At 66.3% G+C, this 51777-nt stretch carries 49 protein-coding genes, 1 other RNA gene and 1 pseudogene (1 of these 51 only partly in view); 27 read left to right on the top strand and 24 right to left on the bottom strand.

Annotation, left to right across the window (positions count from 1 at the left end; genetic code table 11):
• Positions 1 to 350 precede the first annotated feature (350 nt).
• The 16 genes and pseudogenes from ACE3T8_RS02255 to ACE3T8_RS02180 all read left to right on the top strand — a co-directional run.
• Positions 351 to 453 (top strand): annotated as a pseudogene (locus ACE3T8_RS02255) (prepilin-type N-terminal cleavage/methylation domain-containing protein); the annotation flags it as partial.
• A 438-nt stretch (positions 454 to 891) separates the two neighbouring features.
• Positions 892 to 1512 (top strand): class I SAM-dependent methyltransferase, encoded by a 621-nt coding sequence (locus ACE3T8_RS02250; RefSeq protein WP_374606452.1) that lies wholly within the window; start codon positions 892 to 894, stop codon positions 1510 to 1512.
• On the top strand, positions 1505 to 3442 hold the full coding sequence (locus ACE3T8_RS02245; RefSeq protein ID WP_374606451.1) for a sulfatase-like hydrolase/transferase: 1938 nt from the start codon (positions 1505 to 1507) through the stop codon (positions 3440 to 3442). The genes ACE3T8_RS02250 and ACE3T8_RS02245 overlap by 8 nt, the downstream gene beginning before the upstream one ends.
• 142 nt (positions 3443 to 3584) lie before the next feature.
• Positions 3585 to 5447 (top strand): hypothetical protein, encoded by a 1863-nt coding sequence (locus ACE3T8_RS02240; protein WP_374606449.1) that lies wholly within the window; start codon positions 3585 to 3587, stop codon positions 5445 to 5447.
• A gap of 59 nt (positions 5448 to 5506) precedes the next feature.
• A complete protein-coding gene (gene rfbF, locus ACE3T8_RS02235) occupies positions 5507 to 6277 on the top strand; it encodes a glucose-1-phosphate cytidylyltransferase (protein ID WP_374606448.1) in 771 nt (256 codons plus the stop codon).
• A complete protein-coding gene (rfbG, locus tag ACE3T8_RS02230) occupies positions 6259 to 7368 on the top strand; it encodes a CDP-glucose 4,6-dehydratase (RefSeq protein WP_374606447.1) in 1110 nt (369 codons plus the stop codon). The genes rfbF and rfbG overlap by 19 nt, the downstream gene beginning before the upstream one ends.
• Positions 7356 to 7916 carry a dTDP-4-dehydrorhamnose 3,5-epimerase family protein gene (locus tag ACE3T8_RS02225; RefSeq protein WP_374606445.1) on the top strand — a complete coding sequence of 187 codons (561 nt, stop codon included), beginning with the start codon at positions 7356 to 7358 and terminating at the stop codon, positions 7914 to 7916. Before rfbG ends, ACE3T8_RS02225 begins: the two co-directional genes overlap by 13 nt.
• Positions 7913 to 9136 carry a methyltransferase domain-containing protein gene (locus tag ACE3T8_RS02220; RefSeq protein ID WP_374606444.1) on the top strand — a complete coding sequence of 408 codons (1224 nt, stop codon included), beginning with the start codon at positions 7913 to 7915 and terminating at the stop codon, positions 9134 to 9136. Before ACE3T8_RS02225 ends, ACE3T8_RS02220 begins: the two co-directional genes overlap by 4 nt.
• The gene (locus ACE3T8_RS02215; RefSeq protein ID WP_374606442.1) at positions 9133 to 10260 is read left to right on the top strand and encodes a DegT/DnrJ/EryC1/StrS family aminotransferase; all 1128 of its coding nucleotides are present in this window, start codon (positions 9133 to 9135) and stop codon (positions 10258 to 10260) included. The genes ACE3T8_RS02220 and ACE3T8_RS02215 overlap by 4 nt, the downstream gene beginning before the upstream one ends.
• A complete protein-coding gene (locus ACE3T8_RS02210; RefSeq protein ID WP_374606440.1) occupies positions 10260 to 11105 on the top strand; it encodes a phytanoyl-CoA dioxygenase family protein in 846 nt (281 codons plus the stop codon). The genes ACE3T8_RS02215 and ACE3T8_RS02210 overlap by 1 nt, the downstream gene beginning before the upstream one ends.
• Positions 11105 to 12283: a class I SAM-dependent methyltransferase gene (locus ACE3T8_RS02205; RefSeq protein ID WP_374606439.1), complete on the top strand. Its 1179-nt coding sequence runs from the start codon at positions 11105 to 11107 to the stop codon at positions 12281 to 12283. Before ACE3T8_RS02210 ends, ACE3T8_RS02205 begins: the two co-directional genes overlap by 1 nt.
• On the top strand, positions 12280 to 12834 hold the full coding sequence (locus ACE3T8_RS02200) for a GNAT family N-acetyltransferase (protein ID WP_374606438.1): 555 nt from the start codon (positions 12280 to 12282) through the stop codon (positions 12832 to 12834). The genes ACE3T8_RS02205 and ACE3T8_RS02200 overlap by 4 nt, the downstream gene beginning before the upstream one ends.
• 20 nt (positions 12835 to 12854) lie before the next feature.
• Entirely contained in the window at positions 12855 to 13550 is a 696-nt protein-coding gene (locus tag ACE3T8_RS02195) for a WbqC family protein (protein WP_374606436.1), read from the top strand.
• Entirely contained in the window at positions 13543 to 14328 is a 786-nt protein-coding gene (locus ACE3T8_RS02190; protein ID WP_374606435.1) for a cephalosporin hydroxylase family protein, read from the top strand. The genes ACE3T8_RS02195 and ACE3T8_RS02190 overlap by 8 nt, the downstream gene beginning before the upstream one ends.
• Positions 14318 to 15211 (top strand): glycosyltransferase family 2 protein, encoded by an 894-nt coding sequence (locus ACE3T8_RS02185; protein ID WP_374606433.1) that lies wholly within the window; start codon positions 14318 to 14320, stop codon positions 15209 to 15211. Before ACE3T8_RS02190 ends, ACE3T8_RS02185 begins: the two co-directional genes overlap by 11 nt.
• 158 nt (positions 15212 to 15369) lie before the next feature.
• Positions 15370 to 16158, top strand: a complete 789-nt coding sequence (locus ACE3T8_RS02180) for a hypothetical protein (protein ID WP_374606432.1) — start codon at positions 15370 to 15372, stop codon at positions 16156 to 16158.
• Positions 16159 to 16205: 47 nt separating this feature from the next.
• Here ACE3T8_RS02180 and ACE3T8_RS02175 read toward each other — a convergent pair whose 3' ends face one another.
• A complete protein-coding gene (locus ACE3T8_RS02175) occupies positions 16206 to 17069 on the bottom strand; it encodes a glycosyltransferase family 2 protein (protein ID WP_374606431.1) in 864 nt (287 codons plus the stop codon).
• Between the two features lie 201 nt (positions 17070 to 17270).
• Here ACE3T8_RS02175 and pilB point away from each other — a divergent pair, with 201 nt between their 5' ends.
• From pilB to coaE, 4 genes are read left to right on the top strand one after another with little or no spacing between them, the layout of a single operon-like run.
• Entirely contained in the window at positions 17271 to 18995 is a 1725-nt protein-coding gene (gene pilB / locus ACE3T8_RS02170) for a type IV-A pilus assembly ATPase PilB (RefSeq protein WP_374606429.1), read from the top strand.
• Between the two features lie 11 nt (positions 18996 to 19006).
• Complete coding sequence (locus tag ACE3T8_RS02165; protein WP_374606428.1) at positions 19007 to 20275, top strand: type II secretion system F family protein; 1269 nt, start codon at positions 19007 to 19009, stop codon at positions 20273 to 20275.
• A 31-nt stretch (positions 20276 to 20306) separates the two neighbouring features.
• Complete coding sequence (locus ACE3T8_RS02160) at positions 20307 to 21170, top strand: A24 family peptidase (RefSeq protein ID WP_374606426.1); 864 nt, start codon at positions 20307 to 20309, stop codon at positions 21168 to 21170.
• Between the two features lie 33 nt (positions 21171 to 21203).
• Positions 21204 to 21812: a dephospho-CoA kinase gene (gene coaE / locus ACE3T8_RS02155; RefSeq protein ID WP_374606425.1), complete on the top strand. Its 609-nt coding sequence runs from the start codon at positions 21204 to 21206 to the stop codon at positions 21810 to 21812.
• A 69-nt stretch (positions 21813 to 21881) separates the two neighbouring features.
• Here coaE and ACE3T8_RS02150 read toward each other — a convergent pair whose 3' ends face one another.
• The 3 genes from ACE3T8_RS02150 to ACE3T8_RS02140 form a co-directional block, all read right to left on the bottom strand.
• Positions 21882 to 22832, bottom strand: coding sequence for a Nudix family hydrolase (locus ACE3T8_RS02150; RefSeq protein WP_374606423.1), 951 nt, complete (start codon positions 22830 to 22832; stop codon positions 21882 to 21884).
• Positions 22833 to 23012: 180 nt separating this feature from the next.
• Positions 23013 to 25739 (bottom strand): preprotein translocase subunit SecA, encoded by a 2727-nt coding sequence (gene secA, locus ACE3T8_RS02145; RefSeq protein ID WP_374606422.1) that lies wholly within the window; start codon positions 25737 to 25739, stop codon positions 23013 to 23015.
• A 266-nt stretch (positions 25740 to 26005) separates the two neighbouring features.
• Positions 26006 to 26932: a peptidoglycan DD-metalloendopeptidase family protein gene (locus ACE3T8_RS02140; protein ID WP_374606420.1), complete on the bottom strand. Its 927-nt coding sequence runs from the start codon at positions 26930 to 26932 to the stop codon at positions 26006 to 26008.
• Positions 26933 to 26937: 5 nt separating this feature from the next.
• On the opposite strand from ACE3T8_RS02140, the gene ACE3T8_RS02135 reads away from it, so the two are divergent.
• Positions 26938 to 27429: a DciA family protein gene (locus ACE3T8_RS02135; RefSeq protein WP_374606418.1), complete on the top strand. Its 492-nt coding sequence runs from the start codon at positions 26938 to 26940 to the stop codon at positions 27427 to 27429.
• A 125-nt stretch (positions 27430 to 27554) separates the two neighbouring features.
• Here ACE3T8_RS02135 and lpxC read toward each other — a convergent pair whose 3' ends face one another.
• From lpxC to mraZ, 15 genes are all read right to left on the bottom strand, one after another.
• The gene (lpxC, locus tag ACE3T8_RS02130; RefSeq protein WP_374606416.1) at positions 27555 to 28469 is read right to left on the bottom strand and encodes a UDP-3-O-acyl-N-acetylglucosamine deacetylase; all 915 of its coding nucleotides are present in this window, start codon (positions 28467 to 28469) and stop codon (positions 27555 to 27557) included.
• Between the two features lie 238 nt (positions 28470 to 28707).
• Entirely contained in the window at positions 28708 to 29955 is a 1248-nt protein-coding gene (ftsZ, locus tag ACE3T8_RS02125) for a cell division protein FtsZ (RefSeq protein WP_374606415.1), read from the bottom strand.
• 118 nt (positions 29956 to 30073) lie between these two features.
• On the bottom strand, positions 30074 to 31309 hold the full coding sequence (ftsA, locus tag ACE3T8_RS02120) for a cell division protein FtsA (protein WP_374606414.1): 1236 nt from the start codon (positions 31307 to 31309) through the stop codon (positions 30074 to 30076).
• Positions 31306 to 32124, bottom strand: a complete 819-nt coding sequence (locus ACE3T8_RS02115) for a cell division protein FtsQ/DivIB (RefSeq protein WP_374606412.1) — start codon at positions 32122 to 32124, stop codon at positions 31306 to 31308. The genes ftsA and ACE3T8_RS02115 overlap by 4 nt, the downstream gene beginning before the upstream one ends.
• Complete coding sequence (locus tag ACE3T8_RS02110) at positions 32121 to 33101, bottom strand: D-alanine--D-alanine ligase (protein ID WP_374606410.1); 981 nt, start codon at positions 33099 to 33101, stop codon at positions 32121 to 32123. The genes ACE3T8_RS02115 and ACE3T8_RS02110 overlap by 4 nt, the downstream gene beginning before the upstream one ends.
• Complete coding sequence (murC, locus tag ACE3T8_RS02105; RefSeq protein WP_374606408.1) at positions 33098 to 34555, bottom strand: UDP-N-acetylmuramate--L-alanine ligase; 1458 nt, start codon at positions 34553 to 34555, stop codon at positions 33098 to 33100. The genes ACE3T8_RS02110 and murC overlap by 4 nt, the downstream gene beginning before the upstream one ends.
• On the bottom strand, positions 34555 to 35607 hold the full coding sequence (gene murG / locus ACE3T8_RS02100; RefSeq protein ID WP_374606464.1) for an undecaprenyldiphospho-muramoylpentapeptide beta-N-acetylglucosaminyltransferase: 1053 nt from the start codon (positions 35605 to 35607) through the stop codon (positions 34555 to 34557). Before murG ends, murC begins: the two co-directional genes overlap by 1 nt.
• Before the next feature lie 26 nt (positions 35608 to 35633).
• Entirely contained in the window at positions 35634 to 36989 is a 1356-nt protein-coding gene (gene ftsW, locus ACE3T8_RS02095) for a putative lipid II flippase FtsW (RefSeq protein WP_374606407.1), read from the bottom strand.
• Positions 36989 to 38086 carry a phospho-N-acetylmuramoyl-pentapeptide-transferase gene (mraY, locus tag ACE3T8_RS02090; protein WP_374606406.1) on the bottom strand — a complete coding sequence of 366 codons (1098 nt, stop codon included), beginning with the start codon at positions 38084 to 38086 and terminating at the stop codon, positions 36989 to 36991. Before mraY ends, ftsW begins: the two co-directional genes overlap by 1 nt.
• Positions 38076 to 39461: a UDP-N-acetylmuramoyl-tripeptide--D-alanyl-D-alanine ligase gene (gene murF, locus ACE3T8_RS02085; RefSeq protein ID WP_374606404.1), complete on the bottom strand. Its 1386-nt coding sequence runs from the start codon at positions 39459 to 39461 to the stop codon at positions 38076 to 38078. The genes mraY and murF overlap by 11 nt, the downstream gene beginning before the upstream one ends.
• Complete coding sequence (locus ACE3T8_RS02080; protein ID WP_374606402.1) at positions 39458 to 40945, bottom strand: UDP-N-acetylmuramoyl-L-alanyl-D-glutamate--2,6-diaminopimelate ligase; 1488 nt, start codon at positions 40943 to 40945, stop codon at positions 39458 to 39460. Before ACE3T8_RS02080 ends, murF begins: the two co-directional genes overlap by 4 nt.
• Entirely contained in the window at positions 40942 to 42678 is a 1737-nt protein-coding gene (locus tag ACE3T8_RS02075; RefSeq protein WP_374606463.1) for a peptidoglycan D,D-transpeptidase FtsI family protein, read from the bottom strand. Before ACE3T8_RS02075 ends, ACE3T8_RS02080 begins: the two co-directional genes overlap by 4 nt.
• A 128-nt stretch (positions 42679 to 42806) precedes the next feature.
• Complete coding sequence (gene ftsL / locus ACE3T8_RS02070) at positions 42807 to 43073, bottom strand: cell division protein FtsL (protein ID WP_374606401.1); 267 nt, start codon at positions 43071 to 43073, stop codon at positions 42807 to 42809.
• Complete coding sequence (gene rsmH, locus ACE3T8_RS02065) at positions 43070 to 44083, bottom strand: 16S rRNA (cytosine(1402)-N(4))-methyltransferase RsmH (protein ID WP_374606399.1); 1014 nt, start codon at positions 44081 to 44083, stop codon at positions 43070 to 43072. The genes ftsL and rsmH overlap by 4 nt, the downstream gene beginning before the upstream one ends.
• A complete protein-coding gene (gene mraZ / locus ACE3T8_RS02060) occupies positions 44080 to 44526 on the bottom strand; it encodes a division/cell wall cluster transcriptional repressor MraZ (RefSeq protein WP_374353380.1) in 447 nt (148 codons plus the stop codon). Before mraZ ends, rsmH begins: the two co-directional genes overlap by 4 nt.
• 331 nt (positions 44527 to 44857) lie before the next feature.
• Here mraZ and ACE3T8_RS02055 point away from each other — a divergent pair, with 331 nt between their 5' ends.
• Together ACE3T8_RS02055 and rnpB are read left to right on the top strand one after the other, a co-directional pair.
• Positions 44858 to 45625 (top strand): NRDE family protein, encoded by a 768-nt coding sequence (locus tag ACE3T8_RS02055; protein WP_374606397.1) that lies wholly within the window; start codon positions 44858 to 44860, stop codon positions 45623 to 45625.
• 148 nt (positions 45626 to 45773) lie between these two features.
• An RNA gene (rnpB, locus tag ACE3T8_RS02050) (RNase P RNA component class A) lies at positions 45774 to 46216 on the top strand.
• 156 nt (positions 46217 to 46372) lie between these two features.
• Here the strand turns inward: rnpB and rsmI are convergent.
• Entirely contained in the window at positions 46373 to 47197 is an 825-nt protein-coding gene (gene rsmI, locus ACE3T8_RS02045) for a 16S rRNA (cytidine(1402)-2'-O)-methyltransferase (protein ID WP_374606395.1), read from the bottom strand.
• Positions 47198 to 47258: 61 nt separating this feature from the next.
• On the opposite strand from rsmI, the gene ACE3T8_RS02040 reads away from it, so the two are divergent.
• The 4 genes from ACE3T8_RS02040 to ACE3T8_RS02025 all read left to right on the top strand — a co-directional run bounded on the left by ACE3T8_RS02040 (position 47259) and on the right by ACE3T8_RS02025 (position 49904).
• The gene (locus tag ACE3T8_RS02040; protein ID WP_374606393.1) at positions 47259 to 48581 is read left to right on the top strand and encodes a penicillin-binding protein activator; all 1323 of its coding nucleotides are present in this window, start codon (positions 47259 to 47261) and stop codon (positions 48579 to 48581) included.
• Positions 48568 to 48972: a YraN family protein gene (locus tag ACE3T8_RS02035; protein WP_374606391.1), complete on the top strand. Its 405-nt coding sequence runs from the start codon at positions 48568 to 48570 to the stop codon at positions 48970 to 48972. The genes ACE3T8_RS02040 and ACE3T8_RS02035 overlap by 14 nt, the downstream gene beginning before the upstream one ends.
• 77 nt (positions 48973 to 49049) lie before the next feature.
• On the top strand, positions 49050 to 49418 hold the full coding sequence (locus tag ACE3T8_RS02030; protein ID WP_374606390.1) for a hypothetical protein: 369 nt from the start codon (positions 49050 to 49052) through the stop codon (positions 49416 to 49418).
• Between the two features lie 99 nt (positions 49419 to 49517).
• Entirely contained in the window at positions 49518 to 49904 is a 387-nt protein-coding gene (locus ACE3T8_RS02025; RefSeq protein WP_374606389.1) for a hypothetical protein, read from the top strand.
• A 9-nt stretch (positions 49905 to 49913) separates the two neighbouring features.
• Here the strand turns inward: ACE3T8_RS02025 and ACE3T8_RS02020 are convergent, their stop codons facing one another.
• The 4 genes from ACE3T8_RS02020 to ribH form a co-directional block, all read right to left on the bottom strand.
• On the bottom strand, positions 49914 to 50039 hold the full coding sequence (locus tag ACE3T8_RS02020; RefSeq protein ID WP_374606388.1) for a hypothetical protein: 126 nt from the start codon (positions 50037 to 50039) through the stop codon (positions 49914 to 49916).
• Between the two features lie 106 nt (positions 50040 to 50145).
• Positions 50146 to 51102: a thiamine-phosphate kinase gene (thiL, locus tag ACE3T8_RS02015; protein ID WP_374606387.1), complete on the bottom strand. Its 957-nt coding sequence runs from the start codon at positions 51100 to 51102 to the stop codon at positions 50146 to 50148.
• A 14-nt stretch (positions 51103 to 51116) separates the two neighbouring features.
• The gene (nusB, locus tag ACE3T8_RS02010) at positions 51117 to 51578 is read right to left on the bottom strand and encodes a transcription antitermination factor NusB (protein ID WP_374606386.1); all 462 of its coding nucleotides are present in this window, start codon (positions 51576 to 51578) and stop codon (positions 51117 to 51119) included.
• A protein-coding gene (gene ribH, locus ACE3T8_RS02005; RefSeq protein WP_374606384.1) for a 6,7-dimethyl-8-ribityllumazine synthase crosses the window boundary here: on the bottom strand, positions 51575 to 51777 show its final stretch. Its footprint extends 265 nt past the window's final position; 203 of the gene's 468 nt are visible here — the last part of the coding sequence; the start codon falls outside the window, past its right edge; it ends in the stop codon at positions 51575 to 51577. The genes nusB and ribH overlap by 4 nt, the downstream gene beginning before the upstream one ends.

Raw genomic sequence — 51777 nt, 5'->3', positions numbered from 1 at the left:
ACAGATGCGCTCCAGTGACCCGTCAGGCGCCAACTCCACAACCAGCCAGCGACGCGCGCCACGAGCCTCGTGCCGCCAGCCCGATACTCGATAACCCGTCCAGCCACCAAGCTGAGCAATACAATCCCCGTCGGCCACGGCCGACCCCCGGTTTGTTGACTCGACAACTGCAAACTAACCGGGTCGGCCGTGCGCCTCTCCCTCAGATGGGAGAAGAACCTTTTTTTTGCTTTGGATTGGTCGGGGAACGCGACTGCGGTCACACAAAGACCTTCTCGCTGTTTCTCGCGAGCTTGCTGGCACGCCCCTTGCTGAAGACCTCTGTGGGACGTATCAACAGGAACTTTGCCATGGCTCGCAACGCACGTGGTTTCACATTGATCGAGTTGATGATCGTGGTGGCCATCATCGCCATCCTCGCGGCCATCGCGTTGCCTGCGTACAACAACTACCGGATTCGCACCGCCGAAGGCGCTTGCCAAATGGAGATGAAGAACTACGCAAATTTCGCGCTCGCAGCCTTGCAAGACAACGCCACGCCACCCATCGCACCGCGGCAAGCCTGCCGCTTGGCGGACGATGCAACTGCGATAGGTACCAACATTACCGGGACGCCTCAGTTGCCCGGAGCGCAAGTCACCACTTGCGACATGAATAACGCCAACTGCACGCTCTGAGTTCATCGCCACCCAGGACAAGAAGCTTCGCGCAGTGCAACTTCTTGCAGGCAGTTGACCTTGGTCCATGCGGCCATCCCTGGCAGTTGACCAATAGCAGCGGCTGGCACCCTGTTGCCACAGGTGTAGCGCAACACCCGCCGCTTGCACGCTACTGCGCATGCAAAGCGCTTGGTGCAGAATTGCATTCCTTCGCATCTTCGAACCGGCGCGCATGAGTGAAGTCTCCCGGCAGTCCGTCGTACGCACGTATGACCGCTATGCGCCGTATTACGACATGCTGTTCGGGCCCATCCAGCGCGCGGGCTGCAGGCAAATGGCTTCCGTCGTGGGTACGCTTGCACCCGCTCGCGTGCTTGAAGTTGGAGTGGGCACCGGACTAACAATCGGCCGCTATCCCGAAGCCGCGGCGCTGACCGGAATAGATCTTTGCCCACGCATGCTGGCACTCGCGAAGCAACGTGCGTCCGCACTGCCGCAGCGAGAGATCCACTTGGCACTGATGGACGCCGAGAGCCTCGATTTCGCCGACGGCAGTTTCGACTGCGTGACCGTTCCGTATGTCTTGTCGGTGACGCCAAACCCGGAGCGCCTGGTCGCGGAAATCCGCCGTGTGTGCCGCCCCGGAGGGCATATCGTGATCGTCAATCATTTCACGGGTAGCCGGTTCTGGCGGCCCATGGAGCGCATCGTGCGATCCCTTGCGGACCGGATCGGTTTCCGCTCCGATTTCGACTACGCGGACAATATCCTCCGGCACGACTGGACCGTGTTGTCCTCGAACTACACGAGTTTCGTGAGGCTGTACCGGCTGGTGGTCATTCGCAATGGCTGAGGCCATCCCTGCCCGCTGGCTCAGGAGCTTCTTTTTCGATCTGGGCGCCTGGCTGACCATTGCATTGCTGTTCCTTGCTGCCTACATCCTCTATTTCGGGAATCCCGGGTCGATCGCGCTCTCACACCTGTTCCTGCTGTTGGCGATCTGGGCCGGGGTGGTGGGATTGCGCGTGGTCTTCTGGGGGTTGTTCGGACGCCTCAGGATTGCACCTTACCTGTCGGCCACGATTGCCGTGCTGCCATGGATGCTGCTGGCGCTCTGGTATTGCGTGGCACTGGTCGGGTTGGTGTCATGGGGGCGCATCACCACCTGGCCGATCATCCGCACGTATGCAGGTCAGTCGCAGTTTCTACTTTCGACCCTTGGACTTCCCGTCTGGCTGGTTTGGGTGCCCGCAGTGGTTGCCGCGCTGGCAGTTTTTTTCCTGGGGCGCGCCAGCGGCATGCGGCCGGACTGGCCGAGTGTCCTGATCCGATCCAATGGCCGCAGCAAGGCGTTGTTGCTTGCAAGCCTGATGGCGTTGTTCCCGGTCGTGCTGTTCGGGACGATGTACAACACCGCACCACTCGATCGGGATGAGCCGATCCAGCTCAGCTTCTTCCCCACGCTGGCGGCCCTCAAGGAGAGCAACTACTTCTCTGCATCTCCCGCCGTCAACGCTGCCGAAGTCGAGGCGCGCCGCGCCTACAAGCCAGCCAACGATCCCAAGCCACGCAACGTGATACTGATCGTGGGTGATGCGTTGCGTGGCGATCGCATGGGTGCCAACGGGTATGGACGGTCGACCACCCCCTACCTCAGTTCGCTGCTGGCGTCGGGTAAAGCCGAATCGATGCCGCGCATGCGTGCCACCTGCTCGGAATCGGTGTGCGGCTACATGGCACTGGCGTCTTCGCGCCCAATCCAGGCCATGCCCGCCAAGGCGTTCACGCTGCATGAGGCGCTGAGACGCAACGGCTATGGAGTCCACCTGATATTCAGCGGCGACCACACGAATTTCTATGGTTTGCGCGAAATGTACGGGGCCGTGGACAGTTACTTCGACGGCAGCCAGCAGAGGTACAAGGGCGGAGGCGGCCTGGAGGTTGCGTTGCGCTACATGAACGACGATCAGCTCGTGCTGGATCGCCTGGACAAACTCCCAGATGCGGACGGCAAGCATCCGATCTTCTTGCAGATCGTGCTCATGTCGAGCCACGGATTGGGCTTGCGCAAGAAGGGGAGCGAACGCTTCAAACCCAGTCTCAGCTACTACCGCCTGTTCGGAAAAACCACCAATGGCGTCAGCCGCACGGAACTGGACGCCGCCGGCCGCTTCTACGACAACGGCGTCCTGCAGTTGGACGGCTATGTCGAACAGTTGATCGCGACCCTCGAGGCGAAGGGGTACCTGAAAGACGCATTGGTCGTGTTGACCGGCGACCATGGGGAGATGCTCGGCGAGCACGCGCTGATCGCGCATGGTGTCGGGGTCTACGAACCAGTCCTCGACGTCCCGTTGATGCTCGCCCGATTCGGTTACGCGGCACCGCCGCTAGCCCGGCATCGCATCGCGTCGCAGATCGACATCGCCCCGACGATCATGCGGGAACTCGGACTGCCGATTCCCGCGACGTGGCTCGGTGTTCCATTGCAATCCCCGGAGCGCAAGGGGCCGGTGTACTTCCAGCAAATCGCGGAAGCGGGCATGTACGCAGACGAGGGTGCCGGCGGCCTGTTCAAGTACTGGCGCGATTTCAGTACCGACCAGGAATACGTGTTCGATGTGGAACGTGATCCCGGCGAACTCCGCAACCTGGTTCGAAGCATCCCGCCTTCCCGACTGTCGAAATGGCGCCTGCAGGTCGCCCACGGTGGACTGCAGGTTGGCGTAGGGGGCCGGACGTCCATGAGGGAAAGCCAGACGCTCAGCGTGTCTGGAGATTGAGGCTGGATACCCAAATAACGATGCGGCAGCGCATGCCGCGGCTGGCTCGCCATCACGGTCAGGCGCTCGCCGATCGGGCACGGACGCGTTGCCGTCGCTGCTAGTATTGCGACTGCTTGCAGCTCAAGAAAGACTGGTCGCCATGCGCTCGCGCCACCGCTGGTTCCTGCTGTCCAGTCTGTTTTCCGCAGTGCTGGCAGCCCTGCTTTTCATTCCCGGGCTGTCTGGCGGTTTCGTTCTGGACGACGAGCCGAACATCGTCGCGAACTATGCGATCCACATGGAGACGCTGGATCCCATCGGCCTTTTGGTCGCAGCCTTCAGTCATCAGCCTGGCGGCGTCACCCGGATCCTGCCGACCGCCAGCTTTGCATTGGACTACTGGCGCGGCGGCGGGTTGGATCCTGCGGTGTTCAAAGCCACCAACATCGCCATACATGCACTGACCACGTTCGTTTTGGCCTGGCTGTTCCGCACACTGCTCCTCGCTACTGCCATACCAGCGGCCCGCGCACGACTTGCGGCGCCTGCGCTGGCGCTCGCATGGGCCATGCATCCGTTGCAGGTGTCCTCCGTGCTTTACGTGGTCCAGCGCATGCAGACCATGGCCACGCTGTTCCTGGTGCTTGCACTGCTCGCGTACCTGAAGGCCCGGCTCGCGCAGGTCGAAGGTCGCAAGAGCCGCAATCCCTGGTTGCTGGTCATGGGGTTCTGGCTGCTTGCCATCGGCTGCAAGGAAGACGCGATCCTGCTGCCCGCGTACACGCTTGCACTTGAACTGACCGTATTGCGCTTCCGCGCCGCCAGCCCCGCGCTGGCAGGCGCGCTGCGGCGGGGCTACCAGCTGATTGCCGCGATCGGCGCCGCCATCTTCCTGTTGGTGGTGGTGCCGCATTACTGGCAATGGAACGCTTACCCAAGCCGCGACTTTTCCAGCATCGAGCGACTGCTGACACAAGGGCGCGCGTTGACCATGTACCTGTGGGAGATCCTGCTTCCGCTGCCCCGGCACATGCCCTTCTACTACGACTGGCTGCAGCCATCGCGCGGATTGCTTGACCCGTGGACCACGCTGCCCGCATTGCTGCTGTTGTTCGGGCTACTCGCCAGTGCATGGCGGCTGCGCACGCGTCGCCCGTTGTTCGCCCTGGGCGTGATGCTGTTCTTCGCCGGCCATTTCGTTACCAGCAATGTATTGAACCTGGAGCTGGCCTTCGAGCATCGCAACCACTTCCCGTTGATCGGCATCGTGCTGGCCGCGGGCGACCTGCTGTCGCTTGCGGCACGACGCCTGCAGTTGCGTCCAGTGCCGGGGATTGCTGTGGTGACATTGCTATTGGTGCTGCTTGGCGGCGCCACCTGGAATCGCGCGACGAGCTGGAGCAGCCCGTTGGTGCTTGCGCGCACGAGTACCGAGCTGGCACCCCACTCCGCTCGCGCCTGGAACCTGCTGGGTCGGATCTACTTCGAGATGGGTGGTGCGTATGTGCCGGGCAACCACTATCTCGACGAGGCCATCGAGGCCTCCGCCAAGGGCGCTGAGAGCGCGCCGTACGCGACCAGCAACCTGACCAACCTGATTATCCTGAAAAGCCTGCAGGGTTCTGCTACCCGAACGGACTGGGACCGCTACCTTGCGCGCCTGCAGCAGGTGGTCATGGGGCATGAAAACCAGCTGGCGCTGCGAACCCTGATGAACAACTTCAGCCACGGCGTGGCCCTGGACGAAGACAGGGTTCTCGAGGCCATCGACATCATTGCCCGGCGCGGGAAGCTCCACCCTTCCGAATTTGCCACCATAGGGTACTTCATGCTCGACAAGACCCGACAACCCGACCGGGCCTATCCGTACTTCGCGCGATCCGTGCAGAACTCGGCCCAGGGCGACAGGCGCCAGGTGGAGATGATTGCCAACCTAAGGAAGAAGGGACGGATGGAATGGGCCGCCAAGCTGGAAGCGATGGCACGCAAGCAGCACGAATCAGTTGACCCTGGGAAAAAATGACAACCACCAAGGGCCCGTCAGGCGCACCCCGCGCCCTTCCCAGCAAAGGAAGCCTCGACATGAAAGCAGTCATCCTGGCGGGCGGACTTGGCACCCGGATCAGTGAAGAAACCGTGGTGCGACCCAAACCAATGATCGAGATCGGCGGAATGCCGGTCCTCTGGCACATCCTCAAGATCTATTCGCACCACGGCATCAACGACTTCGTCATCTGCCTTGGCTACAAGGGCTACATGATCAAGGAGTACTTTGCGAACTATTTTCTGCATATGTCGGACGTCACCTTCGACATGTCCACTAACCAGGTGGAAGTGCACCACAAGCACGCCGAGCCGTGGCGGGTCACCCTGGTCGACACCGGCAACGACACCCAGACGGGAGGCCGCCTCAAGCGCGTGGCCGACTATCTGGACGGTGACACCTTCTTTTTCACCTATGGCGATGGTCTGGCCGACATCGACATTCGTGCGGAGTTGGCCTTCCACCGTGAGAAAGGAACATTGGCGACGATGTGCGCTGCGCAACCGCCGGGCCGGTTCGGCGCAATCGACATCAAGGATCACCGGATCACCCGTTTCGAGGAAAAGCCGGCCGGCGACGGCAACTGGATCAATGGCGGGTTTTTCGTCCTCGAACCGCAGGCTCTCGACTACATCGAGGGCGACAGCTCGATCTGGGAGCGGGAGCCGCTGGAACGCCTGGCGAGGGACGAGCAACTGTCGGCCTACGCGCACCGGGGGTTCTGGCAGCCCATGGATACCCTGCGTGACAAACTGAAGCTCGAGGACCTCTGGCAATCCGGAAAGGCCCCATGGAAAGCATGGACCTGAACCTATTCGGAGACGTCTACGCCGGCAGACGCGTGCTAGTCACGGGTCATACCGGCTTCAAGGGCTCCTGGCTTGTGTTGTGGTTGCGTGCCCTGGGTGCCCAAGTGGCCGGGCTTGCACTCGACCCCGATACACGACCCTCGCACTGGCAGGCGCTGCAACTAGATGGCGTCAGCGATCACCGTGTCGACCTGAGGGATGCGGCGGCGGTTCGCGGTGTGTTGGCATTGCATCAACCCGAGATCATTTTCCATCTGGCTGCGCAGCCACTGGTGCGACGCAGCTACCGTGATCCTGCGGGCACGTTCACCAGCAACGTAATGGGGCTGGTGAACCTATTCGAGGCCGTCCGTGAGTCCCCTTCGGTGCGTGTGCTGGTTAACGCCACGACCGACAAGGTTTATTCCGAACTAAGCCGCCCCGGGGGCTATCGAGAAGCCGATCCGTTGGGCGGCCACGATCCCTACAGTACGTCCAAGGCCTGCGCCGAACTGGTGTCCGACTGCTATCGCAAGAGTTTTTTCGGTGCGACCGGCGCCGACGTGCGTATCGCAACTGCACGCGCCGGAAACGTGATCGGCGGGGGCGATTGGGCCGAGGACAGGCTGGTGCCCGACCTGGTGCGCGCCGTAAACGCCGGTGAGCCCCTCAGGGTGCGGAACCCGGCGGCCATCCGCCCCTGGCAACACGTGCTGGAGCCCCTGTCCGGGTACCTCCGCCTTGGCCAGTGCCTCTGGAACGATGCCGGAATTGCCGGTGCTTGGAACTTCGGCCCGGCGGCCGAGGGGGAAGTCAGCGTCCATTCGCTGGTTGAACGACTGGCGGCGCGCTGGGCGGCCTTTGGCGTCGAGGCCCTTGGCGTCGAGCCCGACGGGAAAGACCACGACCATGAGGCTGCCATCCTGCGGCTTGACTCGGGCAAGGCCCGCCTGCACCTGGCATGGCAACCGGTGTGGAACATCGATACCGCGCTCGCGAGAACTGCCGCATGGTACCGGGCCTTCCACGACGCCGGCGTGGTCAACACCGCGAGAGACCTCGCCGGCTACGTCGATGACGCCCGCCGCCTTGAAATGGGATGGACGTCGTGAACTGGCGGAGCACTCCGCTAGCGGGCGTATACGAAATCCAGCTCACGCCCAACGGCGACGCTCGCGGTCGCTTCACCCGTCTGTTCTGCGAACAGGAACTGGCGGCCATTCGCCCCGGCCTGCACTTCACCCAGATCAACCTGTCCGAGACCAGGGTGCGCGGTACCGTCCGCGGCCTGCATTATCAGGTACCACCGGCTGCGGAAGCCAAGCTGATCCGCTGCCTGCGCGGCCGTGTACATGACGTGGTCGTGGACTTGCGGACAGGCTCACCGACTTTCCTGCACTGGCAATGGGTAGAGCTCGCGGACGACAATGATCTGGCGCTCTTCATTCCGGAAGGCTTTGCGCACGGCTTTCAGACGCTGACAGACGAGGTCGACCTGCTCTACATGCATACCACGCCATGGACGCCTGCGAGTGAGCACGGCCTGCGCCATGATGATCCGCGCCTTGCCATAACCTGGCCGCTGCCGGTGGCAATGCTTTCGGAGCGCGACGGCGGCTATTCGTTGATCGACAGCGATTTCCGTGGAGTGCGCACATGAAGTGCCGTTTTTGCGCTGCGCCACTGCACTACGTGTTCCTGGACCTCGGCACCGCGCCGCCCTCCAATGCCTTCCTGCGCGCCGGGGACCTCGATGCCGCCGAGGCGTGGTTCCCCCTCAAGCTGCATGTGTGCGGCCAATGCCACCTGGTGCAGGTGGATGAAGTCCAGCGTCACGATGCGTTGTTTTCGGGAGACTACGTCTACTTCTCTTCGTACTCTCGCAGCTGGCTGGATCATGCCGAGCACTACGTTTCGAAGGCGGTGGACATACTGGGGCTGGGTCCAGGCAGTCTGGTCATGGAGATCGCCTCCAACGACGGCTACCTGCTGCAATACATCCAGGCGCGGGGCATTCCCTGCTTCGGCATCGAACCCACCGCGAGTACGGCGAAGGCTGCACGCGAGGTAGGCATCGAGACGCATGAACTTTTTTTCGGCAGGAACTCCGCCCTGGAATTGACGGTATCAAGGGGCAAGTCCAACCTGATCATCGCCAACAACGTTCTGGCTCACGTGCCAGACATCAATGATTTCGTCGCCGGGCTGGCCACCGCGCTTGCGCCTGGCGGCACCATAACGCTCGAGTTTCCGCACCTGTTGCAACTGGTGGCACAGCGGCAGTTCGACACCGTTTACCACGAGCATTTCTCCTACTTGTCCTTCCACACAACACAACACATCCTCGCGGCGCATGGTCTGCGCATCTGGGACGTAGAGGAACTTCCGACGCACGGCGGCTCCCTGCGCCTGTGGGCCTGCCACTCGGAAGCCACGCACGGTGAAACCCCGGCTGTCGCCGCGCTCCTGGAGACAGAGCGCACCAGAGGCATGCTGGAGATGTCCTACTACCAAGGCCTCCAGCCACTGGCCAATGCGATCAAGAACGATTTCCTCCGGTTCCTTCTCGACTGCAAACGCGCGGGCAAGCATGTCGCTGGCTACGGCGCCGCCGCCAAGGGCAACACCTTGCTCAATTACGCCGGCGTACGCCCGGACCTGCTGGATTACGTGGCCGATGCCTCGCCCCACAAGCAGGGCCGCTACCTGCCGGGTTCGCGCATCCCGGTCGTCGCCGAAGCGCGGATCCGTGAAACCCGTCCTGACTTCGTGGTGATCCTTCCCTGGAACCTGCGCGAGGAAATAACCGGGCAGCTTGCTTACATCAGCGGATGGGGCGGGAAGTTCGTGACGGCGATCCCGCACCTGGAAGTGTCATGACCACCTCAGCCCCCAATGGCCGCATCCATTACACCAAGCCATCGATAACGGACCTGGAGATTCGCTACGCAAACGACGCCGTGACCAACGGCTGGGGCGAGCGCTGCTACGAATACATCGAAAACTTCGAGCGGCAATTCAAGATGCATCTCGGCGTTCGCCACGCTATCGCCACCTCCAGCGCCACCGGCGCCCTGCACATGGGCATGGCTGGCCTTGGCATCGGCGCCGGCGACGAGGTGATCCTCGCCGACATCAACTGGATCGCCTCGGTCGCCCCCATCGTCCACCTTGGCGCAAAGCCCATTCTCGTGGATGTACTGCCCGACACCTGGTGCCTGGACCCGGCCGCCGTCGAAGCAGCGATTACGCCTCGAACCAAGGCAATCCTGGCCGTACACCTTTACGGCAACCTCTGCGACATGAAAGCCCTCACCGCCATCGCAGTGAAGCACGGCGTGCACCTTATCGAGGATGCCGCCGAAGCCATCGGCTCGATCTGGCACGGGCGGCGTGCAGGCTCGATGGGCGCGTTCGGCGCGTTCTCGTTCCACGGCACCAAGACCATCACCACTGGCGAAGGCGGCATTTTCGTAACCAACGACGATCTACTCTACGAACGCGTACTCACACTGTCGAACCACGGCCGGGCAAGGGGCGAAACCCGGCAATTCTGGCCGGAGCGCATCGGCTTCAAGTACAAGATGTCCAATGTGCAGGCAGCCATTGGCTGCGCTCAGATGGAACGCATCGAAGAACTGGTGGCGGGCAAGCGCCGTGTATTCCAGGCTTACTGGGACGCGCTTGGGCAATTGCCGCTTCGGATGAATCCGGAGCCCGTCGGTACAACCAATGGTTACTGGATGCCAACCATCGTCATTGAAGATTGCGTGCCCTTCGATCGGGAATCTCTTCTTTCCGCCTTCAAGCGCGACAGCATCGATGGCAGGGTGTTCTTCTGGCCTCTCTCCTGTCTGCCTTCATTCGCGCCACACCCGCAGCACACGGTGAGTCATTCACTATCCGAACGGGCAATCAATCTGCCCAGTTATCACGACCTCACGGGTTCGGAGATCATGCAAGTTGCCGGTCATGTGGCGCGACACCTTGGCGGGACACCGTGATGAATCCACCCCTTTCAGCCGACCAAGTCGAAGCGTTCCGGCTCGATGGCGTTCTGGTGGTGCCTGGCTTCTATGACTTGGTTACGCAAGTGCTGCCGATCCAGCGCGCTATCCACCATGTGATAGGCCAAGTGATGTTACGCCACGGCCTAGGCGATGATCGCGAGCTGTTCAGCGCGGGTCACTTCGACGATGGTTACTCCATGCTCATCGGCACCGATCGGTCGTGGGGCGGGGAGGTATACGATGCGGTCAAGCAGGTCCCGGCCTTCGTGCGGCTGCTCGCAGACCCGCGCCACGAACACATTTTCGCGCAGTTGCGCTCCGGCTCCGCGCCGGCCATCGCTGCCAACGGTTACGGCATCCGCATCGACAATCCCGCTGAAGACAGTTTCCGCGCCGGTTGGCATCAGGAGTACCCGGCGCAATTGCGGAGCCTCGATGGACTGGTCTTCTGGAGCCCACTGAGAGCGGTGACGGAAGAACTCGGTCCGGTGCGTTTCTGTCCCGGCTCACACACCGAGGGTCCGATCCCGGTACTGACCCAACCCGAACCGGGCGGCGACCGCAGCGGCGCATATGCATTGCGGCTAAAGGACGAGGCGCATGTGATTGGCCGCTACCCGCAACAGATCGCGCCACTCACCATGCCCGGCGACCTGGTGATCATCGACTTCCTCACGCTGCACGCATCCGGCTTTAACCGCAGCATGGGACCCCGCTGGTCCATGCAGTTCCGTTACTTCAACTTCAACGACCCGACCGGACGCGCGCATGGCTGGAAGGGCTCTTTTGCCGCTGGTGTTGATTTCCGCCGCATTCACCCCGAACTGTGCGCCGACTGATGACGACGTCCTTAGGCAACGCCTGCAACGTATGCCGCGGCCAGCTCGGCAACGTGCTTTACCGATCCGCCGACGGCCAATCACTGACCTCGCTGTGTCGCGTCCATTCGTCCACCACCGAAGTATTCGCTTGCAGGGGGTGCGGGCATCTGCAAACGCATGCGATCGAGAATGTCGACGCATTCTACGACCACGACTACGACATCCTAGTCGAGAGCGAGGAAGAGGATCAGATCTACGAGATGCGCGACGGTGCGCCGATATACCGCACCGAGCACCAGGTCCAGCTCCTGCGTGATGCGCTGGGTGATATCGCAACGCCGCTCTTGTTGCTCGACTATGGCTGCGCCAAGAGCTCCACCGTCAGGGCGTTATGCGCGGAGCAACCCCTTTTCATCCCGCACCTATACGACGTGAGCGCGCGCTACGAACCCTTCTGGGAGAGGTTCGCTCAGCGCGAGAACTGGGCAATCAAGCGCACACCCGCGACCTGGCAGGGGCGCTTCGATCTGGTCACATCGTTCTTCTCGCTCGAACACATCCCGACGGTCGGCGACACCCTGCGCCACATCGCATCGCTGATGAAGCCGGGCGGCCGCTTCTATGCCGTCGTACCCAACGTGCTGACGAACGTTGCCGACTTCGTGGTGATCGACCACTGCAACCACTTCACCCAGCCATCGCTAACGCAACTCCTGGCTGAGGCGGGGCTGATCGCGGAACGCATCGACGGCTCGGCGCACCGCGGCGCGTTCGTGCTCGTGGCGCGAAAGCCGGAAACTCGTCTGACCATCCCGATGGCGAAGGACCGGGCTATGATCGAGCGCACCTACACCGAACTTTCAAACATCGGCAACTTCTGGTGCGATGCTGCCGGACGCGTTCGCGAATTCGAGCGCAAGCTGCCGGAACAGGCGCAAGTGGCCATCTACGGCGCTGGATTCTATGGGGCATTCCTGCGTTCGAGCCTCGCCGATCCGGAACGCGTTGCATGCCACCTGGACAATAATCCATTCCTGCACGGGAAATCCTTCAACCAGAAACCGGTGCTGCCACCAGCCCATCTGCCTGCCGACCTTGGCTCGGTGTTGATAGGCCTCAATCCGGCTGACGCACATCGCATCGTCGCGGAGATCCCGGCATTGGCACGCCCCGACCTGGAACTGTTCTTCCTGTGATCGGCCCTCGGCTCGAAGGCGCCGGGGTGCGACTGCGCGGTTGGCAAGAAGCCGATTTACCGGCATTGTCGGTGCTGCGCAGCGACGTTGGCCTGCAGGCGATGTTGATGTCACGCGCCCGTCCGAATCCTGTCAGTCGCGTGCGCGAATGGCTTGAGGAGCGCACGGCTCAGGCCGATATGTTGCTGCTCGTGATTGCCGATCGAGACAACGATGCCGTACTCGGCTACATGCAAGCCGCTGCACTGGACAGGTCCCATGGTCATTGCGAACTCGGCATCTGCCTGTCGCCAGCAGCCCACGGTCGTGGCTTCGCCACCGAGGCGCTTGAACTGCTGTACGTGCATCTGCGAGACCACTACGGCCTGCGCAAGATCTGCTTGCGGGTACGCTGTGACAACGCTCGCGCGATCGCCTTCTACCACCGAGAAGGCTACGTCGAAGTGGGCCGCCTCGAGGGCCACTATCACGAGGACGAAGCCTGCATAGATGTGGTCCTGATGGAGCGTCTCCTGCCCGGGGCGACACTTGTGTCGGTTCCGCCAGCATGAGGATCGTGATTTCACAGCCTATGCTGTTCCCATGGGTCGGACAGCTCGAACAGGTGCGCCTGGCTGACATATACGTGCACTACACCGACGTGCAGTTCTCCAAGGGAAGCTTTGTCAACCGCGTCCAGATCAAGACCGCCAGTGGACCGTGCTGGATGACCGTGCCTCTTGCCGACCTGCGATTCGGGCAGCGTATCGATCAGGTTCGCGCTAGCGACAAGCGCCCTTGGCGCGACGAGCACTTGGCCTTGCTGGCCGATGCCTACGCAGATGCGCCGCACCTCGACGCCATGCTCGACATGGTGCGTGGCGTGTATGCGCGGGACTACGCCCATCTCGGCGCGCTGACGACAGCGTCTCTCCTGGCGCTGTGCAGATACTTCGGCCTCGACCGCCACTGTCGTTTCGTCGACATTGGCGAACTCGGGGTCTCCGGCACTGGCAGCGCGCGAGTGCTGGAGATCGTGCGTTCGCTCGGTGGCACCACCTACGTCACCGGCCACGGCGGCGCTAACTACCTGGACCATGCTGCATTCGACCGTTCGGGCATTGAAGTGGAGTACATGGACTACGCCAAGGTGCCCTATCCGCAATTGCATGGCGAGTTCACCTCCTTTGTATCCGCGTTGGACCTGGTTGCCAACGTGGGGTCACGCGGGGGCGAATACATGCGCCCGCGCACCATCTCCTGGAAGGACTTCCCCACCCATGATTGAAACCGAGCGATTTCAAGCTGAGGTTGCCGGCAACATCGCCGGTTTAAAGGCGGACACCGATGTGCAGGCCCTTTCGCGTATCTGGTTGCGCGAGATCACCCGACACAAGTACGCCTACAATTTTCGATGGCTTGGCCGGCCACTGATCCAGTTCCCGCAAGACATGGCTGCGTTGCAGGAGCTGATATGGGACGTGCGGCCAGACCTGATCATCGAAACCGGCATCGCCCACGGTGGGTCACTGATTCTCAGCGCTTCGCTGCTGGCGATGCTGGACTACTGCGAAGCTGCCGAGGCCGGGGCTGCGCTCGACCCGCGGGCGCCGAAGCGCAAGGTACTGGGTATCGACATAGACATCCGCCGCCACAACCGCGATGCGATCGAGGCCCATCCGATGGCGGCGCGCATCGAGATGATCGAAGGCTCGTCAATTGACCAGGACGTCGTGCGGCGCGTACGCGAACGCGCCGCCGGGCAGCGCGTGCTGGTGCTTCTGGATTCCAACCATACCCATGATCATGTACTCGCCGAGTTGGAGGCTTATGCGACGCTGGTCGGAGCAGGCGGCTATTGCGTGGTGTACGACACCTTGATCGAGGACATGCCAGACGACCTCATCCAGGAGCGGCCATGGGGCAGCGGAAACAACCCGAAGACTGCCGTGCGCGATTTCCTTTCCCGCAACCGGGGATTCGTGGTGAATGAGGATATCGAGGCCAAGCTGCTGATCACGGTTGCGCCGGGCGGCTATCTGAAGCGAGTAGACGATGGCGGCTGAGTGGGACCTTCCGCCAGCGAAATCCGACGGTCCATGTCCGCCGTTGGTGTCTGTCGGGCTGTTCGCATACAACGAGGCGCGCTTCTTGCGCGGGTCGCTTGAAAGTCTGTTCGCCCAGGATTACGCCAACCTAGAAATCATCATCTCTGATAACTGCTCGACGGACGACACCGAGGCAATCTGCAGGGAATATGCGCAACGCTACAAAAATATTCGTTACCAGCGTCAGTTGCACAACGTGGGATCTGCCGCCAACTCGATCCACGTACTGGCGCAGGCCACTGGCGAGTACTTCATGTGGGCTTCGGGACACGATGTCTGGTCACCGGCTCTGGTTTCGACTTGCGTCGCCCTGCTTGAAGGTCACCCTTCCGCTGCGCTGGCCTTCGGCACCGCCCACTGGATCGACGAAGATGGCCGCAGCTGGGACAAGAAGGAGTCCGGCTGGTACGACACCCGCGGAACCGACGCGATGCAACGTTTCTTCATGGCTTTCTGGGGGAACGCGCACCCCATCCTGGGCCTGATCCGCACCCGCTACCTGCGGGAGCTGCCCAAGATCCACGCCTGCGCGGGTGCCGATCAGATCGTGCTAGCGGAGCTGGCGCTGAAAGGGGACATTTTGCATGCTCCGGACGCAGTGTGGTGGCGTCGCCAGCCGCGCAAGCGCGAATCGTACGCAGAGCGCATCCGGCGCTATAGGAGCGCGGACTTTGGCCTTGCCCACAGCTGGCTGGACAGGAACTTGCCACTGCTGCGGCTGCCCCTTGAACAGGCGCGCGCGGTGCTACGAAGCCCGCTCGGCAGCGGCGAGAAGATCGCAATCCTGCTGGGGCTGATGCCGGCATTCCTGGTGCGCTACCTCGCGGGCCGCAAAGCCTGATGCGCGGGGGACCTCCCGTCCAGCACCCCTCGCCTGACGCAGCGCCAGCGCCCTCCCTTGCCCGCAGGGCGCTGCGCGTCGCCAAACTGCTGTTCACCCCTGCCGCATTCGCCTTCCTTATCTACTTCGCATGGGAAAGCCGCGAGTCGCTGCGCGGGGTGCTCGACAGCACCAACCCGCGGCAACTGCTAATCGCAGTGCTGCTTTGGTCGCTGATGCCGCTGCTGGCTCCGGTGTTCGCGCACGTGGTGTTCCGCGCATTGGGCCATCGTTTTTCCTGGCGACAGCTGGCCGCCATCCACATCGGCACGCTGCCGGCGCGCTACATCCCCGGCGGGATATGGCACACGGTCGGCAGGGCCGCCGCTTTCTCCGGACTAGGCGCACGAAGGCGCGATATCGCGATCTTTGTGCTGTTGGAGAACGCGCTTGCTATCGGCATGGCATTCGTCCTCAGCGGGCCGTTGATTGCACTGTATCGCGGGCTGGCGGGCTGGGGATTAATCGCCGCGGCGGCGGGAATTGGCGGTCTCCTGGGACTGATCGCCCTGCCATCGTTGCTCAGTCATCGGCAGGCGAGAATTCGCGAGAGCTTTTCCGCACTCGCCTACCTGTTGTGCGCTGGCGTCGTAGGTGTTTCCTGGTGCATCGGCGCCTCTGCATTTGTCGTATTCCTGACAGCCTTCCCCGATCTCGATCTGCATGTCGCTCCCTTTGAGGCGGGCGCCACTTACCTATTCGCCTGGGGCATGGGGTTCATTGCCATTTTTGCACCACAAGGCATCGGCGTATTCGAGGTGGTTGCGGGAGACATGATCGGCGGCCCTGGATCGATCAAGAGCGCTGCCGCGCTCTTGGCCGGGTTTCGACTAGTCATCTTGATGTCGGATGCGCTTGTCTGGATGGTGTACCGCGCAGGACGGCTATCCCTGCGCCACCCGCAGTGAACAGACGACTTCGTCGACTAGGAAGAGTGTGGCGCGATTGACCGAAGCTAGGTGCGCCCGTCGCCTTTCTGATACGTGAGGTTGGTGATCTGCTCAGACACCAAGCCGATCAGAAAAACGATGACCGACGCGCTGAACAGCAGCATGCTCATGTTGGTAAATCTGCCGGTTTCGTAGAAGGTCCATCCGTACCAGCCCATGCCGGCTACAAAGAAAATCGCCGCCGTCGGAACAAACAGCTTCAACGGCGAATACAGGCTTGCGATCTTGAAGATGATCAACAGGAAGCGGACACCATCCTTGAGCGGTCTGATATGACTGGACGCACCCACCCGCTTGCTCACCTCGACCGGCACATAGGCCACCGGGTAGGCGCTGCGGAAGAACGCCATGGTGCTGGTGGTGGGATAGCTGAAGCCGTTCGGCAGCAGGTGCAGGAATTCACGGAACTTGTCGGCGCGGACGGCGCGGAAGCCGGACGTCAGGTCGATCACCTCGTGCCCGGTCATCCAGCTGGCCAGGCGGTTGTAGAAGGCATTGGCGAGGCCGCGGTGGAAATTCGCCTGCCCGCTGGCGTCGCGCGCGCCCACCACCATGTCGTAACCCTCGCCCAACTTGGCGAGCAGGGCGGCAATATGCTCGGCACCGTGCTGGCCGTCGGCATCCATGAACACCACGACCTCGCCGCATGCCGCCCTTGCGCCTCGCTTGATGGCCGCGCCATTGCCCATCGAGTAGGGAGACGAAAGCACGCGCGCGCCGCCGGCGCTGGCGACGGCGGCGGTTTCGTCGGAGGAACCGTCGTCGACCACGATGATCTCGGCATCCGGGTAGGCAGAACGCAGCGCCGGCAAGGTGCGTCGCAGGCCTTCCGCTTCGTTTTTTGCCGGCAACACGATACTGATGGACATGGCGCCCTCCCCACGAAACCGTAGCCGGAATCAGGATGCAGTGGAAGGCATCCAGGCCCGCATTGCGGAGAACCGGGCGACTTGATGCCCCGATTGTGAGCGCCGACACGCAAGCGCTTCGATGCCCTGGCGGGGGTCGAGGTTCGCGCCACCACGGGTTTGCGGTAAAGTCGGCCAGCCGCTTGGGGAGAGCGTGTACCGATGAGCGCAGTCACATCCGCCAACCTGATGGGAATCACCGGCATCGCCCGGCGCCTGGTGCTGGACGGCGCGCTGGACGAGGCCGCTGCACGCAAGGCGATGGATGCCGCCACGGCAGAGAAGCAGCCGCTGGCTGCCTACCTGACCGAGCGCAGGCTGGTCACTCCCGCCGCCATCGCGGCCGCCAATTCCATCGAATTCGGCATGCCCCTGGTCGACGCGCTGGCCCTGGACGCCACGCAATCCGCCATCGCCCTGGTCAAGGAGGAGTTGCTGCGCAAGCACCAGGTCCTGCCGCTGTTCAAGCGCGGCGGCCGACTGTTCGTGGGCACCAGCGATCCCACCGACCACCAGGCGCTCGATGAGCTGAAGTTCCACACCAACCTGGCGGTGGAACCGATCCTGGTCGATGCGGACCGGATCAAGCGGTGCCTGGACCAATGGCTGGAAGTCGCCGAGGCGATGGCCGACGAGATGGCCGAATCCGAGGGACTGGAAGGCCTGGAGGTCAGTGGCGGCGATGACGACCTGAGCAACGACACCGGAATAGACGCCAAGGGCGAAGACACGCCGGTCGTCAAGTTCATCAACAAGGCGCTTGTCGACGCCATCCGCAAGGGCGCCAGCGACATCCACTTCGAACCCTACGAAACCGACTACCGGGTCCGCTTCCGCATCGATGGCATCCTCAAGCTGGCCAAGCGCGCGCCGGTCAAGCTGCACCAACGGATCGCCGCGCGCCTGAAGGTAATGGCGCAACTTGACATCGCCGAAAAGCGAATCCCCCAGGACGGCCGCATCAAGCTGAACCTGTCCAAGTCCAAGCAGATCGACTTCCGCGTCAGTACCCTGCCGACCCTGTTCGGCGAGAAGATCGTGCTGCGCATCCTGGATGGCAGCGCGGCCAAGCTGGGCATCGACAAGCTGGGCTATGAGCCGATCCAGCAGCAGTTGTTCATGGATGCGATCCACAAGCCCTACGGGATGGTGCTGGTCACCGGCCCCACCGGATCGGGCAAGACGGTCAGCCTCTACACGGCGCTGGGCATCCTGAACGACGAGACCCGCAACATCAGCACGGTGGAGGACCCGGTTGAAATCCGACTGCCGGGCGTCAACCAGGTGCAGCAGAACGTCAAGCGCGGCATGACCTTCGCCGCCGCGCTGCGCAGCTTCCTGCGCCAGGATCCGGACATCATCATGGTCGGCGAAATCCGCGACCTGGAGACCGCCGAGATCGCGGTCAAGGCCGCGCAAACCGGCCACATGGTCCTGTCGACCCTGCATACCAACGATGCACCGCAGACCATCGCACGCCTGATGAACATGGGGATCGCGCCCTACAACATCACCAGTTCGGTCAGTCTGGTCATCGCCCAGCGCCTGCTCCGGCGCCTGCACGACTGCAAGCGCGCGGTGCACCTGCCCGAGCATGCGCTGCTCGCAGAGGGATTCACGGCCGACGAAGTGCATGCCGGCATCACGGTTTTCGAAGCGGTGGGTTGCGAGGACTGCACGGAAGGTTATAAGGGACGAGCCGGCGTCTACCAGGTCATGCCGATGACCGACGAAATCCAGCAGATCGTGCTGGCCGGTGGTAATGTCCAGCAGATTACCGACGCATCGCTGCGAAGCGGCGTCCGCGACCTGCGGCGTTCGGCGTTGGACAAGGTGAAACAGGGGATCACCAGTCTCATCGAGATCAACCGCGTCACCAAGGATTGAGGGAAGCCGCCATGTCCGCACGCAGAGCCGCCATCAGCAAGGCCAGGACCCAGGCCGAGTCACGCCGCCTGAATCCCATGGTTGAATTCGTCTGGCAGGGCCGCGACAAGCGCGGCGTGGTGATGAAGGGCGAACAGACCGCCAAGAACGCCAACCTGCTGCGCGCCGAACTGCGCAAGCAGGGCATCACCCCGACTGTGGTCAAGCCCAAGCCGAAGCCGCTGTTCGGTGGTGGGGCGACCAAGATCAAGCCGCGCGACATCGCCATCTTCAGCCGCCAACTGGCGACCATGATGAAGTCTGGTGTGCCGATCGTGATGGCGCTGGAGATCATCGGCAGCGGCAGCAAGAACCCGGCGATGAAGAAGATGGTCACCGGGATCCGCAACGACATCGAGGGCGGCGCCTCCATTTACGAAGCGCTGTGTCAGTACCCGGTGCAGTTCGACGAGCTCTACCGCAACCTGGTCCGCGCCGGCGAATCCTCCGGCGTGCTGGAAACCGTGCTGGAGACCATCGCGGTCTACAAGGAAAACATCGAGTCGATCAAGGGAAAGATCAAGAAGGCCCTGTTCTATCCTGCTGCCGTGATCGCGGTCGCCATCATCGTCTGCGGCGTGCTGATGGTCTTCGTGGTTCCCACCTTCAAGGAAACCTTCGTCAGCTTCGGTGCCGACCTGCCGGCCTTCACCTCGCTGGTGTTCGGCATTTCAGACCAGTTCGTCAAATGGTGGTGGCTGATCGCGATCATCGCCGCCGGCGCATTCGCTGCCTTCATGTTCTTCTACAAGCGGTCGGTGCCGCTGCAGCACTTCATCGATCGGATGATGTTGAAGCTGCCGGTGATCGGCAAGGTGCTGCATGACTCCTCGATCGCCCGCTTCGCCCGCACCCTGGCCGTCACCTTCAAGGCCGGCGTACCGCTGGTGGAAGCGCTGGACAACGTGGCCGGCGCCACCGGCAACACGGTCTACAGCAAGGCAGTATTGCGGATGAAGGAAGACGTGGCGGTGGGTTACCCGGTCAACATGGCGATGAAGCAGGTCAACCTGTTCCCGCACATGGTGGTGCAGATGACCGCCATCGGTGAAGAGGCGGGCGCGTTGGACGCGATGCTGTTCAAGGTCGCGGAGTTCTACGAGGAAGAGGTGAAGAATGCGGTGGATGCGCTGTCCAGCCTGATCGAACCGATGGTGATGGTCATCATCGGCGGCCTGGTCGGTTCGATCGTGATCGCGATGTACCTGCCGATCTTCAAGCTCGCCATGACGGTCATGTAATCCGCCCAACACACAGGCGCACGGCAACTCGATGGCATTCCTCGATTCGCACCCCGGCCTCGGCTACCCCGCCGTGGCCGGCCTCGGCCTGCTGGTCGGCAGTTTCCTCAACGTCGTGATCCTGCGCCTGCCGCGTCGGCTGGAATGGGAATGGAAGCGCGACGCCCGCGAGATCCTCGAGGAACCCGAACTCTACGACCCGCCTCCACCGGGGATCGTGGTCGAGCGTTCGCACTGCCCGCACTGCGGCCACCAGTTGTCGTGGTACGAGAACATCCCGCTGCTGAGCTGGCTGGCGCTCGGCGGCAAGTGCCGCGGCTGCAAGGCGCCGATCTCCATCCAGTATCCGCTGGTCGAATTGCTGACCGCGCTGCTGTTCGTGGCCTGCGTGTGGCGCTTCGGTTTCGGCTGGAAGGGGTTCGGCGCGATGCTGCTGACCGGCTTCCTGATCTCGCTGTCCGGCATCGATTTCCGCACCCGGCTACTGCCCGACCAATTGACCCTGCCCCTGCTGTGGCTGGGCCTGGTGGCCTCTGTGGAGAATCTTTACATCGGCCAGAAGGCCGCCTTGCTGGGCGCGATGGCGGGCTACGTCAGCCTGTGGTCGGTGTACTGGGTGTTCAAGCAACTCACCGGCAAGGAAGGCATGGGCCACGGCGACTTCAAGCTGCTGGCGGCACTGGGCGCATGGTGCGGACTGGCCGGCGTGCTGCCCACGATCCTGCTGTCCTCGCTGGTCGGTGCCGTGGTCGGCTCGATCTGGCTGGCCGCGAAGGGCCGCGACAAGGCGACGCCCATTCCGTTCGGCCCGTACCTGGCCATCGCCGGCTGGATCAGTTTCATGTGGGGCAAGGATCTGGTGGGCATGTACATGCGCTTCGCGGGCCTGGCCTGAGCCTCGACTCGCTTTGCTGCCAGACGGCATCCCATGAGTGAATTCATCGTCGCAATCACCGGTGGCGTAGCCTCGGGCAAGAGCACCGTCGATGCCTTGTTCCGAACACGTGGCGTCGTGGTGGCCGATGCCGACATCGCCGCACGCGACGCCGTGGCCCCCGGCAGCGATGGACTGGCCGAAGTCGTGGCGGAATTCGGCACCGGCGTGCTCGACGCGACCGGGCAACTCGACCGCCCGGCGATGCGCCGTCGCGTGTTCGCCGATGCCGATGCGCGCAAGCGGCTCGAAGCCATCATCCACCCACGCGTGCGCGAGGCCTTGCGCGACCTGTGCCGGGCCGCGACCGGCGCGTATGCGATCGCCTCGATCCCGCTGCTCGCGGAGGGCGGCGGCCGCGAGGCCTATCCGTGGCTGCAGCGGATCCTGGTGGTGGACGTGCCGGACGCCGTGCAACTGGCGCGCCTGCTGCAGCGCGATGCGATCGACGAAGACTTGGCCCGGACGATGATCGCGGCGCAGGCGAGCCGGCAGCAGCGGCTGGCGATCGCCGACGACGTGCTGGTCAATGGCGGCGCGCTCGACGCCTTGCCGTCGCAGGTCGAGGCGCTGGATCGGTTTTACCGCGTATTGGCCACGTAGGGGCGGCTCGCCGTGCCTGCCCTATTTCTCACCGTTTTTCGGAGAGCGGGCAGGCACAGGGGCCTGCCCCTACGGATTCCATAATCCCCGGATCGCGGCGATGCCCTGCGCGCCATGCCCACGCGCATCGGCGATCTCCGACGACGTCATGCCGCCGATCGCGTAGATCGGCAAGGACACCTGTTCGCGCAATGCCGCAAAGGCCTTCCAGCCAATGCCCGATTGACCTGGATGCGAGGCCGTCGCCTGCACCGGGCCGAGCACGAGGAAGGTACACCCCAGCAGCTCGGCCCGCCTCAGGTCCCCTGCGTCGTGGCAGGACGCGGCGATGGCATGCCCGGCGGCTCGCAACGCCTCCAGCGAGGGGACAAGTGCAGCGTCGTGCAACTGGGCAGAGCGCAGGTGCACGCCGACGCCCAACTGCCCGGCCAACGCGATATCGCCATTGAGCAGCACTTCGGCCCCGGCGCGACGACAAGCCCCCACGGCACGTCCGGCGAGGACGACCCACCGCCGGGCATCCGCACCCGGCGCTCGCAGTTGGACACGCTGCACGCCCCGTCCCAGGACAGCCACCAGCGATGCCAGCCAGGCTTCGTCATCATCGGCCGGTGCGGGCGTGACCAGATAGCGATCCGGCTGGGTCAACGCGGCGACTACCGGCACATCCGCGGGTGGCATCGGGTATCCGGCCAGACCTCCGAGCGGCGCCCAGGCAAGCGCCTGTCCGTCCAGTCCCTCGGGTTCGCCCTCGAACTCGACATGGCGTACATCCAGGACCAATCGCTTGCCGGGGTACTGTTGGGGGACGCGGATCACCGACTCGCCGACCTTGGCCCGGATGCCGAGTTCCTCGCGCAGTTCGCGAACCAGCGCGACGTCGGGCGACTCACCCGCTTCGACCTTGCCGCCGGGGAATTCCCACAGGCCCGCGAGGTCGCGACCCTCGGTGCGGCTGGCCAGCAGGATGTGCCCGCGCGCATCGCGGAGGACGCCGGCGACAACGTGGATCTGCTTCATGGAGACAACCACGCCCCGGTGCAGTGACCAGTGCCGATGATGTTGGATCGACCAAGCCCCCCTTGGTAAGGGGGGCGCGCCGGCGGCGCGGGGGATCGGAGGTGCGCCCCGACGGGCCCCAATGCCGCGCAGCGGCTTGGGGGCACCGCCTGACTCGGCAGGCGGTGCACGGGCAGCTTGCTACGCAAGCTGTCCGTGGCAGTGCTTGAACTTCTTGCCGCTGCCGCAGGGGCAGGGATCGTTGCGGCCGACCCGATTGAATTCCTCGCCATAGGCCTGCGGCTGCTGCGCGACCTGCACGGCGGCGGCTTCCTCGTCGGCGCCGAGGCCGCCCATGTCCGGATGCTGGAACTGCATCTGCCTGGCCACGGCCTCGGCGCGCGCGCGCTCCTCGGCCTCGGCGGCCGCGACTTCGGCCTCGTCGCGGACGCGGATCCGCGCGAGCAGGCTGACCACTTCGCGCTTCACCTTCTCCAGCAGTTCGGAGAACAGCTCGAACGCTTCCTTCTTGTATTCCTGCTTCGGCTGCTTCTGCGCGTAACCGCGCAGGTGGATGCCCTGGCGCAGGTAATCCATGCGCCCCAGGTGTTCCTTCCAGTTCTGGTCGAGCACGTTGAGCATCACGTGCTTCTCGAGCATGCGCATGGTCTCGCTGCCGACTTGCGCTTCCTTGCCCGCGAACAGTTCGTCCACCGAGGCCTGCACCTTGGCCAGCACCTGCGACGCATCCAGCTCGTCCTGCTCCTGGTGCATGCGCACCAGCGGCAGCTGCAGCGCGAACTCGCTCGCCAGCTCGGCTTCCAGGCCCGGCAGGTCCCATTGGTCGTCGACCGAATCGGCCGGCACGAAGCGCTCCACCAGGTCGGTCACCACGTCGCCGCGGATGCCGTCGATGTTGGCCTTGACGCTCTCCGCCTCCAGCAACTCGTCGCGCTGGCCGTAGATCACCTTGCGCTGGTCGTTGTTGACGTCATCGAAGTCCAGCAGGTTCTTGCGGATGTCGAAGTTGTGCGCCTCGACCTTGCGCTGCGCATTGGCGATCTGCTTGGTGACCAGCGGCGACTCGATGATGTCGTCTTCCTTCAGGCCCATCCGCGCCATCACCTTCTGCACCCAGTCGGCGGCGAAGATGCGCATCAGGTTGTCTTCCAGCGACAGGTAGAAGCGGGACGAACCCGGATCGCCCTGGCGGCCGGAGCGGCCGCGCAGCTGGTTGTCGATGCGGCGGCTTTCGTGGCGCTCGGTGCCGACGATGTGCAGGCCGCCGGCGGCCTTGACCGCATCGTGGCGGACCTGCCATGCAGCCTTGAGGCGATCCTTCTCCGCCTGCGGCGCGTCTTCGCCGAGCGCGGCGAGTTCGGCTTCCAGCGAACCGCCCAGCACGATGTCGGTGCCGCGGCCGGCCATGTTGGTGGCGATGGTCACCGCACCCGGCGCACCGGCGTTGGCGACGATGTGCGCTTCGCGCTCGTGCTGCTTGGCGTTCAACACTTCGTGGGCGATGCCGGCCTCGTTGAGGGCATTACTGAGCAGCTCCGACACCTCGATCGAGGTGGTGCCGACCAGCACCGGCTGGCCCTTCGCGGCGCATTCCTTGATCTCGTTGGCCACCGCGCGGTACTTGCCGGCGCGGTTGAGGAAGACCAGGTCGGAATGGTCCTTGCGGATCATCGGCCGATGGGTGGGGATCACCACCACTTCCAGGCCATAGATGTTCTGGAATTCGTAGGCCTCGGTGTCCGCGGTGCCGGTCATGCCGGACAGCTTGTTGTACATGCGGAACAGGTTCTGGAAGGTCACCGACGCCAGCGTCTGGTTCTCGCGCTGCACCGCCACGCCTTCCTTCGCCTCGACCGCCTGGTGCAGGCCGTCGGACCAGCGCCGGCCCGGCAGGGTGCGGCCGGTGAATTCGTCGACGATCACCACCTCGCCGTCGCGGACGATGTAATCCACGTCGCGCTGGTAGATGGCGTGCGCGCGCATCGCCGCATTGAGGTGGTGGACCACGTGGATGTTCTGCGGCGCGTACAGGCTTTCGTCCTCGGCCAGGATGCCGGCGCGGCGCAGCAGGCTTTCCGCGTGCTCCTGGCCGGCTTCGGACATGTGCACCTGCTTGGCCTTCTCGTCCACCCAGAAGTCGCCGATCGCGTCTTCCTTTTCCTGCCGCGTCAGGCTCGGCACGATCTGGTTGACCCGCACGTAGAGTTCCGGCGATTCGTCGGCCGGGCCGGAGATGATCAGCGGGGTGCGCGCCTCGTCGATCAGGATCGAGTCCACTTCGTCGACGATCGCGTAGTTCAGGCCGCGCTGGAAACGGTCCTCCTTCGCCAGCGCCATGTTGTCGCGCAGGTAGTCGAAGCCGAATTCGTTGTTGGTGCCGTAGGTGATGTCGCAGGCATAGGCCGCGCCTTTGTCCGAATGCGGCATGCCGGGGAACACCACACCCACGCTCAGGCCCAGCCAGTTGTAGAGCTTGCCCATCTGGGCGGCGTCGCGGCGGGCGAGGTAGTCGTTGACGGTGACGACGTGGACGCCCTTGCCTTCCAGCGCATTGAGGTACACCGCCAGGGTCGCGGTCAGGGTCTTGCCCTCGCCGGTGCGCATTTCGGCGATCTTGCCGCCGTGCAGGACCATGCCGCCGATCAGCTGGACGTCGAAGTGGCGCATGCCGAACACGCGGACGGAGGCCTCGCGGCAGACCGCGAACGCTTCCGGCAGCAGCTTGTCCAGCGACTCGCCCTTGCCGCTGCGTGCCTTGAACTCCTCGGTCTTCGCTTTCAGCGCGTCGTCGGACAGCGCCTGCATCTGCGGCTCCAGCGCATTGATCTTCTTGACGATCCCGGACAGTTGCTTGAGCAGGCGTTCATTGCGGCTGCCGAAGACACTGGTGAGCAGGTTGTTGAGCATGGGGCGACGAATCCGGGTCGGGGATGCGCGCGCGGTCGCGCGGCGGCATCGGTGGGCCATCGGGGATGGCGTATCAGCGGGCGAAACGACAAAAACGGGCGCATTGCGCCCGTTTCGCAGTCCGCTAGTGTAGCTGGAGGCACCGGCAGGCGTTATCAAGCCGATGTCCACCCCGCTTCAAGCGGGGCGCCGGGACGGGGCAAACAGGCGATGCCCCCTCCCCGCACGTCCAGGCCGCAAGGCGGATGGACGGACGGGAAGCGGTCTCAGCGGTGCGCGCCGCTGGACGTCACCGCCAGGAACTTGCGCGGGTTCACCACCGCGCCGTCCTGCCAGACCTCGAAGTGCACGTGGGCACCGGTGGAGCGGCCGCTGGAACCGGCCTTGGCGATCTCCTGGCCCGAACGCACCAGGTCGCCGACCTGCCGTTCCAGCTTGGAGTTGTGCGCATAGCGGGTCACGTAGCCGTTGCCGTGGTCGACCTCGACCACGTTGCCGTAGCCGGAACGCACGCCGGAATAGCTCACCACGCCATCGGCCACGGCCAGCACCGGGTCGCCGACGTCGGCCTCGAAATCGATGCCCTTGTGGAACTGGTGGCCGCCGCCGAACGGATCGGCGCGGCCGCCGAAGCCGGAGGTGATGTAGCTGTTGGCGATCGGGTCGCGCGACGGCATCGCGTTGCGATCCAGCGCGCGGTTGAACAGCAGGCTCTCCAGCACCGACAACTGGGTGTCGGCGCGGCCGAACTCGCCTTCCAGCAGGCCGATGCCGCGGCGCAACTCGGCCGGCGGCATGTCGCTGGCTCGACCGGCGCCACCCTGGCCGACCGGCTTGTCGAACTCGAATTCACCGTCCTGCAGCTGGCCGGCCTGGGTCAGGCGCGCGCCGAGGGCGTTCAGGCGGTTGGCCTGCGCCTGCAGCTCGGCCAGCCGTGCAGCCAGGGCGTTGACTTCGCGCTGGGCGTCGCGGCGGACCTTGGCCAGCTCGGCCTGGCGATTCGCCTCGGCGGCCTGCATGGCTTCGACCTCGGCCATGCCCACCACGCTGCGGCCACCTGCGCCGAGCAGCAAGCCGGCGCCGAGCAGCACGCCGAGGGCGGCCAACGGACGGCGCATCGCCCAGAAGCGGAAAGCCTGTGCCTGCGCGATGACGCGCCGGCGGGTATCGTGTGACTTGCTTGTTTCGGTCATCGGGTATGCCTGGTTCTCGGTCCACGCCCCCAGCGGGGGCGACGCCTCCTTCGGGTCCGCGCGCGGCGCTGCAAGCGCTGCTCGACGGGGCCGAAGGCGGCACCCTGCGCCGGGCGCTGTGGCTCGACGCGGTGGACCAGTTGTTGCGTCCCCACCTGCCGCCCGTTCTGGCCGCGCATGCGCGGCTGGCGAACGTTCGTGGCGACAAGCTCGTTTTCGTCGTCGATGGCCCGGTGTGGCATGCCAAATTGCGGCTGGCCACGCAGGAACTGGTCGACGCTGCCCGATCCGTCGGGCTCGATGTGGCGGGGTTGACCGTCAGGACGACGAGCCAACCGTTGCGACCGATCCCGCCAGCCGCGACAACCGCTCCACCAATGTCGGCGGCCGGCCAGTCGGGACTGGCGGCTGCCTTGGCACTGTTGCGGTCTGACGCGCCCGACATGTCGGAACAGCGCGCTGGGGGAAACCGCAAACCCGGGCGGCGGGGGACGTAGGAACGCACCCAACCCGGCCGGCTGGGCATCCTAACGTCACAAGTCCGTGATTTTGTTAAATAAAGACTAACGATTCAGCTGAATGCGTGCCCCTGGTCACAGGCCGGGCACGCGGGCGAACTGGCTCAGGTCGCCGGGACGGCGTCCCCGTAGACCACCGGCGGCGGCGCCACCGGATCGGTGAAACTGACTTCTTCCCACGCTTCGGCATCGGCCAACAGGGCCCGGACCAGCTTGTTGTTGAGGGCGTGGCCGGACTTGTAGCCCTCGTAGGCGCCGATGATCGGCCGACCGGCCAGATAGAGATCGCCGACCGCGTCGAGGATCTTGTGGCGCACGAATTCGTCGGCGTAGCGCAGGCCGTCCTCATTGAGGACGCGGAACTCGTCGAGCACGATCGCGTTGTCCATCGAGCCGCCCAGGCCCAGGTTGCGCTCGCGCATGTACTCCAGGTCCTGCATGAAGCCGAAGGTGCGCGCGCGACTGACCTCGCTGACGTAGGCGCTGGTCGAGAAATCGACTTCGGCGCGCGACAGCGTGTCCGGGATCGCCGGATGGTTGAACTTGACCGTGAAGCCGACGCGGAAGCCGTCGTGCGGACTGAAGCTGGCGAGCTTGTCGCCCTCGCGCACCTCGACATGCTTGCGGATGCGCAGGAACCGCTTGGGCGCGTTCTGCTCGGCGATGCCGGCGGATTGCAGCAGGAACACGAACGGGCCGGCCGAGCCATCCATGATCGGCACTTCGGGTGCGGTCAACTCGATGTAGATGTTGTCGATGCCCAGGCCGGCCAAGGCCGACATCAGGTGCTCGACGGTCTGCACCTTGGCGCCGTCGCAACTCAGGCCGGTGCAGAGGGTGGTTTCGGTCACCAGCGCGGCGCTGGCGGGGATCTCGACCACGGGATCCAGGTCGATGCGGCGGAAGACGATGCCGGTATCGATCGGCGCCGGGCGCAGGGTGAGGAAGACCTTCTCGCCGCCGTGCAACCCCACGCCGGTGGCGCGGATCAGGTTCTTGAGGGTGCGTTGGCGAAGCATCGGCGCAGATTACCACCCAGATGGCTGAACCGCGCCTCGATAAGAAACGCTTGCGATGCGGCTACGACGCGTCGCCACGCGCCATGGAAACTCGCCTGCGAGCTGTTTGCGCGGGGCAAAAGGGCCGGCCGGCATGACGCCGACCGACCGGAAATCACGCCGGGCGGGCAACCCGGCGTGCGAAAGGACATAACGCGGGCGCTGTCATCCCGGCGCAAGCCGGGACGACGCTTCAAACTCAATCCGCCTGGCGACGCAGGAACGCCGGGATGTCCAGGTAATCGTCCTTCGGCAGCTCGGCCACGGCCGGACCCGCATCGACATTGCGGCGCAGGCCGCCGACGAAGCCGGTGTTTGCGCCAGGCACGAACGGATCGGAGACCTCGTCGATCATCAGGCCGGTGGTGCCGTCGCGCTTGCCCTGGGTGTTGATCAGCTGCACCTGCGGGCGGCGCGGGGCGTCGAAGCCGCTGTCGTAGCGGGCTTCGCTGCGCGGGGCCGGCTGGCGGCCGCTGCTCGTGGCGCGATTGAGGCCGGTGGCGACCACGGTGACGCGCACTTCGTCCTGCATCTCCGGATCCAGCACGGTGCCGATGACCACGGTCGCGTCTTCCGAGGCGAACTGCTCCACGGTGCGGCCGACTTCGTCGAACTCGGCCATGGTGAAGTCGGGGCCGGCGGTGATGTTGACCAGGATGCCGTTGGCGCCGGACAGGTTGACGTCGTCGAGCAGCGGATTCTGGATCGCGCCCTCCGCCGCGGCCTGGGCACGGTCGTCGCCACGTGCGCTGCCGCTGCCCATCATCGCCAGGCCCATTTCGGACATGACGGTGCGGACGTCGGCGAAGTCGACGTTGATCAGGCCCGGACGCACGATCAGGTCGGCGATGCCCTGCACCGCGCCGAGCAGCACGTCGTTGGCGGCGCGGAAGGCCTGGATCATGGTCGCGTTGCGGCCAAGCACGGTGATCAGCTTCTCGTTGGGGATGGTGATCAGCGAGTCGCAGTGCTGGCTCAGTTCCTCGATGCCCTTCAGCGCCACCTGCATGCGGCGGCGGCCTTCGAACGGAAATGGTTTTGTGACCACGGCGACGGTCAGGATGCCCATCTCCTTGGCGACCTGCGCAACGACCGGCGCGGCGCCGGTACCGGTGCCGCCGCCCATGCCGGCGGTGATGAACACCATGTCGGCGCCGGTCAGCGCGTCGATGATGGTGTCGCGGTCTTCCAGCGCGGCCTGGCGGCCGACTTCCGGGTTGGCGCCTGCGCCCAGGCCCTTGGTGACGTTGCCGCCCAGCTGCAGCTGCAACTTGGCGCCGCAATTCTTGATCGCCTGCGAGTCGGTGTTGGCGGTGATGAATTCCACCCCATCCACGCTGCTGTTGACCATGTGCGCGACTGCGTTGCCGCCGCCGCCGCCCACGCCGATGACCTTGATCACCGCGTTCGGTGCCATCTTCTCGACCAGTTCGAATGTCTGCGCCATGTCCGTGTCCTCTTGTTATGTCGTGCTTGTGTGAGATCGCTTGGGTTGTTGTCTTGCCCGGACCACCCTGCCTGCCGCCTTCATCGCGCCGCCGCGCCCTCGCGGCGACGCCCCTTGCCTAGAACTGGCCGCGATACCAGTTCTTCACCTTGTCCATCCAGCCGAATGCGCGGCCATCGCGAAGCTGCGGCCGGCGCGGATTCTCGATCTGGCTGCCCATCAGCAGCAGGCCCACGCCGGTGGCGTGCACCGGGTTGCCGACCACTTCGCCCAGCCCGCTGACGTGCTGGGGAATGCCGATGCGCACCGGCATCTGCAGCATTTCCTCGGCCAGTTCGACCACGCCTTCCATCTTCGACGCGCCGCCGGTCAGGACCATGCCCGCGCGCACCAGTTGCTCGAAGCCGCTGCGGCGCAGTTCCGCCTGCACCATCTCGAAGATTTCCTCGTAGCGCGCCTGCACCGCCTGCGCCAGCGCGTGGCGCGGCATCCGCCGCGGCGGACGATCGCCGACGCTGGGCACCTGGATGCTTTCCTCGGCGCGCGCGAGTTGCGCCAGCGCGCAGGCGTAGCGCACCTTGATCTGCTCGGCTTCCGGCGTGGGCGTGCGCAGCATGTGCGCGATGTCTTCGGTGACCTTGTCGCCTGCCACCGGCAACGAGGCGGTATGGCTGATCGCACCCTGCACGAACACCGCGATGTCGGTGGTACCGGCGCCCATGTCGACCAGCACCACGCCCAGCTCGCGTTCGTCCGGGGTCAGCACCGCGGTGCTCGACGCCAGCGAGGACAGCACCAGGTCATCGACCTGCAGCCCGCACTTCTGCACGCACTTGGTGATGTTGGCGGCGGCCGACTGCGCGCACACCACCAGGTGCGCATGCACTTCCAGGCGCACGCCGGTCATGCCGACCGGGTTGCGGATGCCTTCCTGCGAATCGTCCAGCACGTAGTCGCGCGGGATCGCATGCAGGATGCGCTGGTCCGCCGGGATCGCGACGGCCTTGGCCGCCTCCAGCACGCGGTCGAGGTCGCCGTAGCTGACTTCGCCGTCGCGGATCGGGGCGATGCCCTGCGAGTTGCGGCACTGCACGTGGTTGCCGCTGATCGAGGCGTACACGCTGCGCACTTCGCAGCCGGCCATTAGTTCGGCTTCCTCCACCGCGCGCTGGATCGACTGCACGGTGGAATCGATGTCGACCACCACGCCCTTGCGCAGCCCGCGCGACTCATGCGAGCCGATGCCGATCACCTCGATCGGTTCGCCCGGCGCGTATTCGCCGACCAGCGCGGTGACCTTGGAGGTCCCGATATCGAGGCCGACGATCAGCGACTTGTCGCCCTTGCGGTTCATGTGGTTCCTTGCGTTGGTTCGCTCCCTGCACGGCTTGCAGGGGAGCTCGAAGTCGCCTCAAGCGGCTGAGGGTGCGGGGTTGTTTCCTGCATCGGACTCGGCAGGGCGGCGGGCTTCGGCAACGCAGCCCAGCTCAGCGAAAAACCATTCGTGTAACGCAGGTCGGCGCGCACCAGGCGCTGCCCGGGATGCTGCGCGGCGAGCCGCGGCAGCAGCGGCGCGAAGCGTTCCAGCCGTTGTTCGGGATCGTTGCGGCCCAGCACGACTTCGGTGCCGTCGGTGAGGGTGATCGACCAGCTGCCGCGTTTGTCCATGCCGGCACCGCGCACGCCACCGGCATTGGCCAGGCGCTCGCGCGCTTGGTTGTACAGGGCCACGACATCGGCCACCTGGGTGTCCGGGCCATCGAGTTGCGGCAGGCCCGCGCGCACCTGCACGCCCGCCGCCGAGAACAGCTTGCCGTGCTCGGACAGCAGGCGATCCTTGCCCCAGCGCGCGAACGGACGATGTTCGCTGATCCGCACTTCCAGCACGTCGGGCCAGTGCTTGCGCACTTCCGCGCGCTCCACCCACGGCAACGCACCGACCGCGGCCTGGATGCGGTCCAGCTCCACCGCGAAGAAGCCCCGCTTCGCATACGGCAGGACGGTCGCGCGCAAGCGCGCCTGGTCGACCTGCAGCAGGTCGCCCTGCACGCGCAGCGTGCGCAGCGGCCATTGCGTGCCGCCGACCCAACCGTTGACCACGGCGACCACCGGCAGCGCGACCAGCGCCACCGCGAGGACCCAGGCCAGCAGTCGCAGCATCGCGCTCATGCGTCAGCGCGCTCCCCATCATTCGCCGGCAAGGTCTGCTCGAGGATCCGCCAGCACAGTTCCTCGAACGACACCCCACGCTGGCCCGCCGCCTTCGGCACCAGCGAGTGACTGGTCATGCCCGGCGCGGTGTTCACTTCGATCAGCTGCAACCCGCGCACGCGGTCTCGCATCACGTCCACGCGTCCCCAGCCACTACACCCAGCAGCGTGGAACGCAGCTAACGCGAGTGTGCGAATCGCGTGCTCGTCATCCCCTTCCATGCCGGGGCAGAGGTATTGAGTGTCGTCGGCAACGTACTTGGCGTGGTAGTCGTACCACTCGCCCGCGGGCACGATGCGGATGGACGGCAGCGCGACGTCGCCAAGAATGCCGACGGTGTATTCATCGCCCTGCACCATCTGCTCGGCCATCAACTCGCCACCGTAGCCCGCCGCAAACGCAACCGCCGGCTCCAGATCGGCCTCGGCAAGGATACGGAACACGCCGACACTGGAGCCTTCGCTCGACGGCTTCACAAATACCGGGAAGCCGAGATCCAAGGCGGCTGCGCGCAGGTCGCCGCCGTGCGGCACGCGCACGAATTTCGGCGTCGGCAGGCCGGCGCTCTGCCACACCTGCTTGGTGCGGATCTTGTCCATGGTCAGCGCGCTGGCCAGCACGCCGCAGCCGGTGTACGGCACTTCCAGCGCTTCCAGCAAGCCCTGCAGCACGCCATCCTCGCCACCGCCGCGGTTGCCGTGGAGGATGTTGAAGACGCGGTCGAACTGGCCGTGCACCAGCGCGTCGACCAGCGCCGGGATACCGTCGACCGGATGCGCATCCACGCCGCGCGCCTGCAGCGCCTCCAGCACGTTGCGACCGGAATCCAGCGACACCTCGCGCTCGCTGCTGGTGCCGCCCATCAGCACGGCGACGCGGCCGAAATCGCGCGCATCGCTCACCCGCAGCGGCGGGAACGGACGGTCGGCGCTCATGCGCTTGCTCCAGGAGAGGATGTGCCTTGCAGGCCGCTGCGCGCGATGTGCTGCGCGGCCGCGCCGATGTCGCCGGCGCCCATCAGCAACAGCAGGTCGCCGTCGCGGAGCACGCCGGCAAGCGCATCGCGCAGGTCGGTCGCACCATTGACGACGACCGGATCGACCCGGCCGCGGGTGCGGATCGAACGCGCCAGCGACTTCGCATCGGCGCCGGCGATCGGCGCCTCACCGGCCGGGTAGACCTCGGTCAGCACCAGCGCGTCGACGCCGGACAACACCGCGGCGAAATCGTCGAACAGGTCGCGGGTACGCGAGTAGCGATGCGGCTGGAACGCGACCACCAGCCGCTTGTCCGGCCAGCCACCGCGCGCGGCATCGAACACCGCGGCGAGTTCCTTGGGATGGTGGCCGTAGTCGTCGACCAGGACCACGTCGCCACCACCGGCGAGCGGCAACTTCGCCAGCTGGTTGAAGCGGCGGCCGATGCCGGCGAACTGTTCCAGCGCGCGCGCGATCGCGTCGTTGCCCACGCCCAGCTGCCAGGCGACCGCGCAGGCGGCCAGCGCGTTCTGCACGTTGTGCCGACCCGGCAACGCCAGCGTGCACGACGTGCGCGACCCGTCCGGCAGGCACAGCGTGAAGTGCATGCGCCCGCCCTGCTGGCGGATGTCCTCGGCGCGCACGTCCGCCGGCGCGCTCAGGCCATAGGTAACAACGTGGCGCGGGGTGTTTTCCGCCAGCGCGGCCACTTCGGCATCGTCGATGCACAGCACCGCCAGCCCGTAGAACGGCAGCCGGTGCAGGAATTCGTTGAACGCCGCCTTCACCCGGGCGAAGTCGCCGCCGTAGTTCTCCAGGTGATCCGCATCGATGTTGGTGACGATCGCGACCGCCGGGTTCAGGCGCAGGAAACTGCCGTCGCTCTCGTCGGCTTCGGCCACCAGCCACTGGCCGTCGCCGAGCCGCGCATTCGCGCCGGCCGCCAGCAACTGCCCGCCAATGACGAAGGTCGGGTCCAGCCCACCTTCGGCCAGCACGCTGGCGAGCAGCGAGGTCGTGGTGGTCTTGCCGTGGGTGCCGGCCACCGCGATACCGCGCTTGAAGCGCATCAGCTCGGCCAGCATTTCCGCGCGCGGGACCACCGGGATGCGTTGCGAGCGCGCTTCCAGCAGCTCCGGGTTGTCGGGCTTGATCGCGCTGCTGACCACCACGCAATCGGCATCCAGCACGTTGGCGGCGGCATGGCCCTTGCTGATGGTCGCCCCCAGCGACGCCAGCCGGCGGGTCACCGCGTTGTCGGCATTGTCGGAACCGCTGACCTGGTAACCGAGCGTGCACAACACCTCGGCGATGCCGCTCATGCCGACGCCGCCGATGCCGACGAAGTGCACGCGCGGGAACGCCTTGGCGAGGTCGCCGATCTGCTGCAGGCGCAGGCTGTTGATGGACATCAGGCGGCCTCCTTGCGAATGGTTTCCAGCACCGCGTCGGCGACGCGTGCGGCGGCATCCGGCCTGGCCAGCGCACGTGCGGCTGTCGCCATCGCCAGGCGCTTGCCCGGATCCGCGGCGAGCTCGGCGAGCAGCGGCTGCAGGCGCGCGGCCAGGTCCTCGCCCTGCGGCAGCAGCAACGCCGCGCCACGCTCGACCAGGAATTCGGCATTGCGGGTCTGGTGGTCGTCGACCGCCTGCGGGAACGGCACCAGCACGCTGCCCACGCCGACCGCGCACAGTTCGGCAAGCGTCAGCGCGCCGGCGCGGCAGACCACCAGGTCGGCATGCGCGTAGGCCGCGGCCATGTCGGCGATGAAGGGTTCGACATTGGCGACGACGCCCGCATCGGCATAGGCCTTGCGTGCGTCTTCGAGCATCTTCTCTCCCGCCTGGTGGAGGATCTCCACCGGCAGGCCCAGCGCAGCCACTGCTTGCGGTACTGCGTTGTTCAACGCGCGCGCGCCCTGGCTGCCGCCCAGCACCAGCAGGCGCAGCGCGCCGCCGTGGTTGAAGTCGCGATGTTCCGGAGCAGCCACCTGCGCGATCTGCGCACGCACCGGATTGCCGACATGCGTTTCGCGGGCGAAGGTCTGCGGGAAGCCGACCAGCACCTGCTTGGCGACCTTCGCCAGCGCCTTGTTGGTCATGCCGGCGGCACGGTTCTGTTCGTGCACCAGCAGCGGAATGCCGGCGATGCGCGCGGCGATCCCGCCCGGCCCGGCGGCGAACCCACCGAAGCTCACCACCGCCGATGGCTGGCGCGCGCGCAGCACGCGCGCGGCATCGCGCACCGCGCGCAGGAGTTTCATCGGTGCAGTCAGCAGGGTCGCGAAGCCCTTGCCGCGCACCCCAGCCACCGCGATGGTGTCGATGGCGATGTCGTGCGGCGGCACCAGCCGCGTTTCCATGCCGCCTGCAGCGCCCAGCCACGCAACGCGGGCACCGCGGTCGCGCAGCGCCTGCGCGACCGCAAGGCCAGGAAAGATGTGGCCGCCGGTACCGCCGGCCATGATCACCACGAGGGGCGCGGCGTTGTTCAACGCGACCTCCTCAGCACGGGCGCCGCGGTGGCTTCGCTGCGCGTGCCCATGCCGGGCTCGATGCGCTGGCGCAGGCGGCTGGTGCCGCGCGTGCCGCTGTCGGACGGGAGCGGCGGCTGCGCGGTCTCCGGACCCGGACCGGCCGGCGGCTGGCTCGCCAGCCCGCGCAACTTCGCGACTTGCCGGGCGGCGCGTTCGTATTCCCAGGACACGCGCAACAGCAGGCCCATCGCCACGCAAGTCATCAGCACGCTGGAACCGCCGGAGGAAATCAGCGGCAGGGTCAGGCCCTTGGTCGGCAGCAAGCCCAGGTTGACGCCGATCGAGACGAAGCTCTGCAGCGCCATCCACAGGGCGATGCCGAAGGCGATGTAGCCGGCGAAGTGGCGCTTCATCTCCACGCACTTCAGGCCCAGCCAGAATGCGCGGCCGGCCAGCAGCACGTACATCGCCACGATCGCGCACGCGCCGGCGAAACCGAGCTCCTCGGCGATCACCGAGAAGATGAAGTCGGTATGCGCTTCCGGCAGGTAGGAGAGCTTCTGTACCGAAGCGCCCAGGCCCACGCCCAGCCATTCGCCGCGGCCGATCGCCATCAGCGCGTTGCTCAGCTGGTAACCGGCGCCGAGCTGGTCCTGCCACGGATCCATGAACGAGGTCACGCGACGCATGCGGTAGGGCTCGAACACCACCAGCAGCACCAGCGCCGGCACCATCAGCAGGATCGGCAGGATGATCCGCTGGATCGGCGCGCCGCCCAGCAGCAGCATGCAGATGGTGATGCCGAGCAGCAGCACCGAGGAACCGAAGTCCGGCTGCATCAGCAGCAGCACCACCAGCGCGCCGACCACCGCGACCGGCTTCAGCATCGCCATCCAGGTGACCGCCACGTCCTCGCTGTAGCGCTTCAGGTAACTCGCCAGCCAGACGATGTAGAGGACCTTGACCGCCTCCACCACCTGGAACTTGGACACGCCCAGGTTGATCCAGCGCCGCGCGCCATTCACCGTGCTGCCCAGCACCGGCACGTAGACCAGCAGCAACAGCACGAAGCAAGCCAGCAGCAGCAGTTGGCTGTATTGCTCGATGGTCTTCAGTTCGGTGCGCATGGCGATCGCCGCCAGCACCACGCCGACCGCCAGGAACATCACGTGGCGGGTCAGGAAATACCAGGGACCCACGTCCATGCCCGCGCCGGCGACCGCGGCCGAACCGACCATCACCACCCCGGTGCAGCCCAGCGCGATCGCCACGCCGAGCAGCCACGGGTCGAAGCGCCCGCCGATGTCGTCGACGCGGGTCGCCTGGCGGCGGCTGTCGTGCGAGGCGTGGTCGAAGGTCGTCGCGCTCATCAGCGGATCTTCAACGTCGCCAAACCGACCAGCACCAGCACCACGCTGATGATCCAGAAGCGCACGATCACCCGCGGTTCCGGCCAGCCCTTCAGTTCGAAGTGGTGGTGGATCGGCGCCATCCGGAACACGCGCTTGCCGGTGAGCTTGAAGCTGGCCACCTGGATCATCACCGACAGCGTTTCGATGACGAAGATGCCGCCCATGATCACCAGTACAAGTTCCTGGCGCACGATCACCGCGACGGTGCCCAGCACCGCGCCCAGCGCCAGCGCGCCGATATCGCCCATGAACACCATCGCCGGGTAGGTGTTGAACCACAGGAAGCCCAGGCCCGCGCCGGCGATCGCCGCGCAGATGACCACCAGCTCGCCCGCACCCGGGACCTTGGGAATCCCCAGGTAGGCCGAGAACACCGCGTGGCCGGAGGCATAGGCGAACACACCCAGGGCGCAGGCCACCAGCACCGTCGGCATGATCGCCAGCCCGTCCAGGCCATCGGTCAGGTTGACCGCGTTGGAGAAGCCGACGATCCAGAAATACGCGATGCCGACGAAGAAGATCGCGCCGGCGATGCCGGCCAGCGGCAGCGCCACGTTCTTGAAGAACGGGATGTACAAGGTGGTCGCGGCGTCCACGTCGGCCGTCATGTACAGGAACAGGCCCGCGGCCAGGCCGAGCACCGACTGCAGGGCGTACTTGGTGCGCGAGCGCATGCCGTTGGGGTCGCGCTTGACGATCTTGATCCAGTCGTCCCACCAGCCGATCGCGCCGAAGCCGACCATCACCACCAGCACCACCCACACGTACTTGTTGCGCAGGTCGGCCCACAGCAGCACCGAGGCCAGCACGGTGAGCAGGATCAGTGCGCCGCCCATGGTCGGCGTGCCGGCCTTGGAGAAATGCGATTGCGGGCCGTCCTTGCGGATCGGCTGGCCGCCCTTGAGCGTGGCGAGCTTGCGGATCATCGCCGGCCCCCACCACAGCGACAGCGCGAGCGCGGTCAGCGCGCCCAGGATGGCGCGGAAGGTCAGGTAGTTGAACAGGCCGAACAGGCTTTGCAGCTGTTCCAGCCAGCGGGTCAGTTCAAGCAGCATCGGTCGTTCCCCCGCCGTTTTCCGCCGCGTCGCGCTGCAGCAGCGCCTTGACGATGCGATCCATCGCGCTGCCGCGCGATCCCTTCACCAGCACCCGCACCCCCGCGTGCAAATCGGCGGCCAGCGCATCGGCCAGTGCCTCGTGCGAATCGAATGCCTGCGCGCCGTCGCCGAACGCCGCGACGGCATGCGCGCTCAAGTCGCCCAGCGCGAACAGGCGGACGATGCCGGCGGCCCTCGCCTGCTGCCCGGCCTGCGCGTGCAGGGCGATTTCGCCTGCACCGAGTTCGCGCATGTCGCCCAGCACCAGCCACGCTTCGTCGCCGCTGCTCGCCAGGGTGTCGATGCCCGCTGCGAGCGAGCCCGGATTGGCGTTGTAGCTGTCATCGACCAGCACCGCACCGCTGCGCAATGCGTGCGCGACCAGGCGGCCTGCCACCGGCTGCACCGCTTCCAGGCCGGCGCGGACCTGTTCCAGGCTGGCTCCAACCGCGATCGCCATTGCCGCGGCGGCCAGCGCGTTGCGCACGTTGTGGCGGCCTGGCATCGGCAAGGCAATCGCGATGTCGCCGGTCGGTGCGGCCAGCACGAAGCGCGCGCCATTTGCAACGAGCTGGATATCGCGTGCCTGCAGCTCGGCCGCGGCATCGATGCCGAAACGCAGCACGCGGCGACCCTGCGCGCGTTCGATGAAAGATGGGGCGAAGCTGTCGTCGGCATTGACCACCGCCACGCCATCGGCGGGCAGCGCATCGTGGATCGCGCCCTTGGTCTCGGCCACGCCGAGCAGGCTGCCCATTCGCTCCAGGTGCGCGGGTGCGATGTTGTTGACCAGCGCCACGTCGGGACGCGCGATCGCGGTCAGGTAGGCGATGTCGCCCGGCTTGCCGGCGCCCATCTCGTACACCGCGAAGCGCGCATCGTCCGGCGCGTCCAGCACGGCGAGCGGCAGGCCGATCTCGTTGTTGCGGTTGCCCGGGTTGGCATAGGCGCCGCCGAGTTGCTGCAGGATCGAGAGCAGCAGGGTCTTCACCGAGGTCTTGCCGTTGCTGCCGGTGATCGCCAGCACCTTCGTATGGCGCTCGCGCTGCACCGCCGCGGCGAATGCACCCAGCGCGCGCTCGGTGTCGGCGACGATGACCTGCGGCGCGTCGATGGCGAGTTCATGCGCGACCAGCACGGCCACGCAACCGCCGTCGATCGCCGCCTGCACGTGCGCATGGCCATCGAATCGTTCGCCCTTGAGCGCGACGAACAAGGCATCGCCGCCCGGCAATGCGCGGGTGTCGGTGGCGACACCATCGACCACGCGATTCGCACCCACCAGGCGACCGCCGGTGGCCTGCGCGATGAAGGCGAGCGAGCGCGGCGTCACGCGTGCAGCCCCTGCGGGCGACGGCGCAACAACTCGCGGGCGACCGCAGTGTCATCGAACGCATGGCGGATGCCGGCGATTTCCTGGTAGGGCTCGTGGCCCTTGCCGGCGACCAGCACCACGTCGTCCGCACCGGCGTTGGCCAATGCCTGCGCGATGGCGGCGGCGCGGTCGCGCTGCACCAGCACCCGCGTGGTATCGGCGAAGCCTTCGACGATGTCGGCGACGATCACGTCACCATCCTCGTTGCGCGGATTGTCGTCGGTGACGATGACGCGGTCCGCCAGGCGCTCGGCGATCGCCGCCATCTGCGGACGCTTGCCGCGGTCGCGCTCGCCGCCGCAGCCGAACACGCAGGTCAGCGCGCCGGCGGTATGCGCGCGCAGCGAGGCCAGTGCCTGTTCCAGCGCATCCGGGGTATGCGCGTAATCGATCACGACCAGCGGCAGGCCGCCCTCGCCGCCGAGGCGGTTCATACGGCCATCGACCGGTGCGAGCTGTGACAGGGTTTCGGCGACCAGCGCCGGCGCCATGCCCAGTGCGAACAGGGTCGCAGCCACGCCCAGCAGGTTGTCCACGTTGAAACGGCCTAGCAGCGGCGAACGCACCGGATGCGCCTGGCCGCCCGCGTCCAGCATGAAACGGATGCCGCTGCCGTCCAGTTGCACGTCGTCGGCGCGCACGCTGGCGCCGGCCGCGCCGCGCGAGGAGAAGCCGACCGCGCGCACCTTGCCGCCGACCGCCTCGAACAACTCGCGGCCGAACGCATCGTCCAGGTTCACCGCCGCGGCGCGCAGGCCCGGCCAGTCGAACAGCCGCGCCTTGGCCGCGCCATAGCTGGCCATGTCGCCGTGGTAGTCCAGGTGATCGCGGGTGAGGTTGGTGAACACGCCGACGTCGAAATGCACGCCATCCACGCGGCCCTGGTCCAGCGCGTGCGAGGACACTTCCATCGCCACCGCCTGCGCGCCTTCGTCGCGCAATTCGGCGAGCAGCGCGTGCATGCGCAGCACCAGCGGGGTGGTGAAGCCGGTCGGGACGATCTTCGGCCAGATGCCGGCACCGAGCGTACCGACGGTGCCCGCCTTCTGCCCGCGCAAGGTCCAGGCCTGGGCGAGCAGTTGCACGGTCGAGGTCTTGCCGTTGGTGCCGGTCACCCCGACCGTGGTCATCGCCGCGCTCGGGTGGTCGTGGAAGCTGTCGGCCATCGTGCCCATGCGCGCGCGCAGGCCGGTCACCGGGATCGCGTCTTCCGGCGCCGGCAGGGCTTCCGGCGCGGGCGGCTCGAACAGGATCGCCGTGGCGCCGGCCTCGCGCGCGGCATCGACGAAGTTCAGGCCATGCGCGCCGAAGCCGGCGATGGCGACGAAGGCATCGCCCGGCCGCACTTCGCGGCTGTCCATCACCAGGCCGGTGACGGCCAGGTCGGCCGACAGGCCTTCGAGTTCCGGCAGCAATTCGCTGAGCAGCATCGAGCGCGTCATTGCAGCGCTCCCGCGGCGGCAGTGGCGGCATCGGCCACGGCCTGCACCGGCACGGCATGACCCGCTGCCTTGGCACGCTTGGCCTCGGCCGCAGCCTGCGCGGCGAGCCAGGCGTCCAGGTTGTCGGGCGACACGTCCATCATCCGCAGCGCGCCTTCCATGACGTTGCGGAACACCGGGCCGGAGACGATGCCGCCGTAGTACGAGCCCTTGGTGGGGTCGTTGATCGCGACCACCATCGAGAAGCGCGGCTTGTCCACCGGCACCAAGCCGGCGAAGTAACCGATGTAGCGGCGCGAGTAACCGCCGGCGCTGGCCTTGCGCGAGGTGCCGGTCTTGCCGGCCACGTGATAGCCCAGGATCGCCGCCTGCGTCGCGGTGCCGCCAGGCTCGGTCACGGTCTGCATCATGTGCAGCACCTGGTTGGCGATCGCCGGATCCAGCACCTGCTTCGGCGTGCCGTGCTGGCCCTTGACGAAGCTCGGCTGGTGCAACAGCCCGCCATTGCCCAGCGCCGCGTACGCGGTGGCGATCTGCAGCGGCGTGGCGTTCAGGCCGTAGCCGTAGCTGATGGTCTGCTTGCTGGTGCCGCTCCAGCGCTGGTGGCTCGGGAACAGGCCGGCGGCTTCGCCCGGGAAGCCGCTGCCGGTGACGTGGCCGTAGCCGAAGCGGCGCAGGAAGGCATCGAACTGGGCATCGCCCAGGCGCTTGGCGATCAGCGAGGCGCCCACGTTCGAGCTCTTGCGGATCACCCCGGTGGTGTCCAGCACGCCGTAGTTGTGGGTGTCGGTGGTGCGGTAACGGCCGTTCGGGATCCAACCGGGGCTGGTGTTGAAGAGCGAGGTGGGAGTGATCACGCCGGCTTCCAGCCCCGCGGCCACGGTCAGCGGCTTCATCGTCGACCCCGGCTCCAGCAGGTCGGTCACCGCGCGATTGCGGTGGGCATCGCGCGGACTGGTGCCGACGGCGTTCGGGTTGAAGGTCGGCAGGTTCACCATCGCCAGCACTTCGCCGGTGGCGACGTCGAGCACCACCGCCGAGCCGCTGCTCGCGCCGGTGATGTTGAGCGCATTGCGCAGCTCGCGATGCGCCAGGTACTGGATGCGGCGGTCGATGCTGATCGCCAGGTCGCGGCCCGGCTGGGCCGCGCGGACCAGGTCCACGCTCTCGACGATCTGCCCGCGGCGGTCGCGGATGACGCGCTTGGCGCCCGGAGTGCCGCGCAGCCAGTCGTCGAAGGCCAGCTCCAGGCCTTCCTGGCCGCGGTCGTCGATATTGGTGAACCCCAGCACGTGGGCCACCGCTTCGCCCTGCGGGTAGAAGCGGCGGTATTCACGCTGGCTGGCCACGCCGGGGATGTCCAGCGCCAGGATGCGCGCCGCTTCGTCCGGGTTGATCCGGCGCTTGAGATACACGAATTCCTTGCCCGCACGCTGGCTCAGGCGGCTGGCCAGCTCGTCCTGCGGCATGCCCAACGCACGCGCCAGCGCCGGCAGCCGGGACGGCGACTTCAGCAGTTCCTTCGGGTTGGCCCAGATCGATTCCACCGGCGAGGAAATCGCCAGCGGCTCGCCGTTGCGGTCGGTGATCATCCCGCGCGAGGTCGCGATCGGGATCTCGCGGACGAACCGGGCATCGCCCTGCTGCTGGTAGAACGCACGGTCGATGACCTGCAGGTCCAGCGCGCGCGCGATCAGCGCCACCGAACACAGTGCCAGCGCCCCGCAGACCATCAGCAGCCGGCTGCGCAGGTCGAAGCCGTTGCGTTGCGCGCGCGGACGGTGACCCGCGGTCGGCCGCGCGCGCTCGCGGCGCTCCCCATCGGGGCGTCCGGAAAACGGCAGCTGCTTGCCGAACAGCTTCATCGGCGCAGCACCACGATGTCTTCGGTGCGCGGGAACACCATGCCCAGGCGCGAACGCGCGACCTGGTCGACGCGGTTGCTCTCCGCCCAGGTCGCCTGCTCCAGCTGCAGCCGGCCGAATTCGATGTTGAGCTCGTCGCGCGCGCGCTCCAGCTTGCTCAGCGCCACGAAGGCCTGGCGATGCTCATGGCGGTCGCGCACCACCAGCAGCGCGGTGGCCACATTGGCCAGGACCAGCGCGCCGAGCAGCAATTTGCCGTTCATGCCCAGCCCTCGCGCACAGTGCTCGGGCGTTCATCGGCGCGCGAGCCAGTGGCTCGCACACGCGCCTCTTCACCTCCGATGCGCTCGGCGACGCGCAGCACCGCGCTGCGCGCGCGCGGGTTGGCGGCCAGTTCGGCCTCGCCCGCCTTCTGCGCGCCGTCGACCAGGCGCAGCGAGGGGGTGAAGTCGATCTCGACCGGCATCCGCCGGTTCGTCGGAGGTGCCTTGGCGTGGCGGAGCATGAATTGCTTGACGATGCGGTCTTCCAGCGAATGGAAGCTGATCACCGCCAGCCGGCCACCCGGCCTCAGTCGCGCCATCGCCGCATCCAGGCCGAGCTCCAGGTCGAGCAGCTCGCGATTGATGAAGATGCGGATCGCCTGGAAGGTGCGCGTCGCCGGATGCGCTTTCTTGTCGTTGCGCGGCATCAGCCGTGCGATCAATCCCGCCAGTTCGGCGGTGCGGGTGAACGGCTTGGTCGCCCGGTCCTGCACGATGGCGCGGGCGATCCGGCGCGACTGCTTTTCCTCGCCCCAGGTCCACAGCACGTCGGCGATCTCTTTTTCGTCGGCACGCGCCAGCCACTCGGCGGCGCTCTCGCCGGACTCCGGATCCATCCGCATGTCCAGCGGGCCGTCCTTGCCGAACGAGAAGCCGCGCTCGGCGACGTCCAGCTGCGGCGAGGACACGCCGAGGTCGAACAGCACGCCGTCCAGGCCATCGCCGGCCGCCGACCAACCCGCCAGCTCGGCAAAGCTGCCGCGATGCCAGGACACGCGCGCATCGTCGTTGGCCAATTGCTTGGCCACGGCGATCGCCTCGGGGTCCTTGTCCATCACCAGCAGGCGGCCTCCCGGCCCGAGTCGCTGCAACACCCCGCGCGCATGCCCGCCGCGCCCGAACGTGCCATCCAGATAGGTGCCATCCACTTTCACCGCCAGACCGTCCATGACCTCGGCGAACATCACGGGGAGGTGGGTGGACGCGATGGCCGCGCCACCCGTACTCACAACACCAGATCCTGCAAGTCGTCGCCCAGGTCGGCATCGCCCAGCGTCTGCCGGATCTGTTCGTGGTGGGCCTGTTCGCTCCACAACTCGAACTTGTCGCCCATGCCCAGCAGCACCGCCTTCTTCTCGATGCCGACCGCACTGCGCTGGCTGGCCGGCAGGGAAATGCGACCACTGCCGTCGGGCTCGGCGAATGCCGCGGCACCGACCAGCTTCAATTGCAGGAGGCGACTGTTCTTCCTGGTGCGCGGCAGGGCATTGACCTGATCACGGACCTTTTCCCAGACCGGCAGTGGGTAGAGATACAGGCAGCCGGCCTCGAACGGGTTGTAGGTGACGACCAGGCGGTTGCCGCACTCGCGCGCGACCAGGTCCCGGTAGCTGGTCGGGATCGCCAGCCGGCCCTTGTCGTCGATGGTGATGGCGGTCTCGCCCTGGAACATGCCCCTACCCTGCGTCGCCTCCGTCTAAGGCGGAGTTCATGACGAGAAAACCACTAATTTCCCGGTTTTCCCACGAGTCGCCACATTAGGCAGGGCCTATGCCCTTGTCAACAACAATCCACAGGACTTTTCACCTGTCCGTTCAAGGACTTGCAGCAATCTTCAGAGACTTGTTCAAGCTTTATCCACAAGCCACTGTTTCGTCTCAATTTTTGAGAATCTGTGACATTCGGCACATCGCGCGAGCCCGCCATTCATATCCAAAGCCCGCCATGTTGCGACGCAAAAACCTCGCCCGTGAAACCGCGATGCCTCTGCCAGAATGCGCGCCATGTGCCTGGTCGCCTTCGCCTGGAAGTCCCACCCTCGCTGGCGACTGGCCTTGGCTGGAAATCGCGATGAATTCCATGGTCGACCGACGGCACCGCTGGCCGTCTGGCCCGGCACCGGGATCCTGGCTGGCCGCGACCTCCGCTCCGGCGGGACCTGGGTGGGGCTGGGCCGCGACGGCCGGGTCGCGGTGATCACCAATGTCCGCGACGGCCTGCCGCCCGCCTTCAATGGCCTCTCGCGCGGCGCCCTTCCGGTCGACTTCCTCGCCGGCGACCGATCCGCGGCAGCCCATGCCAAGGGATTGGCCGGGATCGCTGGCGACTACGCCCCGTTCAACCTGGTGCTGGCCGATGCCGACGCCTGCGCCTATGTCGGCAACCATCCCGCCAGCGGCGCGCCCGCGGTCACGCCCGGCGTTCACGGCCTGTCCAACGGCGCCTTCGATGCGTCCTGGCCGAAGACCCGCCGCCTGCGCGAGGCCCTGCAGGCCTGGGTCGATGCCGGCCACGACGACCTCGCCCTACTCTGGCAGGCACTGGCCGACGAGCGCCAGGCCGCCGATGCCGACCTGCCGGATACCGGCGTCGGCCTGGCGCTGGAACGCCGGTTGTCGCCCGCCTTCATCCGTGGCCAGGACTACGGCACCCGCGCCAGCACGGTGATCCTGATCGGCCACTATGGCGAAAGCCGCATCCACGAGCGCCGCTTCGGCCCGGAGGGCGTGTTTGAGGGCGAAACCGTGCTGGTCAACCAGCCGCTCCTGTAGCAGCGCATCCGGGGCTTCGCGTGTGAGCCCCCGGATGCGACATCCGGCCTTATCCGGGCTACGAAACTTCGGCCCAGAGGGCCTGTTCGAGGGCGAAACCGTGCTGGTCGGCGGTGACTGAAGCCACACGTGCGACAATGCGCGTGGCGGAGTCGGCCAGACAGTCGCGTCATCGAGCAATCGATGCCGAGGAAAGTCCGGGCTCCACAGGGCACGGTGCCAGGTAACGCCTGGGCGGCGCGAGCCGACGGAAAGTGCAACAGAAAGATACCGCCGATGGCCCTGTCACCCCTTTGTCGCCGCTGATCGAAGCGGTGATCTCCAAGCCACTTGCCGGCGAAGCCGGCCAAGTCGCTCCAGAGACGGCAAAGGGGTGGCAGGGCACAGGCAAGGGTGAAATGGTGCGGTAAGAGCGCACCGCGAGCCTGGCAACAGGCCGGCACGGCAAACCCCACCGGGAGCAAGACCAAATAGGGAGGCAATGCCGCGGCCCGCGGTGTCTCCGGGTAGGTTGCTTGAGCGTATCGGTGACGATGCGCCTAGAGGAATGACTGTCCACGACAGAACCCGGCTTATCGGCCGGCTCCGCCACCTTTCATGCTGCGCATGAAAGGTGCCCATGATTTCAATGTTTGTGCTGCGCAAAAACATCGAAATCACGGGGCCCGCTATGTCTCTCCACACCCCCATTCGCGCCTGAGGCGCGAATCGCCCCCTGACTCAGGGGGCTGGGTCCGCTGTTTCGGCTCACTCGCCGCCGTAGAGCGCCTTGCGCGGCGCGCCGGACAACTCCGATGCCAGCTTGGCGGCGGTCGACGGCGGCAGGTGCTTGGCCAGGGTCGCGTAGATGCGACGCCCTTCGACGATCTTCGCATCGGCGTCCTCGCAGGCTCCGTGCACCATCAGCACGAATTCGCCCTTGCGCTGGTTGTCGTCGGCGCGCACGCGTTCAGACAACTGCGCCAGGGTGCCGTCGAGGACGGTCTCGAACAGTTTGGTGAGTTCGCGCGCCAGTACCGCGGGACGCTCTGCGCCGAACGCGGCCACGGCATCGTCCAGCGCCTCCTCGATGCGGTGCGAGGACTCGTAGAAGATCAGCGTGCGCGGCTCGCTGGCCAGCCCCTGCAGTTGCTCGCGGCGGGCCTTGGGCTTGGCCGGCAGGAAGCCTTCGAAGATGAAGCGGTCGCTGGGCAGTCCGGCCACGCTCAGCGCCGCCACCAGGGCGCTGGCACCGGGCACCGGACTGACTTGGACGCCGGCTTCGCGGGCGGCGCGGACCAGCCGGAAGCCGGGATCGCTGACCAACGGGGTACCGGCATCGGACACCAGCGCCAGCGAGTCGCCGGCCAGCAGGCGGGCCACGATCTTCCGGGCGATCGCGTCCTCGTTGTGCTCGTGCAGGGCCAGCAGCGGCGTCGCGATGCCGAAATGGGCGAGCAACTGGCCACTGCGGCGGGTGTCCTCGGCGCAGATCGCGGCGACCGAGGCCAGGACCTCGCGCCCGCGCGCGCTGAAATCCCCCAGGTTGCCGATCGGCGTGGCCACCACGAACAGGGTTCCGGAACGTTGCATCGCCTGCCTTGAGCGTGGTCGCGGGTAGAATCCTAGCCGGTTCCCGAACGAGCGCCGACACGTGGCCCTGAAACACACCGCCATCGCCGTCCTGTTGCTGGCTGCCCTGGCCGGCTGCGCCAGCGTCGAGGTGCAGCAGCCCGCCGCCGCGACCTCCGCCTACAGCGCCGCCTTCACCGAAGCGCAGGCACTGGCGCAGGGCCATGCCGCCCTGTCGGGGCCCGCGCGCAGCGCCAATTCCGGCCGCATCGAGGCCTTGCTGGCCGGGCTGGACGATGCCGCACTGGCCCGCGATGCCGCGCGCCTGCCGGTCGGCGATCCGCTGTATTCCTTTGCCGGCCGCGCCCTGCTCAACCGCGGGCTGCCGCTGCCGCGCCCGTTCGATCGCGGCGATGTCAGCTTCGGTGCCGCCGACCGACCGGCCGCGGATCGCGACGGCTACCGCCCGCCGCTGAAGGTCGGCGTGCTGCTGCCGCTGAGCGGCGGGCAGTCCGCAGCCGCGGCGTCCGTGCGTGATGGCTTCCTGGCTGGTTATTACGGTGAGCGTCGGCGCCGCCCCGAGGTACGTTTCTACGACACCGCCGCGGGCGCCAGCGCTGCCTATGCGCGCGCGGCCGCCGAGGGCAACGACTTCGTGGTCGGCCCGCTCGGCCGCGACGAAGTCGACGCGGTGTTCGCCGACGACACGCCGCGCGTGCCGCTCCTGGCGCTGAACCGCGGCAGCCACACCCCACCTGCCGGCAGCGCGGCGTTCTCGCTGTCGCCGGAAGACGAGGGCATCAGCCTGGCCCAGTACCTGATCCAGCGTGGCGCCAAGCGCGTCTTGATCCAGACCGGGGGCGAAGACGCGCAACGGCGCACCGCCGGTACCGCCAGGGCGCAGCTCGAACGCCGTGGCGTGCAGGTCACCGAGGACATCGCATCCGCGCAGGGCGTCGATGCCGTGCTGCTGGTGGTGAAGGGCACGCAGGCACGCGCGCTGATGCCACGTCTTGCGTTGGCGGGCATCACCACGGCGACGCGCGTCGCAACGTCGCAGATCGTCTCTGGCACCGGCAAGCCGGCCGAGGACGCCGCGCTGGACGGCATCGTCTACCCGACCGAAGCCTGGGCCGTGCGCAGTGTCGACGGCCTGCCCTCGCAGGCCAGCGCCGCGGCCCGCGTGGATACCGCCAAGGGGCCGGCCGCGCGCCTGTTCGCCTTCGGCCATGACGCCTGGTTGCTGACCGGCTACCTGGAACGGCTGGCGACGTCGAACAACGGCGACGTGGCCGGCGCGACCGGACGCTTGAGCCTGGATGGCTTCGGCAACGTGCTGCGCGTCCCCGGCTGGTCGCGCTTCGCCGGCGGCGTGCCGGTGCCGCTGGCCGATGGTGCCCGCTGACCGGCGCACCCCGCGCCGGATCCGTGGCGACGCGGTGGAAGCCGCCGCGCTCGCCCACCTGCAGGCCCGGGGCCTGCGCCTGATCTCGCGCAATGCCGCCGCCCGCGACGGCGAAGTCGACCTGGTCATGCTCGACGCGCGCGCACGCGATGGCCATGCCGTGGTCTTCGTCGAGGTGCGCTACCGCGCCAGTTCCGCCTTTGGCGGCGGCGCGGCCTCGGTGGATGCGGGCAAGCGCCGTCGCCTGGTCCGCGCGGCGCAGGCGTTCCTGCAACAGCATCCCGAACACGCCGACGCGCCCTGCCGCTTCGACGTGGTCGTCGCCAGCGGCGATCCCGCCACGCCCATGCTGGAGTGGCTGCAGGACGCCTTCCGCGTCGACGACGCCTGAGCGACGGCCAACCAACGGCATAGGCAGCATTCCGCGCGAACCCGTACGCTCCAACGTTTCCCTGCATGCCGACTGCCATGTTCCCTCGCCCACTGCTCGCCCTCTGCCTGCTGCTCGCCCCCTTCGCCGGCGTGCAAGCGCAGGCACCCGCGCCGCAGGACTACCGCGTGCTGCTGGTCGGCAACAGCCTGACCTACACCAACAACCTGCCCGCGCTCCTGCGCGCCGTCGGTGCCTCGCAGGGCACGACCATCGTCACGGAAACATACGCGGCACCGGGCGGCACCCTGGATGACCGCCTCGATGAAGGCCATGTCGCCGCAGCACTGCGTGCGCGCAAGTTCGATGCCATCGTGCTGCAGGAACAGGGCGGGCACCTTGCCGCGTGCATGGCGAGCGCACAGGAGCAACGCAAGGCCCCTTGCGCCGCCAGTGATCGCGCGTAGCGCGATTTCGCCGATCTCGGCAATGCGAGCGGTGCGAAGGTACTGCTGTTCGGCACCTGGGGGCCGGACGAACGCTGGCAGGGAAAACTGGATCGCAGCGTGCGCATGCTCGCCAGGAAGCACGCGGCAGGCATCTTCGATGCAGCGGGTACCCTGGTCGCCCTGCAGCAAGCGCAGCCCGGTACCAAGCTGTACCCGGATGGCACCCACCCCAGCACGCTGGCGTCGGTGATGCTGGCCCTTGCCTTGTACCGCGATGTCACCGGCCAGGTGCCGGTTGCGAAGGATCTGCGCGTCACCGCACCGCTGCTACCGGTGAATGCCGCGGTATCGCCGGACAGTGCGATGGAATCGCAGCCTGGCCTGATCGGCGACGGCAAGGCCACGGTGATTCCGCTCGCCCTTGTCGAACCGCTGGTGAAGGCCTTGCCCGAACCGAAGGGTCCGAACGACGCCCCGGATAGCGCTGGCCGGCGCGGACGCTGACGTCCCGCGTCACCCAGAGGGCATCGCCGCGGCGCGCTCGCGTTCCTTGAGGAACTTGCCGAACTGGTAGCCGCTCGCGCCCACCGCGCCGAGGATCGCCACCAGCGCCATGCCCACCAGGAATTTCCTGCCCATCGTCGTCCCACCTGCACGAATGTGACGGTCAGGATGCGCGGCGATGCAGCGGCATGCACAGTGCGCGTGGTCGGGATGACCTCCGGCACGGCATGCAAGCATGCGCTTATTCGAAGTGGCGGAACCCCGCCACTGATGGCTGCCACGCCACGCCCTGCGCATCCACGGCAGACACCCCACGCCCGGCCACGATTCGACCGATGCGCGCCACTGGCGCCTGCGTCGATGCCGCTTCGATCACCGCTTCGCGCGATGTAGCCGGTGCGGTGAAACACAGTTCGTAGTCGTCGCCGCCGGTGGCCTGCAGCATGCGCCGCGCGTCGGCGTCGAAACCACTGCGCAACGTCGGCGAAGCGGACAGCGCATCCACGTCGACCAGCGCGCCGACGCCGCTCGCCTTGCATACATGGCCAAGGTCCGCCAGCAGGCCATCGGAGACATCGACGCAGGATGTCGCGATGCCGCGCAGCGCGCGACCGAGTGGAATGCGCGGCGTTGGCCGGTCCAGGCGCACGCGCAGTGCCGGATCCATCGCGTCGCCTGACTGCCACTGCGACAGTGCCGCCGCCGCATCGCCCAGCGTGCCGCTGACCCAGAGGTCGTCGCCGGCGCGCGCGCCATCACGACGCAATGCCTGGCCCGGCTCGATGAAGCCGTGCACCGCCACGCAGATCGACAACGGCCCGCGCGTGGTATCGCCGCCGACAAGCGCGAGGTCATGTTGCGAGGCGAGCGCGAGGAAGCCGTCGAGGAAGCCATCGACGAATTCGCCATTGGCCTCCGGGAGGGACAACGACAAGGTGCACCACGCCGGCAATGCGCCCATCGCGGCAAGGTCGGACAGGTTCACCGTCAGCGCCTTCCAGCCGATGTCGGCGGGGGCGGTCTCCGGCGGGAAATGCACGCCGCTGTTGAGCGTGTCCATCGCCACGACCAATTGCATGCCGGCAGGTGGCTGCAGCAGCGCGGCATCGTCGCCGATGCCGAGCAGCACGTCGTCGCGTTTCGCGACGCGACGACGGATGCGTTCGATCAGGTCGAATTCGGCGACCGTGCTGTCCACCGAGGCTCCGTGCCTCAGCGCGGGCGCGCCGCCTGCGACTCGGTGCCGCGCAAGGCCAGCGCCGCCTTGTCCAGCACGCCGTTGACGTAGGTGTGGCCGTGCTCGGAACCGAAGCGCTTGGTCGAATCGATCGCTTCGTTGATCACCACGCGATACGGCACGTCGGGGCGATGCAGCAATTCGTAGGCGGCGATGCGCAGCGCGGCGCGTTCGATCGGGTCGACCTCGTCCACCTTGCGGTCGATGTAACCGGCCAGCGCGGCATCCAGTTGCGCCACGTGGCGGAGCACGCCGCGGACCAGGTCCTCGAAGTATTCGAGGTCCGCGATTTCGTGCGCCTGTTCGTGGGCGAATTCGGCGATGAGTGCGCCTTCGCTGGTCGCGCTCAACTGCCAGGCATAGACCGCCTGCAATGCGCGCCGGCGCGAACGCGAGCGGGCCACGGGGTCGATGCCGTCGTTGCGATGCCGGTTCATGCCAGTTTCTCCCGCAGGTTCGCCATTTCGATCGCTACCAATGCCGCCTCCTCGCCCTTGTTGCCATGGCTGCCGCCGGCGCGGGCCGCGGCATCCTCGAAGCGGTCCACCGCCAGCACCCCGTTGAGCACCGGCACGCCGGTGTCCAGCGCCACGCGCATCAAGCCGTCGGACGCGCCATCGGCCACCTGCTCGTAAT

This window comes from Thermomonas sp. (assembly GCF_041919455.1).
Classification (GTDB): Bacteria; Pseudomonadota; Gammaproteobacteria; order Xanthomonadales; family Xanthomonadaceae; genus Thermomonas.
The sequence above is the reverse complement of the archived record's forward strand: the minus strand, read 5'-3'. Positions and strand labels throughout refer to the sequence as shown.

Coding starts and splice junctions, on each gene's coding strand:
- ACE3T8_RS02110 (WP_374606410.1), bottom strand. CDS start 33,101: ATGAGCGCCGACCGTCCGTTCCCGCCGCTGCGGGTGAGCGATGCGCGC.
- ftsW (WP_374606407.1), bottom strand. CDS start 36,989: ATGAGCGCGACGACCTTCGACCACGCCTCGCACGACAGCCGCCGCCAG.
- rsmI (WP_374606395.1), bottom strand. CDS start 47,197: ATGCAACGTTCCGGAACCCTGTTCGTGGTGGCCACGCCGATCGGCAAC.
- ACE3T8_RS02055 (WP_374606397.1), top strand. CDS start 44,858: ATGTGCCTGGTCGCCTTCGCCTGGAAGTCCCACCCTCGCTGGCGACTG.
- secA (WP_374606422.1), bottom strand. CDS start 25,739: ATGCTCAACAACCTGCTCACCAGTGTCTTCGGCAGCCGCAATGAACGC.
- ACE3T8_RS02245 (WP_374606451.1), top strand. CDS start 1,505: ATGGCTGAGGCCATCCCTGCCCGCTGGCTCAGGAGCTTCTTTTTCGAT.
- ACE3T8_RS02160 (WP_374606426.1), top strand. CDS start 20,307: ATGGCATTCCTCGATTCGCACCCCGGCCTCGGCTACCCCGCCGTGGCC.
- nusB (WP_374606386.1), bottom strand. CDS start 51,578: ATGAACCGGCATCGCAACGACGGCATCGACCCCGTGGCCCGCTCGCGT.
- ACE3T8_RS02150 (WP_374606423.1), bottom strand. CDS start 22,832: ATGAAGCAGATCCACGTTGTCGCCGGCGTCCTCCGCGATGCGCGCGGG.
- ACE3T8_RS02140 (WP_374606420.1), bottom strand. CDS start 26,932: ATGACCGAAACAAGCAAGTCACACGATACCCGCCGGCGCGTCATCGCG.
- rfbF (WP_374606448.1), top strand. CDS start 5,507: ATGAAAGCAGTCATCCTGGCGGGCGGACTTGGCACCCGGATCAGTGAA.
- ftsA (WP_374606414.1), bottom strand. CDS start 31,309: ATGAACCGCAAGGGCGACAAGTCGCTGATCGTCGGCCTCGATATCGGG.
- murG (WP_374606464.1), bottom strand. CDS start 35,607: ATGGCCGGCGGTACCGGCGGCCACATCTTTCCTGGCCTTGCGGTCGCG.
- lpxC (WP_374606416.1), bottom strand. CDS start 28,469: ATGCTTCGCCAACGCACCCTCAAGAACCTGATCCGCGCCACCGGCGTG.
- rfbG (WP_374606447.1), top strand. CDS start 6,259: ATGGAAAGCATGGACCTGAACCTATTCGGAGACGTCTACGCCGGCAGA.
- ACE3T8_RS02240 (WP_374606449.1), top strand. CDS start 3,585: ATGCGCTCGCGCCACCGCTGGTTCCTGCTGTCCAGTCTGTTTTCCGCA.
- ACE3T8_RS02075 (WP_374606463.1), bottom strand. CDS start 42,678: ATGGTCTGCGGGGCGCTGGCACTGTGTTCGGTGGCGCTGATCGCGCGC.
- ACE3T8_RS02215 (WP_374606442.1), top strand. CDS start 9,133: ATGACCACCTCAGCCCCCAATGGCCGCATCCATTACACCAAGCCATCG.
- ACE3T8_RS02135 (WP_374606418.1), top strand. CDS start 26,938: ATGCCTGGTTCTCGGTCCACGCCCCCAGCGGGGGCGACGCCTCCTTCG.
- ACE3T8_RS02205 (WP_374606439.1), top strand. CDS start 11,105: ATGACGACGTCCTTAGGCAACGCCTGCAACGTATGCCGCGGCCAGCTC.
- ftsL (WP_374606401.1), bottom strand. CDS start 43,073: ATGAACGGCAAATTGCTGCTCGGCGCGCTGGTCCTGGCCAATGTGGCC.
- ACE3T8_RS02175 (WP_374606431.1), bottom strand. CDS start 17,069: ATGTCCATCAGTATCGTGTTGCCGGCAAAAAACGAAGCGGAAGGCCTG.
- ACE3T8_RS02115 (WP_374606412.1), bottom strand. CDS start 32,124: ATGAGCGCGATGCTGCGACTGCTGGCCTGGGTCCTCGCGGTGGCGCTG.
- ACE3T8_RS02030 (WP_374606390.1), top strand. CDS start 49,050: ATGTTCCCTCGCCCACTGCTCGCCCTCTGCCTGCTGCTCGCCCCCTTC.
- pilB (WP_374606429.1), top strand. CDS start 17,271: ATGAGCGCAGTCACATCCGCCAACCTGATGGGAATCACCGGCATCGCC.
- ACE3T8_RS02195 (WP_374606436.1), top strand. CDS start 12,855: ATGCTGTTCCCATGGGTCGGACAGCTCGAACAGGTGCGCCTGGCTGAC.
- ftsZ (WP_374606415.1), bottom strand. CDS start 29,955: ATGGCGCAGACATTCGAACTGGTCGAGAAGATGGCACCGAACGCGGTG.
- ACE3T8_RS02225 (WP_374606445.1), top strand. CDS start 7,356: ATGGACGTCGTGAACTGGCGGAGCACTCCGCTAGCGGGCGTATACGAA.
- ACE3T8_RS02220 (WP_374606444.1), top strand. CDS start 7,913: ATGAAGTGCCGTTTTTGCGCTGCGCCACTGCACTACGTGTTCCTGGAC.
- coaE (WP_374606425.1), top strand. CDS start 21,204: ATGAGTGAATTCATCGTCGCAATCACCGGTGGCGTAGCCTCGGGCAAG.
- ACE3T8_RS02210 (WP_374606440.1), top strand. CDS start 10,260: ATGAATCCACCCCTTTCAGCCGACCAAGTCGAAGCGTTCCGGCTCGAT.
- ACE3T8_RS02250 (WP_374606452.1), top strand. CDS start 892: ATGAGTGAAGTCTCCCGGCAGTCCGTCGTACGCACGTATGACCGCTAT.
- murC (WP_374606408.1), bottom strand. CDS start 34,555: ATGTCCATCAACAGCCTGCGCCTGCAGCAGATCGGCGACCTCGCCAAG.
- mraZ (WP_374353380.1), bottom strand. CDS start 44,526: ATGTTCCAGGGCGAGACCGCCATCACCATCGACGACAAGGGCCGGCTG.
- mraY (WP_374606406.1), bottom strand. CDS start 38,086: ATGCTGCTTGAACTGACCCGCTGGCTGGAACAGCTGCAAAGCCTGTTC.
- ACE3T8_RS02035 (WP_374606391.1), top strand. CDS start 48,568: ATGGTGCCCGCTGACCGGCGCACCCCGCGCCGGATCCGTGGCGACGCG.
- ACE3T8_RS02020 (WP_374606388.1), bottom strand. CDS start 50,039: ATGGGCAGGAAATTCCTGGTGGGCATGGCGCTGGTGGCGATCCTCGGC.
- ACE3T8_RS02190 (WP_374606435.1), top strand. CDS start 13,543: ATGATTGAAACCGAGCGATTTCAAGCTGAGGTTGCCGGCAACATCGCC.
- ACE3T8_RS02185 (WP_374606433.1), top strand. CDS start 14,318: ATGGCGGCTGAGTGGGACCTTCCGCCAGCGAAATCCGACGGTCCATGT.
- ACE3T8_RS02080 (WP_374606402.1), bottom strand. CDS start 40,945: ATGACGCGCTCGATGCTGCTCAGCGAATTGCTGCCGGAACTCGAAGGC.
- ACE3T8_RS02165 (WP_374606428.1), top strand. CDS start 19,007: ATGTCCGCACGCAGAGCCGCCATCAGCAAGGCCAGGACCCAGGCCGAG.